The 57,671-nt window shown below is 38.0% G+C and carries 49 protein-coding genes, 1 CRISPR repeat array and 1 riboswitch (1 of these 51 running past the window's edge); of the genes, 42 read left to right on the top strand and 7 right to left on the bottom strand.

Annotation, left to right across the window (positions count from 1 at the left end; translation table 11 throughout):
• From PT281_RS05650 to PT281_RS05640, 3 genes are all read left to right on the top strand, one after another.
• Positions 1-75, top strand: partial view of an NADPH-dependent FMN reductase gene (locus PT281_RS05650; protein ID WP_277152781.1) — the final stretch only. 474 nt of this gene lie to the left of the window's left edge; only the last 75 of its 549 coding nucleotides appear in the window; the start codon falls outside the window, past its left edge; the stop codon is at positions 73-75.
• An 85-nt stretch (positions 76-160) separates the two neighbouring features.
• On the top strand, positions 161-952 hold the full coding sequence (locus tag PT281_RS05645) for a tyrosine-protein phosphatase (protein ID WP_277152779.1): 792 nt from the start codon (positions 161-163) through the stop codon (positions 950-952).
• 8 nt (positions 953-960) lie between these two features.
• Positions 961-1,896: an FAD:protein FMN transferase gene (locus tag PT281_RS05640; RefSeq protein WP_277152777.1), complete on the top strand. Its 936-nt coding sequence runs from the start codon at positions 961-963 to the stop codon at positions 1,894-1,896.
• A gap of 118 nt (positions 1,897-2,014) precedes the next feature.
• On the opposite strand, the gene PT281_RS05635 is transcribed toward PT281_RS05640, so the two are convergent.
• A complete protein-coding gene (locus PT281_RS05635; RefSeq protein ID WP_277152775.1) occupies positions 2,015-2,551 on the bottom strand; it encodes a CvpA family protein in 537 nt (178 codons plus the stop codon).
• Positions 2,552-2,710: 159 nt separating this feature from the next.
• Here PT281_RS05635 and rsmG point away from each other — a divergent pair, with 159 nt between their 5' ends.
• The 18 genes from rsmG to ribH all read left to right on the top strand — a co-directional run bounded on the left by rsmG (position 2,711) and on the right by ribH (position 20,365).
• Positions 2,711-3,433, top strand: coding sequence for a 16S rRNA (guanine(527)-N(7))-methyltransferase RsmG (gene rsmG / locus PT281_RS05630; RefSeq protein ID WP_277152773.1), 723 nt, complete (start codon positions 2,711-2,713; stop codon positions 3,431-3,433).
• Positions 3,434-3,449: 16 nt separating this feature from the next.
• Positions 3,450-4,298, top strand: coding sequence for a nucleoid occlusion protein (gene noc, locus PT281_RS05625; RefSeq protein ID WP_277152771.1), 849 nt, complete (start codon positions 3,450-3,452; stop codon positions 4,296-4,298).
• Positions 4,299-4,312: 14 nt separating this feature from the next.
• Positions 4,313-5,092: an AAA family ATPase gene (locus PT281_RS05620; RefSeq protein WP_277152769.1), complete on the top strand. Its 780-nt coding sequence runs from the start codon at positions 4,313-4,315 to the stop codon at positions 5,090-5,092.
• Positions 5,070-5,957 carry a ParB/RepB/Spo0J family partition protein gene (locus PT281_RS05615; protein ID WP_277152767.1) on the top strand — a complete coding sequence of 296 codons (888 nt, stop codon included), beginning with the start codon at positions 5,070-5,072 and terminating at the stop codon, positions 5,955-5,957. The genes PT281_RS05620 and PT281_RS05615 overlap by 23 nt, the downstream gene beginning before the upstream one ends.
• Entirely contained in the window at positions 5,950-6,219 is a 270-nt protein-coding gene (locus tag PT281_RS05610) for a DUF951 domain-containing protein (RefSeq protein WP_277152765.1), read from the top strand. The genes PT281_RS05615 and PT281_RS05610 overlap by 8 nt, the downstream gene beginning before the upstream one ends.
• Positions 6,220-6,251: 32 nt before the next feature.
• Positions 6,252-7,352, top strand: coding sequence for a redox-regulated ATPase YchF (ychF, locus tag PT281_RS05605; RefSeq protein WP_277152763.1), 1,101 nt, complete (start codon positions 6,252-6,254; stop codon positions 7,350-7,352).
• Between the two features lie 9 nt (positions 7,353-7,361).
• Complete coding sequence (locus PT281_RS05600; protein WP_277152762.1) at positions 7,362-8,156, top strand: DUF1129 family protein; 795 nt, start codon at positions 7,362-7,364, stop codon at positions 8,154-8,156.
• 144 nt (positions 8,157-8,300) lie between these two features.
• A complete protein-coding gene (locus tag PT281_RS05595) occupies positions 8,301-10,025 on the top strand; it encodes an ABC transporter ATP-binding protein (RefSeq protein WP_277152760.1) in 1,725 nt (574 codons plus the stop codon).
• Between the two features lie 9 nt (positions 10,026-10,034).
• Positions 10,035-11,897, top strand: a complete 1,863-nt coding sequence (locus PT281_RS05590) for an ABC transporter ATP-binding protein (protein WP_277152758.1) — start codon at positions 10,035-10,037, stop codon at positions 11,895-11,897.
• Positions 11,898-12,055: 158 nt separating this feature from the next.
• Positions 12,056-12,742, top strand: a complete 687-nt coding sequence (locus PT281_RS05585; protein ID WP_277133269.1) for a response regulator transcription factor — start codon at positions 12,056-12,058, stop codon at positions 12,740-12,742.
• Between the two features lie 4 nt (positions 12,743-12,746).
• Positions 12,747-13,901: a HAMP domain-containing sensor histidine kinase gene (locus tag PT281_RS05580; RefSeq protein WP_277152756.1), complete on the top strand. Its 1,155-nt coding sequence runs from the start codon at positions 12,747-12,749 to the stop codon at positions 13,899-13,901.
• A gap of 45 nt (positions 13,902-13,946) precedes the next feature.
• Positions 13,947-15,518 carry a UDP-N-acetylmuramoyl-L-alanyl-D-glutamate--2,6-diaminopimelate ligase gene (locus PT281_RS05575; protein WP_277152754.1) on the top strand — a complete coding sequence of 524 codons (1,572 nt, stop codon included), beginning with the start codon at positions 13,947-13,949 and terminating at the stop codon, positions 15,516-15,518.
• Between the two features lie 13 nt (positions 15,519-15,531).
• Positions 15,532-16,278, top strand: coding sequence for an amino acid racemase (locus PT281_RS05570; protein ID WP_277152752.1), 747 nt, complete (start codon positions 15,532-15,534; stop codon positions 16,276-16,278).
• Positions 16,279-16,429: 151 nt separating this feature from the next.
• Positions 16,430-16,633, top strand: a complete 204-nt coding sequence (locus tag PT281_RS05565; protein WP_277152750.1) for a hypothetical protein — start codon at positions 16,430-16,432, stop codon at positions 16,631-16,633.
• 111 nt (positions 16,634-16,744) lie between these two features.
• Positions 16,745-16,881, top strand: a riboswitch (FMN riboswitch).
• 119 nt (positions 16,882-17,000) lie between these two features.
• Positions 17,001-18,047: a bifunctional diaminohydroxyphosphoribosylaminopyrimidine deaminase/5-amino-6-(5-phosphoribosylamino)uracil reductase RibD gene (gene ribD / locus PT281_RS05560; protein WP_277152748.1), complete on the top strand. Its 1,047-nt coding sequence runs from the start codon at positions 17,001-17,003 to the stop codon at positions 18,045-18,047.
• Positions 18,048-18,653: a riboflavin synthase gene (locus tag PT281_RS05555; protein WP_277152746.1), complete on the top strand. Its 606-nt coding sequence runs from the start codon at positions 18,048-18,050 to the stop codon at positions 18,651-18,653.
• A gap of 10 nt (positions 18,654-18,663) precedes the next feature.
• Positions 18,664-19,890 (top strand): GTP cyclohydrolase II, encoded by a 1,227-nt coding sequence (gene ribA / locus PT281_RS05550; RefSeq protein ID WP_277152744.1) that lies wholly within the window; start codon positions 18,664-18,666, stop codon positions 19,888-19,890.
• A 1-nt stretch (position 19,891) separates the two neighbouring features.
• The gene (gene ribH, locus PT281_RS05545) at positions 19,892-20,365 is read left to right on the top strand and encodes a 6,7-dimethyl-8-ribityllumazine synthase (protein WP_277152743.1); all 474 of its coding nucleotides are present in this window, start codon (positions 19,892-19,894) and stop codon (positions 20,363-20,365) included.
• Positions 20,366-20,433: 68 nt separating this feature from the next.
• On the opposite strand, the gene PT281_RS05540 is transcribed toward ribH, so the two are convergent.
• Positions 20,434-21,348 (bottom strand): LysR family transcriptional regulator, encoded by a 915-nt coding sequence (locus tag PT281_RS05540; RefSeq protein ID WP_277152741.1) that lies wholly within the window; start codon positions 21,346-21,348, stop codon positions 20,434-20,436.
• 117 nt (positions 21,349-21,465) lie between these two features.
• On the opposite strand from PT281_RS05540, the gene PT281_RS05535 reads away from it, so the two are divergent.
• Complete coding sequence (locus PT281_RS05535; protein ID WP_277152739.1) at positions 21,466-23,292, top strand: FAD-binding protein; 1,827 nt, start codon at positions 21,466-21,468, stop codon at positions 23,290-23,292.
• An 81-nt stretch (positions 23,293-23,373) separates the two neighbouring features.
• Here the strand turns inward: PT281_RS05535 and PT281_RS05530 are convergent, their stop codons facing one another.
• Complete coding sequence (locus PT281_RS05530) at positions 23,374-24,315, bottom strand: aldo/keto reductase (protein WP_277152737.1); 942 nt, start codon at positions 24,313-24,315, stop codon at positions 23,374-23,376.
• Between the two features lie 139 nt (positions 24,316-24,454).
• Here PT281_RS05530 and PT281_RS05525 point away from each other — a divergent pair, with 139 nt between their 5' ends.
• The 17 genes from PT281_RS05525 (at position 24,455) to PT281_RS05445 (ending at position 51,579) form a co-directional block, all read left to right on the top strand.
• Positions 24,455-24,952 carry a cupin domain-containing protein gene (locus PT281_RS05525; RefSeq protein WP_277152735.1) on the top strand — a complete coding sequence of 166 codons (498 nt, stop codon included), beginning with the start codon at positions 24,455-24,457 and terminating at the stop codon, positions 24,950-24,952.
• A 339-nt stretch (positions 24,953-25,291) separates the two neighbouring features.
• Complete coding sequence (locus tag PT281_RS05520) at positions 25,292-26,203, top strand: L-lactate dehydrogenase (protein ID WP_277153019.1); 912 nt, start codon at positions 25,292-25,294, stop codon at positions 26,201-26,203.
• Positions 26,204-26,282: 79 nt separating this feature from the next.
• Entirely contained in the window at positions 26,283-30,518 is a 4,236-nt protein-coding gene (cas9, locus tag PT281_RS05515; RefSeq protein ID WP_348635626.1) for a type II CRISPR RNA-guided endonuclease Cas9, read from the top strand.
• A 220-nt stretch (positions 30,519-30,738) separates the two neighbouring features.
• A complete protein-coding gene (gene cas1, locus PT281_RS05510; protein WP_277152733.1) occupies positions 30,739-31,650 on the top strand; it encodes a type II CRISPR-associated endonuclease Cas1 in 912 nt (303 codons plus the stop codon).
• Complete coding sequence (gene cas2, locus PT281_RS05505) at positions 31,628-31,933, top strand: CRISPR-associated endonuclease Cas2 (RefSeq protein ID WP_277152731.1); 306 nt, start codon at positions 31,628-31,630, stop codon at positions 31,931-31,933. Before cas1 ends, cas2 begins: the two co-directional genes overlap by 23 nt.
• Positions 31,930-32,598: a type II-A CRISPR-associated protein Csn2 gene (gene csn2, locus PT281_RS05500; RefSeq protein ID WP_277152729.1), complete on the top strand. Its 669-nt coding sequence runs from the start codon at positions 31,930-31,932 to the stop codon at positions 32,596-32,598. The genes cas2 and csn2 overlap by 4 nt, the downstream gene beginning before the upstream one ends.
• A gap of 32 nt (positions 32,599-32,630) precedes the next feature.
• Positions 32,631-37,485: a CRISPR direct-repeat array (repeat unit 36 nt; unit sequence GTTTTAGATGATTGTTAGATCAATGATGATTAGAAC).
• Positions 37,486-37,849: 364 nt separating this feature from the next.
• Positions 37,850-38,935, top strand: a complete 1,086-nt coding sequence (locus PT281_RS05495; RefSeq protein ID WP_277152727.1) for an ABC transporter ATP-binding protein — start codon at positions 37,850-37,852, stop codon at positions 38,933-38,935.
• Positions 38,935-39,801: a sugar ABC transporter permease gene (locus tag PT281_RS05490; protein WP_277152725.1), complete on the top strand. Its 867-nt coding sequence runs from the start codon at positions 38,935-38,937 to the stop codon at positions 39,799-39,801. The genes PT281_RS05495 and PT281_RS05490 overlap by 1 nt, the downstream gene beginning before the upstream one ends.
• Positions 39,802-40,626: a carbohydrate ABC transporter permease gene (locus PT281_RS05485; RefSeq protein ID WP_277152724.1), complete on the top strand. Its 825-nt coding sequence runs from the start codon at positions 39,802-39,804 to the stop codon at positions 40,624-40,626.
• Positions 40,610-41,905: an MBL fold metallo-hydrolase gene (locus tag PT281_RS05480; RefSeq protein ID WP_277152722.1), complete on the top strand. Its 1,296-nt coding sequence runs from the start codon at positions 40,610-40,612 to the stop codon at positions 41,903-41,905. The genes PT281_RS05485 and PT281_RS05480 overlap by 17 nt, the downstream gene beginning before the upstream one ends.
• A 47-nt stretch (positions 41,906-41,952) precedes the next feature.
• The gene (locus PT281_RS05475) at positions 41,953-43,257 is read left to right on the top strand and encodes an extracellular solute-binding protein (RefSeq protein WP_277152720.1); all 1,305 of its coding nucleotides are present in this window, start codon (positions 41,953-41,955) and stop codon (positions 43,255-43,257) included.
• Positions 43,258-43,550: 293 nt separating this feature from the next.
• Positions 43,551-44,852: an extracellular solute-binding protein gene (locus tag PT281_RS05470; protein WP_277152718.1), complete on the top strand. Its 1,302-nt coding sequence runs from the start codon at positions 43,551-43,553 to the stop codon at positions 44,850-44,852.
• 141 nt (positions 44,853-44,993) lie between these two features.
• Positions 44,994-45,911 (top strand): magnesium transporter CorA family protein, encoded by a 918-nt coding sequence (locus PT281_RS05465; protein ID WP_277152716.1) that lies wholly within the window; start codon positions 44,994-44,996, stop codon positions 45,909-45,911.
• Positions 45,912-45,924: 13 nt separating this feature from the next.
• Complete coding sequence (locus PT281_RS05460) at positions 45,925-46,845, top strand: serine hydrolase (RefSeq protein WP_277152715.1); 921 nt, start codon at positions 45,925-45,927, stop codon at positions 46,843-46,845.
• 125 nt (positions 46,846-46,970) lie between these two features.
• Positions 46,971-47,534, top strand: a complete 564-nt coding sequence (locus PT281_RS05455) for a TetR/AcrR family transcriptional regulator (protein WP_277152713.1) — start codon at positions 46,971-46,973, stop codon at positions 47,532-47,534.
• 14 nt (positions 47,535-47,548) lie between these two features.
• Positions 47,549-50,416, top strand: a complete 2,868-nt coding sequence (locus PT281_RS05450; RefSeq protein WP_277152711.1) for an MMPL family transporter — start codon at positions 47,549-47,551, stop codon at positions 50,414-50,416.
• Positions 50,417-50,559: 143 nt separating this feature from the next.
• Positions 50,560-51,579 carry a zinc ribbon domain-containing protein gene (locus PT281_RS05445; protein WP_277152710.1) on the top strand — a complete coding sequence of 340 codons (1,020 nt, stop codon included), beginning with the start codon at positions 50,560-50,562 and terminating at the stop codon, positions 51,577-51,579.
• Between the two features lie 55 nt (positions 51,580-51,634).
• Here the strand turns inward: PT281_RS05445 and PT281_RS05440 are convergent, their stop codons facing one another.
• The 3 genes from PT281_RS05440 to PT281_RS05430 form a co-directional block, all read right to left on the bottom strand.
• Positions 51,635-53,011 (bottom strand): NAD-dependent succinate-semialdehyde dehydrogenase, encoded by a 1,377-nt coding sequence (locus PT281_RS05440; protein ID WP_277152708.1) that lies wholly within the window; start codon positions 53,009-53,011, stop codon positions 51,635-51,637.
• 173 nt (positions 53,012-53,184) lie between these two features.
• Complete coding sequence (locus PT281_RS05435) at positions 53,185-53,964, bottom strand: alpha/beta hydrolase (protein ID WP_277152706.1); 780 nt, start codon at positions 53,962-53,964, stop codon at positions 53,185-53,187.
• Positions 53,965-54,047: 83 nt separating this feature from the next.
• Complete coding sequence (locus PT281_RS05430; RefSeq protein WP_277152704.1) at positions 54,048-54,476, bottom strand: cytidine deaminase; 429 nt, start codon at positions 54,474-54,476, stop codon at positions 54,048-54,050.
• Between the two features lie 120 nt (positions 54,477-54,596).
• Between PT281_RS05430 and PT281_RS05425 the strand changes: the two genes are divergently transcribed.
• Complete coding sequence (locus PT281_RS05425; RefSeq protein WP_277130714.1) at positions 54,597-55,205, top strand: TVP38/TMEM64 family protein; 609 nt, start codon at positions 54,597-54,599, stop codon at positions 55,203-55,205.
• A complete protein-coding gene (locus PT281_RS05420; RefSeq protein ID WP_277152702.1) occupies positions 55,205-55,747 on the top strand; it encodes a GNAT family N-acetyltransferase in 543 nt (180 codons plus the stop codon). The genes PT281_RS05425 and PT281_RS05420 overlap by 1 nt, the downstream gene beginning before the upstream one ends.
• Positions 55,748-55,804: 57 nt before the next feature.
• On the opposite strand, the gene PT281_RS05415 is transcribed toward PT281_RS05420, so the two are convergent.
• Positions 55,805-55,933, bottom strand: coding sequence for a hypothetical protein (locus PT281_RS05415; protein ID WP_277152700.1), 129 nt, complete (start codon positions 55,931-55,933; stop codon positions 55,805-55,807).
• A gap of 40 nt (positions 55,934-55,973) precedes the next feature.
• On the opposite strand from PT281_RS05415, the gene serS reads away from it, so the two are divergent.
• Entirely contained in the window at positions 55,974-57,281 is a 1,308-nt protein-coding gene (gene serS, locus PT281_RS05410) for a serine--tRNA ligase (RefSeq protein ID WP_277152698.1), read from the top strand.
• The last annotated feature ends 390 nt before the right edge of the window (positions 57,282-57,671 follow it).

Raw genomic sequence — 57,671 nt, 5'->3', positions numbered from 1 at the left:
GATGAAGCTACCATTAAATCATTAGATGGCATGATGGATAACTTTTTCAATTTTGTTAAGCAAGCAACCAAATAAAGTTTTGCTAGAATGCTTGGCATAGAGTAAAATAATCGGATAGGAGAACTATCCGGTTATTTTTTTTGCTAGAAAGTGTATTTACATGTCTGATCCTGTAGTTTTACCAGTAGCATCTGTCCGTAATCCCCGTGATTTAGGCGGTTACCGTGGTTTTGAAAATCGCAAAATAAAAATGCGTCGTTTGCTTAGGACGGGTAATATTAGTAAAGTTACGGCACAAGACCAACAGTTTTTGCTGGATTATGGTCTAAAAAAAGTCATTGACTTACGCTCGCCGGCAGAATGTAAAATTAATCCTGATCAAGAAGTCGAAGGCGTTGAATATTATCAACTGCCGCTAGGAATTGAAGATAATACTTCTGGTGGCGGCAGCCAAATAGAAGAAAACAAGGCGAAATATCGTCAGGATCAGTATGCTGGGTTGAAGATGATGTGTAGGCGTTATCGCAAACATATTTTAAATAAGACCAGTCAGGATAGTTTTCACCAAATTTTGGAATTAGTTGCTAATCAAGATCAAGGGGCAATTTTGTATCATTGCTCGGAGGGTAAGGACAGGACAGGTCTAGTAACGCTATTAATTTTGCATATTTTAGGGGTTAATCCTGAAACGATTCGCCAGGATTATTTATATTCCAATTATATGTTAAATGATTATCGCGCTGTTCGTGATCGCCAGTTTAAGCAGAATGGTGAAAATGACAAGTTTCGGGCTAATATGCGTGTTTTGGGCTCAGTTAGTGATGCGTTTTTGGACACCAGTCTGATTACAATTGATGAAAAATATGGCAGTTTAGACACTTATCTTGAACAAGCAGTGGGGATTACGCCGCAAGTTCAAGATGATATTAGAAACAAGTATTTGGAAAAGTAGGAATAACAATGATTGATGACTTAGCATTAGAACAAGCAGTTGGTCGCCATCGTGCTTTGGGTACAGCCATTACGCTGCAAATTTTTGGTACACATGACCAAGACATAATTAATAAATCCTTTGATTTAATCGATCATTATGAAGACTTATTAACAGTTAATCGTGATCACTCTGAAGTAATGAGTGTTAATCAGGCTGCGGGAAAATTCCCAGTCCAGGTGTCAAGCGCAACTTACGGCTTAATTAAGTTAGCAGTCAAAGAAAGCCAAGCCAATTTTGGCTTTAATGCGTTGATTGGACCACTGGTTAAGTTGTGGGCAATTGGCTTTAAAGGCGCTCATGTGCCAACTGATGCGGAAATTAAAGAAAAAATGAAATTAATTGATCCGTTTAATGTGGTTCTTGATGATGCCAACCAAGCTGTCTTTTTAACTAAGGAAGGCATGGAACTTGATCTTGGTGGAATAGCCAAAGGCTGGATTGCGGATCGCATTCGCGATTTTTGGCATGCTTATGGTGTTAATGCTGGTATTATTAACCTTGGCGGGAACATTCTACTGGTCGGTGATTCACCTAAACGTGCTAGTGGTCAATGGTCAGTAGGTGTTCAAGATCCTAAAGAAAAGCGGGGCAACAATATTACGTCAGTTATGGTACCTAAATGTTCAGCAGTTACTAGTGGTACGTATGAACGGTATTTAGTTGTTGATGGTCACAAGTACCACCACCTAATTGACCCGCGGACTGGCTACCCAGTAGAAACTGATTTGGCTGGGGTGACCACCTTTACTAAAGACTCGGTTGAAGCTGAAATTGAGTGTAAGCGGCTGTTTTTTGCTGGGCATCCAATAGCGGGCTGGCATGATGATCCAGACCGTGTGGGTGCAATTTTTGTTTATAATGATGAGCATGTTGAATATGACAATTTTGATAAACATAAATAAAAAATTAGTCAATTAGCGTTAATTTTTAATTTATGTTACTTAAAATAGATTAAATAAAAGGACAAAGCGTAAAAACGTCTTGTCCTTTTGTGTTAATTCTAAATCTTGATAACAAAAATTATGCTGTTGTTCTACTGATACTGAAAATACTGTTGAATACGCCATTTGATAATCCTGGAGTGTTATAAATAATAAACCGTAAGAATGATGAATCAAGCGTTTGCTGGATGAACCATGGGTTTTGCAGGGTGTTAAGCATTGATAAAATAATATAAACAAAAAAGTAACTGGCAACAAAGGAAACGATGGCACCTAATACACCGTCTAAAATACTGCCGAAATTAGTCGCGTGTGGATTTTTGCTTGGTACCCAACCCTTAAAAATTTTAATTACCATTTTGCCGACAAATAACAAAATAAAGAAGGCAATGAAGCGGAATAAAATCAAATTCGTGCCCGGTGTTAAAGTGGTTTGGATATTTTTCCCGGTAATTTGACCATAGAGCCAGTTACCCAGTGGGTTTTGAAATAAAATTGCAACGATAAAAACGATCGCGGCAAAAATTAAATTAATAACTAATTTAGTAAAGCCTGTTTGGTAGCCCTTGTAGGTTTTGAGAGCTAAATAGGCTAAAACAATTAAAGTAACAATCATGGTTATCTCCTTTGTCGAATATTATAGCTTATTTTTGCGCATTTAGACTTTGACGATTGCCTAAAAATACTTCATAATTAAAGAGATGTAATGGCTTTACAATAAGCTGTTTTTGGCGTTAAATTTATAGAGTGTGAAACAAGGTTTCACGGGTGAAAAATGAATCCTGAACAATTTGTCCAAGAATTATCAAAACATAATTTTAAGTTAAGTGAAAAGCAAATCAAACAATTTAAACTTTATTTTACCAACTTGGTGACGGCGAATGAGCACGTTAATCTGACGCGGATTACTGCCCAAGAAGATGTCTATTTAAAGCATTTTTTTGATAGTATCACGCCGCTATTTGTCTTTAGCTCAGTGTTTAAACCAAATGCCACTTTGTGCGATGTTGGTGCTGGTGCTGGTTTTCCATCAATTCCGTTAAAGATTTTAATGCCGCAATTGCAGGTAACAATTGTTGATTCGCTAGGTAAAAGACTAACCTTTCTGCAAGATTTAGTTACCAAGTTGGACTTACAGGGCGTAACCTTAGTCCATGGCCGAGCCGAAGATGTCGGGCAAAATAAGTTGTACCGTGAGCAGTTTGACCTAGTAACAGCGCGCGCGGTTGCTAACATGGCAGTTTTAAGCGAATATTGCTTGCCGCTGGTTAAAACAAACGGTTACTTTGTTGCTTTAAAGGGTCCCAAGGCTGAAAGCGAACTAAAGGACAGTCAAAAGGCAGTTAAAGTATTGGGCGGTAAGGTGATTGAAGTTAAAGAATTAACGCTGCCCGAAAGTGACGAAGAGCGGACACTGATTCTTGTTCAAAAATTGCAGTCAACACCTAAGAAATATCCGCGGCAGGCGGGTACCCCGCACCGAAAACCAATCCATTAATAGAGGAGGACGCGATATGTCAATCTTTTCTTCTTTACGACATCATGATGATATTCCTAAAGATAAGCAAATTAAAGATATTGAATTAACTAAAATCAAAGCCAATGCCTACCAACCACGGCGTGAATTTTCGGATGAGTCAATTCGTGAATTAGCATCAACTCTTGATAAGGATGGACTTTTACAGCCGATTATTGTCCGCGAGCAGGGTGATAATTATGAGATTATTGCTGGCGAACGGCGGTATCGTGCGGCTAAGCACTTGGCTTGGGAGACCATTCCAGCGATTGTGAACAACATGGATGATAGTCAGGCTGCTTCTTTTGCTTTGATTGAAAATTTACAGCGTGAGGATTTGAACCCGATTGATGAAGCCCAAGCTTACGATAATTTGATGAAGTTAAACAACTTGACGCAAACAACTTTGGCTAAAAATATCGGTAAGTCACAATCATATGTAGCTAACAAATTACGTTTATTAAAATTAACGCCTAAGGTGCAGAGCTACCTAGCTAATGGGCAAATATCGCCGCGTCATGGGCGCTGTCTTGTAGGTCTTAGTGAAAAGGACCAAGGTCGCGTTTTAGATGAAGTTTTAGCTAATAATTTAAACGTTAGTGATACCGAAAAAATCGTTAAAGATGTCGACGGCTACTTTGTTAATAAGAAAAAGCAGGTTAAGGATCAAGAACGGGCCGAGCAAACCAAAAGAGCTGCCAGTCGCATCCCTAAAGACATGCAGGTACAGATTAATACGATTAAGCAGGCGGTTAAATTGGCTAAGGAATCTGGCATTAAGGTCAAAGTTAAGGAAAACAATGATCCTAACGACTATATGATTACGATTGAGTTGAAAAGAAATTAGGAAGGCGGAGCAAAATGGTAAAAGTGATTTCGATTGCTAACCAAAAGGGTGGCGTTGGTAAGACAACAACGACAATTAATTTGTCGGCTGCTCTTGCTGAGCGTGGCTATCATGTTTTGATTATCGATATTGACCCGCAGGGAAACTTAACTTCTGGACTAGGGATTGAAAAGTCAGAAATTAATGATGATATTTATAGTGTACTGATTAATGACGTGCCGTTGAAAGATACCATCTTTCATACGTCAAATAGAAATCTAGATCTGGTGCCGGCAACAATTAATTTGTCTGGTGCCGAAACTGAACTAATCAGTATGATGGCAAGAGAGACGCGCTTAAAATCAGCGATTGATGTTGTCAGCAACGATTATGATTTTATCTTTATTGATTGTCCGCCGTCCTTGGGTCAGTTATCAATTAATGCCTTTACGGCATCGGATTCGATTTTGATTCCGGTTCAAAGTGAGTATTATGCAATGGAAGGACTAAGCCAACTGCTAAACACAATTCGTTTAGTCCAAAAGCACTTTAATAAGGATCTGGGTGTTGAAGGTGTTCTACTTACAATGCTGGATGCCCGGACTAATTTAGGTGCCGAGGTAGTCAAGGAAGTGCAATCATACTTTGCTAAAAAGGTATATAAGACAATTATTCCGCGAATTACCAAGTTAGCAGAAGCGCCAAGTTATGGTCAATCGATTGCAGAATATGCCCCTAATTCACGTGGCGCAAAGGTTTATGATGATTTGGCAAAAGAGGTGCTGAAGAATAATGGCAAGAGACTCAAGAAATAACGAACCAAAGAAAAAAGGCGGTCTTGGCCGCGGGATTGAAGCCTTATTTGAGGATGAACCACAGGTTGAAGAAACTGAAGAAGAAATTCTCGACCTTGACCTAAGTCAAATTCGCCCTAATCCGTACCAACCGCGTAAGAATTTTGATGACAAAGCCTTAAAGGAACTTTCAGATTCAATTAAAGAAAATGGTGTTTTTCAACCAATTATTGTGCGTAAGTCGGTTAATGGCTATGAGATTATTGCGGGTGAACGTCGTTTTCGGGCATCAAAATTAGCCAGGAAAACGACTGTGCCAGCAATTGTCCGTGACTTTGACGAAGGACAAATGATGGAAGTTGCCGTTTTGGAAAATTTGCAGCGTGAGGACTTGTCCCCACTTGAGGAAGCGCAAGCGTACGAAATGCTGCAAAAGAACCTGGGCTTAACGCAAGAAGAAGTTTCTAAACGGATGGGCAAGTCGCGGCCGTATATTGCTAATTACTTGCGGTTATTGACCTTGCCAACCAAGACGAAGCACTTACTGCAACATGGGCAATTATCAATGGGTCAGGCAAGAACACTGCTTGGGCTAAAGAACAAGGATAAGATTGATGAAGTTGCCAAGCAGGTTGTTAAGGAAGGCATGCCAGTGCGCAAAGTTGAAGCATTGGTAGCACAATTGAACGCGAAAAAGCCGGTCAAGAAGACCACCCATAAATCCGCCTTTATTCGGGCCAGCGAACACCAATTGGCTGATAAATTAGGCTCAAGTGTCAATATTTCAGAGAGCAAGAAGGGCAAGGGGCACTTGTCAATCGGCTTTAGCTCGGTTGACGAACTGAACCGGATTCTTGATATTTTGGGAGTTGATCTTGATGAATAAGGAGATCGCTTATAATTTAGCTGATACTGTCCAGATGAAAAAGCCCCATGCCTGCAAGGTGAATGATTGGGAAGTTTTACGGCTCGGTGCAGATATTAGACTCAAGTGCATGGGCTGCGGGCATGTGGTATTGATGCCCCGCGGCAAGTTTACACATAATTTGAAAAAAGTTTTAACTAAAGCAAATGATCCGGTCAATAGTAAAAAAGAATTTTATGTTCCTAAAGCTGAAATTATCAGACCAGGTTTTAAACAAGAATAAGTAATAATTTTAAATAGAAAAAGAGGAAAAAGATGTCATTAACTGCTGGGATTGTCGGCTTGCCGAATGTTGGGAAGTCCACGTTATTTAATGCAATTACTAAAGCTGGAGCTGAAATGGCCAACTACCCGTTTGCCACGATTGAACCTAACGTTGGGATGGTTGAAGTACCAGACAAGCGGCTTAGCCGGATTCAGGAACTTGTGCCAGCTAAAAAGATTGTGCACACTACTTTTGAATTTACTGATATTGCGGGACTAGTTAAGGGTGCTTCTAAAGGTGAAGGTCTTGGAAACAAGTTCCTTGAGAACATCCGCCAAACTGATGCTATTATCCACGTTGTTCGTGCTTTTGAAGATGATAACATCACTTCTGTTACTGGTAAAGTTGATCCTGAAGAAGATATTAATACTATTAACTTGGAACTCGCAATTGCCGACCTTGATGCCGTTAACCGCCGGATTAATAAGGTAAAGAAGATTGCCCAACAAAATGACAAGGAAGCCAAGGCTGAATATGCTGTTTTGCAAAAGATTAAACCAGTCTTAGAAGATGGTAAAGCAGTTCGGTCAATTGATTTTACTGAAGATGAACAAAAATTAGTTAAAGGCTTCTTCCTCTTGACTGACAAGCCAGTGATTTATGTGGCAAACATCGCTGAAGACTCAATGGCTGATCCTGAAAGTGATGAATTTTACCAAATAGTTAAAAAGCATGCCGAAAGTGAAAATGCAGAATGCCTGGGGATTTCAGCTGCGACTGAAGAAGAAATTGCTGGTCTTGAAGATGATGAAAAGGCTGAATTCTTGGAAGCAGAAGGGGTAACTGAATCCGGACTTGACCGTTTGATTAGAGCAGCTTATCATCTATTGGGATTACGGACATTCTTTACGGCTGGTGGTCCAGAAACTCGTGCTTGGACTTTCCATGAAGGGATGAAGGCACCACAAGTTGCTGGTGTTATTCACTCAGACTTTGAACGTGGCTTTATTCGGGCTGAAGTTGTTTCTTATAGTGATTTAGATCAATTTGAAACCATGCAAAAGGTTAAGGAAGCTGGTAAATTACGCCTTGAAGGTAAAGATTATGAAGTTCAAGACGGCGACATTATTGAATTTAGATTTAACGTTTAGGACAAAATAATGGCAGAAGAAGAAAAAAAAGCAGAACAAGCAAAAATCGATACTAATAAGCAGGAAAAGTTGAAGGACAAGGTCGAAAGTAAGAACAAGGATGACCAAGTTAAGCAACTAAAGCCGGCAGACTTGCGCAAGCAACTGAGCAATAAGAATGCTGATTATGTTTTTCGTTTGCAAAAAGAATTGGAAACTCAAGGCAAGCTTAGTGAAACTGAAGCTGCAGGTAAGATTGATGAGTTGTTGCCGCAATTAGTAGTCGCACAACATCATGGTCACCCTGCCAGCACTTACTACAATATGGCTCCTAAATTAAAGGCGGCTGATATGTTAAAGCCGAAAAAACGGACAGCGGCAGATATTCCATTTTGGCAATATGCCGTTGATAGTGCTCTATTATATATTGCGATTTTCGTTGGTTTGTTTGGCATAATTGCCCTGTTTCAGACTAACCAAAAAACAAGTGCACAAAATTCGCAGATGGGTATTTTAACGCTTTTAGTTGTTGGTGCTATGATGGGCATCTTCATGACTAAGTATAATGAATGGGTGATCCCAGCTCAGACCAAGAACAAGAAAATTCCGTGGACTAAGTTAATTTTGGGTATGGTTGCGATGTTAGTCATTCTCTTTGTTCTTATTTGGGTTTTGTCAATGCCAGTTTTACGTGTAATTAACCCAGTCTTGTCTGGTGCTGGCAATATTATTGTGGCGGTAATTGCTTACGGGTTACGTTGGCTCTTTAGGCGGCATTATCAGATTATTGGTTCAGTCTTTACGCCAACCGCAAAAAGCAAATAATGTGATTTTTGTTTATAAAAGTAGTATACTAAACTATCAAATGCTAAAAAGGATAAACAGGTAATTTGCGTCTGTTTATCCTTTTTTGAAGCTTTTTGCAGGTATGAAAATATAATTGTTTAACATAAAAGAAAGAGGTATTTAATGATTAACACACTGCGTAAATCAATTCGACAGTATAAGAAACAGTCTTTACTGTCGCCTTTATTTGTCACGGGTGAAGTTATCATTGAAATGTTAATCCCGTATCTAGTTGGTATCTTAATCGACAACGGAATTATGAAGGGGAACATGGCCTACATTACCAAATGGGGTGCAATTCTTCTGGTTTTGACGATTGTTTCACTGGTTTTAGGAGCTAGTGCCAGTTACGTGTCAGCTCACGCCTCTGCCGGCTTCGCCGCTAATTTGCGTAAAGATATGTTTTACCATGTTCAAGATTATTCATTTGAAAACATTGATAAGTTTTCGAGTGCCAGTTTAGTAACACGGATGACAACAGATGTTAACAACGTTCAGATGTCCTACCAAATACTCATCAGAATTGCGGTTAGGGCACCGATGATGTTGATTGTGTCAGTTATCATGTCAGTTATTATTAGTCCGAAACTGTCATTAATCTTTGTCGTGCTGGCACCGATTTTCATTCTATTATTGGCCATTATCATTAAGAGTGCATATCCATACTTCCCACGGATTTTTAAGGGTTATGACCGAATGAACCAAGTAGTTCGGGAAAACATTCGTGGTATTCGCGAAGTAAAGACTTATGTTCAAGAAAAACCACAAACTGTTGAATTTAAAAAATCATCGGGTTTTATTTACAAGTTATTCTCAACAGCACAAAAGATTATGTCGCTAAACTCACTGGTCGTGATGGCTGTTTTGAATATTTCCAATCTAGCAATTTGCTGGTTTGGTGCTAAGGAAATTGTTGGCGGCGGTTTGCAAACCGGTCAGTTAATTTCTATGTTTTCATACTCCAATTCTGTTTTAAACAGTTTAAACATCTTGGCAATGATTTTTACTCAATTAGTTATTTCTGGAGCTAGTGGTCGCAGAATTGCTGATGTTATTAATGAAAAGCCATCGATTGAAAATCCACATAAGCCATTAACGCACTTTAATAATGGTGAAGTGATTTTCGATAACGTTAACTTTAAGTACAATAACGATGATAAGGAATTGGCTTTAAGTGACATTAATTTGCATATTAAGCCGGGTGAAACCATCGGCATGATTGGTAAGACAGGTTCGTCAAAATCGACGCTGGTATCGATGATTCCGCGGCTTTATGATACTGATTCTGGTGCTGTACGTGTTTCAGGTCACAATGTTAAGTCGTATGATTTGAAGACCTTGCGTGATAATGTTGCCATGGTTTTGCAGAATAACGTTTTGTTCTCTGGTACAATCAAGGACAACTTGAAGTGGGGTAACGAGAATGCAACTGATGAAGAAGTGATTGCAGCTGCTAAGGTAGCCCATGCTGATGACTTCATTCAAGAAATGCCTGACAAGTACGATACAATGGTTGAACAAGGCGGCACCAACGTATCAGGTGGTCAAAAGCAAAGAATTACGATTGCTCGTGCATTGCTAAAGAAGCCAAAGATTTTAATTTTGGATGATTCTACTTCAGCCGTTGATACCCAGACTGAACGTGAAATTCGAGAGGCATTAGCCAAGAATATGCCGGAAACAACTAAAATTATCATTTCACAACGAATTGTTTCAATTAAGGATGCAGACCGTATTGTTGTAATGGATGAAGGCAAAATCCAAGATATTGGGACCCACGATGAATTGATGAAGAACAACGAGCTTTACAGTTCAATTGCTAAGTTCCAAGAAGAGCAAAAGAAGTAGGTGAGCAATTTGGATAACGCAATAGAAAATAAAAATGCCAATAAAAGAGGTAAGCGTTCCACTACTCTGTGGCGGTTACTTAAATTAGTCGCAACTACTAGTCCATGGATGCTCATTACATCAATGATTGCGATTGTCTTGGCGGCTGGTGCTAACGTTTTAGGATCGCTGTTTATTGAACGGCTGATTAATGATTACATCACACCATTATTAAAGCAGTCACAACCTAACTTTATGCCGCTGCTTCATGCGATTGAAGTTATGTTTGGTGTTTATGCAATTGGTTTTATTTCTAACTACCTGTTTGCTGTTTTAATGGCTGTTTTGGCACAAAAGACGCAATACAGAGTTAGAAATGAAATGTTTGCTCACATGGAGCAATTACCAATTTCATACTTCGATCAAAATGACTATGGCGACATCATGAGTCGTTATACTAACGATATCGATACTTTGATGCAGATGATTTCGCAATCAATTCCGCAATTTATAAACTCAACTTTGAACTTGGTCTTTGTTTTGGCCGCAATGTTTAGTTTGAGTTGGCAGTTAACTATCTTTACGTTGATTATCTTTGCCTTATCAATCGGGATCGTTAAGTTCTTAACTACACGCTCATCACACTTCTTCCAACTTCAGCAAAAGGAATTGGGACAAGTTAACGGTTATAACGAAGAAATGCTGAATGGCTTAAAGGTTATTAAGGTCTTTAGTCATGAACCAGAAGTTGAAGCTGATTTTGATAAATACAATGAAAATTTGCGGGATGCCTCTGGTAAAGCTAATACTTATTCCACAATTTTATTCCCGATTATGGGGAATGTTGGTAACTTATTGTATGTTATTATCGCAGTTCTAGGTGGAGCAGTTGCTATTAACAAGATTGCGCCATTATCACTTGGTGTGATCGGTGCCTTCCTGCAATTATCCAAGCAATTCGCCATGCCGATTGCGCAGATTTCACAGCAATTGAACTCAATCGTGATGGCCTTGGCTGGTGCTGAACGAATCTTCCAATTAGAAGATCAACCAGTTGAAGTTGATAACGGTGATGTTACAATTTCTAAAGATGAAGACGTTAAGGGCACTTGGTACTGGAATGTACCGCAAAAGGATGGCTCAGTTAAGAAAATTAGAGTAAAGGGTCATATTGTTTTTGACAATGTTAACTTTAGTTATTCACCAGATAAGCAAATTTTGTATAACATTTCAATTGATGCAAAACCGGGAATGAAAGTAGCCTTAGTTGGTGAAACTGGTGCTGGTAAGACGACGATTTCGAACATGATTAATCGCTTCTACGAAATCGCGTCAGGAACAATTACTTATGACGGAATTCCGATTACTAAGATTAAGAAGGACGACTTGCGGCAGTCATTATCAATCGTTTTGCAGGATACGCACATGTTTTCGGGTACCATCATGGATAACATCCGCTTTGGTAATCCAGAAGCTAGTGATGATGATGTTTACCAAGCAGCACGCTTATCACATGCCAACGAATTTATTCATCATTTAGATGATGGTTATAAGACAGTAATTGATGGTAACGGCGGTGACTTGTCTCAAGGACAGATGCAGCTGCTCAGTATTGCTCGGGCAATGATTGCGGACGAACCTGTGATGATTTTGGATGAAGCAACGTCAAGTATTGATACGCAAACCGAAAAATTGGTACAAGCTGGGATGGATAACCTCCTTGCTGGTCGGACGAGTTTCGTTATTGCCCACAGATTATCCACAATCGTTAACTCAGACTTAATTCTCGTGCTTGACCACGGTCATATTATTGAAGCCGGCAATCACGACAAGCTCATTAAGGAAAAGGGCTATTACTACGAGTTATACACTGGTAAGAAAGAAATTGAATAATTTTTTCAAAGAGTTGAGAGTTTCTCAGCTCTTTTTTAATAAAAAGATAAAATTCTGCCTGATTAGTAGGTTTTAGCCTTAAAAATGATTAAAATATTAGGCATAGGCTTTATTGCACGATTATTTATAGAAATTAAATACAGGGGAGGATATGCCCTATGAAAATTTTGGTTGTTGATGATGATAAAGAAATCGTTGAGTTGTTGAGTATTTATCTTAAAAATGAGGGTTACACGCCAGTTGCGGCATATAGCGGCAAGGAAGCAATCACGCGTCTGACGACCACGCCAGATATTGCGTTAATGATTTTGGACGTGATGATGCCAAATATGAGTGGAATTGATGTCATTAAAGAAGTGCGCAAAGATTCTGATATTCCAATTATTATTGTTTCAGCTAAGACTGGTGATATGGACAAGATTCAAGGACTAATCACTGGCGCTGACGATTATGTGTCTAAGCCATTTAATCCGCTGGAAGTAATGGCGCGGGTACGCTCGCTCTTACGCCGCAGTCAAAAGCAGGTTAAGGATGAAAAGCCAGATGTTCTGGAAGTTGGACCACTGGTGATTAACCGTGATTCACATGAAGTTAAGACAATTGATGGCAAGGACATTCAGTTGACTGCGTTAGAGTTTGGCATTTTGTACTTACTAGCCAGTCATCCTAACCGGGTATTTTCTGCTGACGAAATTTTTGAGCGTGTTTGGCAGCAAGAATCGATTGTTTCAGCTAAAACAGTCATGGTTCACGTATCACACTTACGTGATAAAATTCAAAAAGCTACAGGCGGCGAGGATGTTATCCAGACCGTTTGGGGGGTTGGCTATAAGGTTGAGGCTTAATTAAATGAAAAAAGAACGCGTCAAGTTAACGGCTGCAGAAAAGAGCGAACTGTTTGCTGAAGGCGTCATTACGGTTGTATTGCTACTGCTACTTAACTTATCAATCATTATTTTGGTTAATTTGACCATCTTGCGCGACAAGAACCTGATTAATGGCATTTACTTCTTAAAGGAAACCATTACTCTTTATGGCGGGCGGCATTTGTGGTCATGGCAGCACACCTTTTTGCTGCTGATGGGTGCTGGGGATTTGTTGGTACTTTATTGGCGCTTAATTCGCCGCTACCACCAGATGCAACTACGTCACGTAATTTCGGAATTACATTATATTGCTCAAGGGCACTTTGACCACTGCATTTCTTTTAAAGTTAAAACAGACCTGCAAAAGGTGATTGATTCAATCAATTCCTTAGTTGACAGTACGGTGACCGCGATTAATGAAGAAAAGGCAATTGAGCAGTCTAAAGATGAACTAATTAGTAATGTTTCGCATGATATTAGAACACCTTTGACATCGATTATTGGTTATTTGGGTCTACTAAAAACGGGGGTATCGGATCCAAAAGACCAGCAAAAATATTTGGATATTGCCTATACTAAAGCAGAACAGATGAAGTCGCTGGCACATGACTTACTTGAATATACAACGCTTAAGTCAACGACAACTAAATTGAATTTATCGCCGTTGCACATTTTTTCAATGTTGGAACAGGTGGAGGCGGGGTTTGAATTTGAAGCGCAGAACAAGAACATCGAGTTTCAAATTGAAGTTCGTCCCCAAGACCTGACAATTCAAGCTGATCCAGAAAAGTTAGTCCGAGTCTATAACAACTTGATTGCTAATGCACTCAAATATGGTACTGGCGCAAGTCAGATTAAGTTAATTGCTAATTTAGTAAATGATAATGAAGTCGAGCTTCGTGTGGAAAATAACGGCGCGAAGATTCCGCAGGCATCGCTGAAGAAAATTTTCGAGCGTTTCTATCGTGTGGAAACTTCCCGTAATACTCAGACTGGCGGGACAGGTTTGGGCTTATCAATTACTAAGAGCATTGTTGATTTGCATCACGGTAAAATTCGCTGTGAATCCGACGATAATTGGACTAGCTTTATCATTCAATTGCCACTGGACTTAAAGAATGATAAAACAATCGGCTAGCTATGATATAATTTTGACTGAGATAAAAAAACAGAGGGGCACAGAATGAGTATTTCCTTAAATACCTGTATTTTAATTTTGAAAGAACATCACTTGTTGAAATCAAGTGCTGTTCAAGATACGGTCGCAACCAAAATGGAGTATGTTTCGTATGATTCACGCGATATTAAGACCAACACCTTGTTTTTCTGCAAGGGTGCGGGTTTTCGACCGACTTACCTATCAATGGCTAAGGACAATGGAGCTAATTGTTACGTTGCTGAGCAGCCTTATCCAGAAGGCAAGGGGATGCACGCGTTAATTGTGCGTGATGTTTCTAAAGCAATGGCATTATTGTCAGCTGCCTTTTTCCGCTTTCCGCAAGATGACCTATTTGTTGTGGCCATCACGGGAACAAAGGGTAAGACGACAACAGCTTACTTTATTAAGGGGATGCTAGACCAAGTTAATGGCGGCAAGACCGCGCTGATTTCATCGGTTAATGATGTTGTTGGGACTAAACCTGAAGATACCTTCAAGTCAAGTTTGACAACGCCGGAGTCGCTCGACTTATTCCGTGACATGCGCCGAGCTGTTGATAATGGCATGACGCATTTGGTGATGGAAGTTTCTAGTCAAGCTTATAAAAAGAACCGGGTCTTTGGTTTAACTTATGATTTAGGCTTTTTCTTAAATATTTCGCCAGATCATATTGGACCAAATGAGCACCCGAACTTTGCGGATTACTTGCACTGCAAACTGCAATTAATGGTTAATGCGCGTAAGTGTATTATTAACGCGCAAAGTGATCATTTTGACGAAATCTATGCCGCGGCAACAACGACAACGGATCCTGATAGTATTTATTTATTTGCAGATGAAAAATTTACTAATCCTAATTTAAAGGCACCTATCGACTTTCGCTTTGCTTCAAAAGAAAGTGATATGGCGGAAACGCGCTTCCAAGTTTTGTGTGCTACCGATAAGGCTAAAGAGTTAAAGATTGCTGGAGATTATCAATTAAAGATGCTGGGTGACTTTAACGAGTCAAACGGTACAGCCGCAATTATTGGTGCCGGTCTAGCAGGCTTAGATCATGATACTGCCGCTAAGGGAATTAGTGATGTTACTGTTCCGGGCAGAATGCAAACGGAAGTGACTAAGGATCACGGGATTGTAGTTGTTGACTATGCCCATAATAAGGCATCAATGATGGCGTTAATGGGCTTTATGCAACGCGAGTTTAATAATCCGAAAATTATTGTCGTTGTCGGGGCTCCCGGTGATAAGGGTGTTTCACGTAGACCCGGTTTTAGTCAGAGTTTGAATGCATATGCTGATAAGGCGTTTTTGACTTCAGATGATCCGGGTTTTGAAGATCCTAAGGAGATTGCTGAGGAAATTAATGCGGGCATTGATCATGATAAGGTTGATGTAACAATTGAACTTGATCGCAACAAGGCCATTCATGATGCTATCAGTATGGCTCATTCTGGTGATGTGGTATTAATTTGTGGTAAGGGTGCGGATGGTTTCCAAAAGGTTCGTGGCATTGACACCCCATACCCATCTGATATTGTTGTTGCCCAACAGATTATTGATAACTTGGAAGGTCAAAAAGAGCACTTTAATAAGTAAAAAGAGCAGAAACATGAAGCATTTTTTTAGTATTATTGGCGGTATGGGAACGATTGCGACTGAAAGTTTTGTCCGCTTATTAAATCATCGGGTAAAAATTGCGAAAGATCAGGATTATTTGAATTATATTCTGGTTAATGACGCGCAAATTCCTGACCGAACAGCGTATATCAAGGATCATACCCAACCTAATTGCTTGGTTGATTTGCGCGCTGATGTTTTGGGACAAGCAAAATTAGGACCGGATTTTTTCGTTATGCCATGTAATACCGCGCATTATTTTTATGATGACCTTGCTAAGTTGACGGACATTCCGTTTTTGCACATGATGCGCATTGCCGTGCATCAGTTTATCGAGCAGTATCCGGATGAACCCAAAATAGGAGTAATTGCCACTGAAGGTTCGATTTATGACCACTTGTACGCTGATGAAATTCAGGCAGTTGGGCGTGAAGTTGAGCTTGGCGGTCCAGAAATTCAGCCGCTGGTCACTGAACTGATATATTCTAATATCAAGGAAAAGGGTGTAGTCAATCGTGAGCTATACCATCATATTTTGCAATTAATGCACGATAAGTACGGCTGTAATGTGATTTTACTTGGCTGCACGGAATTGTCGCTAGCTCAGGAAAAAGCGCCAGATCATCCGTACAATGTGATTGATCCACAATCGATTATTGCTGATGTGGCGATTGAATTGTCATTGAAGATCCGGGCGGGCATGGATCCCAAAGAAGCTACTAAAAAATATTTATATTAGAGTTTAAAAGAAGAGTCTAAAATGACAGACTCTTCTTTTTTTGAAAAAATAATGTAAGCGATTATATAAAATGATTGACAATTTCACGATTATCGTTTAGTGTATTATTAAAGTAATACAATTTATAAAATAATTACTGGAGGGTAGCACGATGCTTTATCTTATATATATATTAATTGGCTTATTAATCATTTTGGTTGTTAATTTAGCGGTAACTGCCTGCTTAACACTCAAGGATATTTATCAGCATCGTGACCAGGAGCAGTTGACATTTACTAAGGCATTTAAAAAGTATTTTATTAAAAATAATAATTTACCAGTAAGTTTAAATGATTGGAAAATGTTATTAAGCTAAAAGACTAGAGCCAAAGGACTTAGTTAGTCTTTAATTAATAAAGTGTATTTTTCTATAACTTTTACTATTGACATTTGGTAAGCTATCGCTTATTCTTAAAGTAATTGAATACGGTTTCTTCGGGGCAGGGTGTAATTCCTGACCGACGGTGACAACCTAAGGGTTGAAGTCCGTGACCCGCGTACATCGCGGTGGAGCTAGTGTGAGTCTAGCACCGACAGTTAAAGTCTGGATGGGAGAAGAACAAATTAAGCTAATATTTGACTCGCGTCGTTTTTGACTGCAGAAATCATATTTGGTTAATAATAAATGGACCTCGTTGAAATAATCAACGGGGTCTTTTTTTGATATTTAGGAAGTGAAAGTAGTGCAGGATACAAATTATATGCAAATGGCGGTTAGTGAAGCATTAAAAGCGCAAGGAATGACGTGGACTAATCCGCTTGTTGGCGCGGTTTTGGTTAAAGATGGTCAAGTCTTAGCAACTGGCTATCACCACCAATATGGTAAAGAGCATGCGGAGATTAATACTTTGTCACATTTAACTGATCCGAAATTGGCAAAAGGCGCGACCTTGTACGTAACACTGGAGCCGTGCAGTCATTACGGCAAGCAGCCACCGTGTTGTCAAAAAGTCGTAGCTACCGGTATTAAGCGCGTGGTTGTTGGTCAAATCGATCCGCATCAAGTTGTTGGCGGCAAGGGAATGCGATATTTAGAAGAGCATGGTCTTGAAACTGCAGTAATTGGTGGCGTGGAACAGCTTTATGAACGCTATAACTTTTTCTATCAAAAAAAGCGTCCGTTTGTGACCCTCAAGTATGCAATGTCACTTGATGGCAAGATTAATGAAGCTGGGCAAAAGCGCACACTTTTGACAGGTGACAAGGCTCAAATTGATGTCCAGAAGATACGCTGCAACCAGCAGGCAATTTTAATTGGCGCCAACACCTTACGCGTTGATGATCCACAGTTAACGGTTAGAATTAAAAATTTGCCAATTCCGCCAATCAGGATTGTCGTCACGCGGGATGCCAATCAACTTGATTTTACTAAGCAATTATTCCAATTGACGGGGCAGATTTGGCTACTTAGTGAGCAGCCGTTAACTAAAAAATTAGGCGAAAATGTTGAATGCCTGACAGCCAAAAAATGGACACCAGAAAAAATTGTGGACTTGCTAGCGCAGCGAGAAATTCAGTCACTGCTAGTTGAAGGTGGCAGCCAAATTCAGGCCGAATTTATTGCGGCTGATTTAGCAGATGAAATTATTGTTTATGTTGCGCCGCAAGTTTTGGGTGGTGCCGGCTTGCCAGCAGCAGTGGGATTAGCTTTAACTAAAAAACTGCAGTATCAACTTCTAAATGTTCACCAACTAGGTCAAGATGTGCGCATTTGCGCAAGGAGAAAATAAATGTTTACAGGAATAATTCAGGGTACAGGCAAAATTACGCGTTTAGATATTACAGAAAAGCACGCGAAGTTAGGAATTACTTCAACGAAAATGGCGCAAAAAAATCTGCCGCTCGGTGCAAGTATTGCAGTCAACGGTATTTGCTTGACGGTGACTGAATGGAAGCATGATGAATTTACTGTTGATGTCATGCCGGAAACGATGAAACGGACAAATTTAGGTAAATTAACTAAAGGTAGTTTGGTTAATTTGGAACCGTCTGTTAGTGCAACTGGCACGCTTGATGGTCATATTGTTGCAGGTCATGTCGATACAACTGCAGAATTAATTAAGCGCACGGAAACAGAAAATTCCATCGAGTTGCGCTTTCAAGTGCCGCACAAGTATGATCCATATATTGTTGAGAAGGGTTCAATCGCAATTGATGGCATTAGTTTGACAGTTACAATGGCAGAAAATGATGTCTTTGGTGTTAGCCTAATTCCATTTACGATTGCGAATACTACGTTAGCTAATTGCCAAGTTGGCGATCAAGTTAACATCGAAGTTGATATGATTGGTCGTTATGCAGTTAAGCAAATTCAGGCTTGGAAAAAAGAATTTTAGGAGGATAAAAATGAAGGACGAATTAAATGAAAAAATGGCAAAAATTCTTGACCATCTAAGAAATGGCGGCTTGGTTATTGTGGCAGATTCACCGCAGCGTGAATCCGAAGGCGATATGATTGGTTTAGCGGAAAAGGTAACCCCCCAAATGGTTAACACAATGATTACCAAGGCGCGCGGCTTGTTATGTGTACCAATGAGTAAAGAATATGCTGACCGTTTGCAGTTATGTCCCCTTGAAACAGGTTCAAATGATACTTTTGGCACTGCCTTTACAATGAGTGTTGACTCTACTGAGACAACGACTGGTATTTCTGCTTTTGACCGGGCTAAGACGATTAAAAAGCTGGCAGATCCCGATAGTCAATGGGACGACTTTTATCATCCCGGCCATGTTTTTCCATTAGTTGCTAAAGAAGGCGGCGTTTTAGAGCGGACGGGTCATACTGAAGCAGCATTGGACTTGGCGCGTCTAGCTGGCGTTGCCCCAGTTGGCTTTATCTGTGAATGCATTAAAAAAGACGGTACAATGGCACGGCGTAAGGACTTGAAGGCACTAGCAGAAGGCTTAGGCATTCCTTATTTAACAATTGAAGAATTAATTGAATACCGTAAGCGGCAAGAGAATAAGGATTTGACAATTACATCTGTTACTAAAGTAGATTTCCCAACTAAATATGGTCATTTCCAACTTGAAGGTTTTAGAGATAATAAGCATCCGGAAAAGCAGCCGACATTATTGATTAGTAAGGGCGAAGTTAAAGCAGGCGAGCCACTTTTACTTCGGCTGCACAGTGAATGCCTAACTGGGGATGTTTTTGGTTCTAAGCGCTGCGATTGTGGCGCCCAATTAGCAGAGGCTTTGACTAGAATTGAAGAAAATGGCTCAGGGGCAGTTTTATACTTGCGTCAAGAAGGACGTGGAATTGGTCTTGAAAACAAACTGCGTGCATATAAATTGCAAGATGAAGGCATGAACACAGTAGAAGCGAACCAGCAATTAGGCTTGCCGGTTGATGCAAGGCGTTATAATGTTGCCGGTGAAATTTTACGCCAAAAAGGTATTACAGAAGTTAAATTAATGACTAACAATCCGGATAAGGTTGAGCAGCTGGAAAACTTTGGCGTTAAGGTCGTTGAACGCATTCCGATGGAAGTTGGTCTTACTGAAGAAAACAGACAATATTTGAGTACGAAAAAGCACGAAATGAATCATATTTTAAACGAGGTAGATTAAAATGAAAGAAATTACAGGAAAATTGGTGGCTGGACAAGATAAAAGAATCGGGATTGTCGTTGCTAAATTCAATGGCGTTGTAACTGATCGGCTGCTTAGCGGAGCTATTGAACAGTTGGAGATGTCAGGTGTAGCTAGTGACAATATTGTAGTTGTCCATGTCCCAGGCGCGTATGAAATTGCGCGGACGGTTAACTGTTTAGCTAAAAGTGGTAAGGTTGATGGCATTATCGCTTTAGGTGCGGTTATTCGCGGTGAAACTGACCACTATACTTACGTTTGTGAAGGTACTGCATCACAATTAGCAGCGGCAACGGCTAATGGTCCAGTGCCGGTAATGTTTGGCGTTTTGATGACCGATACTGTTGCCCAAGCAACTGATCGTGCTGGTGGTAAATCTGGTAATAAGGGTGCTGAATGTGCAACAGACATCTTAGAAGTGTTGAATTTAGAAGAGCAGATTGACAATTTATAATACGCCACTTACATAAATACATGTTAAAAAGCCATGACTGAGAAGAAGTCATGGCTTTTTGGATGATATTAGATGATTTTATCGACAAAATTATTTTTTAGAATTTCTATAGTATATTTAATTTCGTTTGTAAGTTTTGGCGGTGATTTAATTGTTGAAATCGAAAAATTGACGTTGATTTCATTTCTAGGTAGCCGCACGTAATTAATATTAAGTGGCTTTTGTTCGTTGACTGCTTCAATGCTGGTTGTCATGTTTCCAAGTCCTAATGCAGCTAGTTTAAGTGCTGTCGTAGAATCGCGAACATGAATACTTGGATAAAATTCTAGTCCAATATTACTGAAGTAATTGTTAATGATTGCCTGATAACCACGTTCACCGTCAGTTACAATGAATTTTTCATGATTTATTTTATTTAAGTCTTGAGCTGTCAGCTTAATTTCGTGTTTGCCAGGCTCGTATAAACGTGAATGTCTGTCTAAAACTAAAACCTGTGCGGAGGTATATAAATTTTTATTTTTAACATTAGGTAAGAGAATCGGATTTCCGACAAAAAGATCTAGTTGTCCGTCTAGAAAAGCTTTTTCGGCATCTGCAGTACTTAATTCAAATGTTTTGGTTTGTAAGTTAGGAAATTTTGCAAATAACTGCGGCAATACTGCTAAGTTGAATTTCTCGCCTAGTGGCGGTGTAATTCCCATTTGTAGGGTAGGAAAATAATCTTTCTCATACTGTTTCATTTTTGCTTTTAATTGCTGCTGCAGCTGTAAATTTTTGCGTAAATATTTAATTAGCAAGTGTGCTGCCGGTGTTAACTTAATTGGCTTAGTATCACGCTTAACCAAAATAACATTGTATTGCTGTTCGTATTTTTTGATGACACGGCTAAGGTAGGGCTGGCTCAAGTATAATTTTTGCGCTGCCTGCGATATTGATTTGCTGTTTTCTAATGTTTCCAAAAAAGTTAATAGCTGATTGTTCATGCTGTTATCCTATACCTGTTTTGTAATACTGATTTGAATAATTAAGTATTTCACATATTATCAATTATAGTATTTAATGGAAGCGTGAACAATAATTTGCTAATCGGAGGTTTTCTTATGATTAATGATCAAAAGTTTCAATGGGATGCAGTTTATGATGTTGCTGTTTTAGGATTCGGTGGTGCTGGTGCCACTGCAGCAAGATTTGCGGCAGATAATGGCGCAAAAGTTTTATTAGTGGACAGTGCTCCAGAAGGTCATGAAGGTGGTAATACTAGATATTCAGGTCAGATGGTTGGTGCTGGGACTGATTTTGAAGGCTTGAAAAATTATCATGAACATCTTGCGGCGCCATTAAGACCAGACAAGAAGGTTTTTAATGCCTTAATTGAAGGTATGGCCAATATGGGCGACTATTTTAGAAAATATTTAGGTGTTGAACCTGTTAGTATGAAAAAGCTGCTGGCTAACACACCATCGACTGCTTATGTTACAGAATATCCAGAATTACCTGATGCTGATTCTTATGATGCGTATTTAGTACATCAAGGTGTTGATGATGCAGCATTATGGAAAATTTTACGGCAAAAAGTTTTAGATCGCTCTGATCAAATCGATGTTTGGTATGCTTCTCCAGCTAAACATTTGATCCAAGATAGTGTTACTAAAACAGTTATTGGTGTGCAAATTGAGCGTGACCATGTTTTACGCAATATTAAAGTCAATAATGGTGTTGTTTTAGCTGTTGGTGGTTTTGAAAATAATAAAGATATGATTCAAGGCTTTTTGCAATCTTCTTATTTATCACCAATTGGTACTCTGTACAATAAGGGTGATGGCATTAAGATGCTTGAAGAAGTGAATGCTCAATTATGGAATATGCGTTCATTCGAATCACTTGGTCAGTTTCATGGTTTGTCATTAAGACAAAAAGAAGGTGTCCGTTCAACGTATGCCTTGAATGTTTTTTGGCAGGAGAGTTCCACTGGCAGTGTAATTGTTGTTGGCGATGATGGTACGCGGTACTTTAACGAAGCGGAAATGAATCGACATGGTCATATTTATAATCACGGTGATTGGGTTGTGCCGTTGAATCAGAATTATCCCTACATGATTTTTGACCAACAAAAATATGATGAACTTAAGAATGAACCTGATGATGGCTTGAAAGTTCCAGGCTTCTTAGAAAAAGCCATTAAAGCAGATTCTATTATTGAATTAGCCCAAAAGATTGGTAAGAATCCAGATGTACTTACTAATACGATTGCAGAATTTAACTTTATGGCTGAGCAAGGAAAAGATTACGCCTTTCACCGTGAACCGCAAACTTTGCGTAAATTTAGTGAAAATGGTCCATATTATGCGATTGCTTTAAGACAAAATATGTTAAATACACAAGGTGGAGGACGTCGCAATGATCATGCTCAGGTACTTGATCCTGATAATCAACCAATTCCACATTTGTATGAAGCAGGTGAATTGGGTGCGCCATTTGTTAATAAATATACAACGGGTGGAAATGTAGCTGATTGCTTAATTTCTGGAAAAATCGCTGGTGAGAATGCAGCAGCTGTTAAGCAAGAATTGCCGATTTCTGGTGGTATTAACCTAAACGAAGCAAGTATTAATCCTAACTTTGATGCTACTAGTGATGAAGATAGTAAGAAGTATTCAACAAGTGAGAACCAATATTTAGGTTATAGTAATCAAGGAATGGGCGATGGCGTAGTTGTTCGGACCACTCTTAGCGAAGCTGGTAAGATTACCAATATTGAAGTGCTCAAACAAACAGAAAGTGACGATTATGGACTAAAGGCGGTTCAAGAACTTCCTAAGAAAATGATTGCAGCTAATACTTATGATGTTGATGCTGTATCTGGTGCTTCACAAACAAGTAAAGCTATTAAAGAAGCGGTTAAAGATTCTTTGGATAAAGCTAAGTAAACTTTATAAGAATAATTTAAAAGGTCAATTTCTATTTAGAAATTGACCTTTTTATTGCTGTTTTTGATTACTTATTAAATTTTATGGCAAATCATTACCTGCTGCTAAATAAATATCGTACCACTCTTGAGCAGATAAACTGATGTCTGCTCCTTTAACACTATCAATGATGTGTTCAGGGTTCATTGTGCCGATAACTACTTGAATTTTGGCGGGATAGCGCAAAATCCATGCCGCTGCAATGGCATTTTTGGAAACACCTTTTTGGTCGGCTAACTTTTGTAAAGCGGCATTTACTTCAGGAAATTTAGGATTACCGATAAAGTTACCCTCGATTTGCCCATATTGAAATGGCGACCATGCTTGAATGGTCATATTGTGCAGACGCGAATAATCAAGGACACCGCGATCATGGTCAATACTGCGCGCATCGGTCATATTAGTATGAATGCCAAAGTCGATAGGTCCCGTGTGCATGACGCTAAATTGCAGCTGGTTAATCAATAACTTTTGGCTAATGCCTTGCTGCAATAGTGCAACTTGCATCGGGTTGAAGTTAGAAACACCGAAGTGGTGTACTTTTCCTGCAGTTTGTAATTCGTCAAAGGCAGCACCAATTTCAGCTGGGTCCATTAGAGCATCAGGTCGATGCAAAAGTAGACTGTCAAGATAATCAAGCCCCATTCTGGTTAAAATGCCATCAACTGCCTTAATGATATGCTTTTTTGAAAAATCATAACGGGTAGTTTTGTAATCTAACTCCGGATTTTCATAAATGCCAGTTTTAGATTGAATATAAAAATCATCGCGAGTTAATGACGATTGCTTAACTGCCTTGCCGAAAACTTCCTCGGACTTGCCGTGACCGTAAACGTCGGCTGAATCAATATAATTAATGCCAACTTCATGGGCAGTTTCTAAGGCGGTTGTAGCCTCATTGGTCGTCAGTGTATTCATGCGCATAATACCTAATGCAATCTCTGAGCCAGTAAAATTTGTCTGACCAATTTTAATTTGTTTCATAAGAGTACCTCCTTACGATTAGTATAAGTCTTTTTGGCAATAATGAAGTTGTAATGATGTAATCTATTCAACTTTTTCGGGGTAATGGTAAAATGATGTTAGCTATTAACCTTTAGTTATGAGAAAGAGAACAGAATTTATGAATACTAAGGAAGACTATATTAAGAAGCTGGATTTAGAGCCACACGCTGAAGGTGGCTGGTTTAAGGATATTTCTCATAGTCCAGACAAGTACTTCGCACAAGAGAGTAATGGCGAACGTTATCGCTACACCTCAATTATCTTTTTGCTTGATGCCAGTAGTCCATCACATTTACACAAGTTGAACCACGATGAAATTTGGTTTTATCATGATGGCCAGCCAATTACCATCCATTGTATTAGTGAAAGTGGCCAATATTGGACTGTCAAATTGGGTAAGGACATTAAGAATGGCGAGGTTTTGCAATACAGCGTACCGCAGAATACAATTTTTGGTGCTGAAGTAGAAGGTGGCAAGGGCTTTTGCCTTGTGAGTTGTGTAGTGGCGCCAGGATTTGATTATCATGACTTTATTTTATATAGTCGGCAAGAATTGCTAACGATGTATCCTGACTTAGCAACGGTTATTACGCAAATGACAGTTGATGAAAAATGATAAACGAAAGAGTACTTCTGAAGACAAAAATACTCTTTTAATTTGTGTAAAAATGACAATATAAAAACTTATGAACAGCAAATTCACAGCGCCTGTGCAAAAAAGTCATCAATTAGGAAGTAATCGCTAAATTAGCGTCGTATTGGTAATTAAAAATAAAGTTATCAACAGAAAATGTGGAAAAGAGTTCAAAAGCAGTGTATTACTATCTGCACTCTGTTCATATTTAATAAATCCGCTAATTATTTTAATATTTTTTTAAAAATAAATTTATTTTTTGCTAGAATCCGCTTATAATGGAGTTTATATTAACAATCTTATCAACAAAAGGGAGAAAACATTATGAATAAAATTGGCATTATTGGCGATGGTCACGTTGGCTGTACAGTTGCTCACCAGCTGATTGTTTCTGGATTGGTAGACGATCTGGTATTAATTGACGAGAACGAAGGCAAGGTTAAGGCAGATGCGCTTGACTTTGAGGATGCAATGGCGAACCTGCATCATCATGCCAATATTACGGTTAACGATTATGCGGCTCTTGGCGATGCAGATATTATCATTAGTGCAATGGGCAATATTAAGTTGTCCGCAAAGGATCGCTTCGGCGAGTTGCGCTATAATAAGCCGCGCATGGCTGCAGTTACTGCTGGCATTAAGAAGAGCGGCTTTAATGGAATTATTATTTGTATTTCTAACCCTGTTGACGTCATTACTGGTTTGTATCAGGAATTAACAGGTTTGCCGAAAAACCATGTCTTTGGCACAGGGACACTGCTCGATACTTCGCGAATGAAGCGTGCTGTTGGTAAAAAGACAGGAGTTGATCCACGTTCAGTTATTGGCTTTACACTTGGTGAACACGGCGATTCACAGTTTACTGCTTGGTCAACCGTTAAGGTCTTGGAAAAGCCATTCATTGAAACTGCTAAGAAGAATTCTTGGAGTTTGTCTGAGATGAACGAAGAAATTAAGCAAGGCGGCTACACGGTTTATGCTGGTAAGCAATACACCAACTTCGGTATTGCGGCTGCGGCTGTTCGCTTAGTTGAAGCCATCTTAAGTGACTCGCGTACAGAAATGCCAGTATCCAATTATCAGGAAGAATATGGGACATACATGTCATATCCTGCAGTAATTGGCAGGGATGGTATCGTGCAAAAGGTTGAATTGGATTTAACTGATGCCGAGAAGAAGCAATTAAAAGAAACTGCCGAAACCATTAAGGAAAAGGCAAAGAAAGAAATTTAGTTGGATATTAGTTAAGGCTAGCAATCTTTATAGGTTGCTAGTTTTTTAGTTTAAAAAACTTAGAGTGCTTTAAAAAATTATGAGTTATCATATAATATATGAAAGCGGTTTATATAAATCGAATAGGTATTATTTAAAGGAGTACTTGATGACTAAAATTAAAAATGATTATATTGTTGGCTTGGATATTGGAACTAATTCCTGTGGCTGGGTTGCAACTGATAAGAAAAATAATATTTTGCATTTACAAGGTAAAACTGCAATAGGCTCACATCTGTTTGATGAAGGAAAAACAGCAGCTGATAGACGTGGCTTTCGTACAACTAGACGACGTCTTAATCGTAGAAAGTGGCGGCTAAAATTATTAGAAGAAATATTTGATTGGCCGTTAGCTAAAGTGGATCCCTACTTTTTGGCTAGAATGCGAAACTCATGGGTTTCACCACTAGATAAAGATAAGAAAAAGTATCGTGCAATTATTTTTCCAACTCCCGAAGAAGATCAACAATTTTATTGTAAGTACCCAACAATTTATCACTTACGTCATGCGTTAATGATTAAAGATGAAAAATTTGATATTCGCTTAGTTTATTTAGCAATTCATCATATTGTTAAATATCGCGGCAATTTTTTACAAGATACTTCTGTAAAAAGCTTTGATGCCTCTAAGATTGCCGTAGGACCTGTGATCGAAGCCTTAAATAACTGCTATAAAGAATTGACACTTGAAGATCAAGAAACAATTCAGTTTAAAAATGAAAATTCTCAAGAAATTGAAGAAATAATTAGATCAAAAACAAGTTATAAGGCTGATAAAGTTAAGAAGATCAGTCAATTGTTACCTAATTCGGAAGATAAACTTACTAAAAGTGTAGCTAAGCAGATTGCCAATGCGATTATGGGTTATAAAGTACAATTTGAAACAATTTTACTTAAAGAAATTGATAAAAATGATAAGAAGGCATGGGAGTTTAAGTTAGGTGATAGTGATGCTGATGAAAAATTAGCTACATTGTTACCTGACCTTGATGAAAATGAACAAACAATTGTAGCAGAAATTCATAAAGTATTTAATGCCATAACATTAAGTATGATCGTTGATGAAGGTAAGACACTTTCAGAATCAATGATTGATAAATATGAGCAGCATCGAAACGACTATCAATTACTTAAACAAGTAATTGATAGTCAAACGGATAAAGAAAAAGCTAAAAAATTACGGCTAGCTTATGACTTATATGTTAACAATCGGCATGGCAAGTTGCTAGAAGCTAAAAAAACATTAACAGCAAAGGGTGTTTTAAGCAAAGAGGACTTTTATAAAATAGTTGAAGCTAATCTAGATGAATCTTTATCGGCACAAACAATTGAGCAAGAAATCAAACGTGAAGATTTTATGCCTAAGCAAAGAACTAGCGCAAACGGAGTAATACCATATCAATTGCATCAGTTAGAGTTAGATAAAATTATTGCTAAGCAAAGCAAGTATTATCCATTTTTAGCTGAAAAGAATCCTGTGAAGGAACATCAAAATCAAGCTAAATATAAGTTAGATGAATTAGTTCGTTTCCGAGTACCTTATTATGTTGGGCCAATGATTACTGCTGATGACCAAAAGAACACTTCAGGGAAAGATTTTGCTTGGATGGTACGTAGAGAAGCTGGAAGAATTACACCCTGGAATTTTAATCAAAAAGTTAATCGGATGGAATCAGCTAATAAATTTATTAAGCGAATGACAACTAAAGATACTTATTTATTAGGCGAGGATGTTTTACCCGCTAATAGTCTTTTGTTTCAGAAGTATACGGTATTAGACGAGCTAAATAAGATTAAGATTAATGATAAAAAAATTAGTGTTGAGTTGAAACAGGAACTCTATAATAATTTATTCAAGAAGTACAATACAATTACTACTAACAAGCTAACAGATTATATTAAACAAAATCATCAGTTAGCTATAGTTGAAATTAAAGGATTAGCTGATCCGGCTAAGTTTAATTCAAGTTTAGGAGCTTACAATTATTTACGAAATAAAAAAGTTTTTGCTAAGCAGTTGGATGATCCTAACTATCAAAAAGACTTTGAAAAAATTATTGAATGGTCGACAGTTTTTGAGGATAAAAAGATTTATCAGGAAAAACTGAAAGAATTAGATTGGTTGACAGATGAGCAATTTAAAGCTATATCAACTTGGCGACTACAAGGTTGGGGTGCTTTGTCACGAAAATTATTAATTGGTCTCCATGATACTAATGGTCAAAATATAATGGAACAGCTGTGGGACAGTAAGAATAATTTTATGCAAATAGTTACACAGCCAGATTTTAAAAATTTGATTGAAAAAGAAAATCAACATGTTGCAAAAGAAAATGATGTTGAAGATATTTTAGCAGATGCGTATACATCTCCAGCTAATAAGAAGGCAATTCGCCAGGTAATTAAGGTTGTTGATGATATAACTAAAGCAGCGGGTGGTAAAGCACCAGCACAATTTGCAATTGAATTTACTAGGGATGCAGATAAGGATCCTAAATTATCTCAGCTACGTGGTAATAAATTACTTAAAGTCTATCAAGATACAGCAAAAGAATTGGTAGATCAAAATTTAACTGAGAGTTTAAAGAATGCAAAGGATAGTCGTAAATTAGTTAAAGACAAATACTTCTTATACTTTATGCAAGCCGGTCGCGATGCCTATACTGGTGAAAAAATTAATATTGATGAAATTACTTCTGGGTATCAAATTGATCATATTTTGCCACAAGCTTTTATTAAAGATGATTCACTTGATAATCGAGTACTAACTAAGTCGAAATTAAATAATGAAAAGTCTGATGATGTTCCCTATAAGCACTTTGGCATGAAAATAGTTACTGATCTTGGAATAACCGTTAGTGAAATGTGGAAAAAATGGCAAAAAGTAGGATTAATTAATAAATATAAATTCAGAAATTTGTTACTGAATCCTGAACATCTTAATAAATATGAAAAATCAGGGTTTATCAAACGACAATTAGTTGAAACAAGTCAGATTATTAAGTTGGTTTCAGTCATATTACAAAATAAATATCCAAATTCAGAAATTATTGTTGTTAAGGCTAGTTATAATCATGCTTTACGGGAACGTCTTAATTTATATAAGAGTCGTGAAGTTAACGATTACCATCATGCAATTGATGCTTATTTATCAACTGTTTGTGGCAACTTTTTATATCAAGTCTATCCTAAACTACAGCCATTTTTTGTTTATGGTAAGTATAAAAAGTTTAGTTCAAATCCAGATTTGGAGAAAGATATTATAAGAAGTACTAGAACTTTTGACTTTATTTGGCCACTGTTAAAGAAAGATAAGTCAGATGAGCCAGCTCCAGAAGAGATTTATGAGTTCAAGACAGATAAGGTGGTATTTCATAAGCATGCAGATATTTTTGATAAGTTGCGTAAAGCATATAACTATAAATATATGCTAGTATCGCGAGATACGACAGTTAGAAGCGGGGAATTATATGATCAAACTATTTATCCTGTGCCCAATAGGGATATTAAAGAAAGAAGCAAATTAATATCTAAAGCTAAAGGATTAAATCCTGATATTTATGGTGGATATAGTGGTAACAAAGATGCGTATATGGCAATTGTTAGAATTGATAAGGCTAAAGATACAATTTATAAAGTTGTAGGTGTTCCAATGCGAGCCTTGGTTGATCTAAAAAAAGCTGAAAAGGAAGGTAAATATAATCAAGTACTATATGAAATTCTGAAATCATCAATCTTATTGGATAAAAAAGGAAAAGATAAAAAAGGAATAAAGGGTTTTACAATTGTTAGAGGACAAGTACCATACAAGCAACTTGTACAAGACGGTGATAAGAAATTTATGCTGGGCTCCTCGGCTTACATGTATAATGCTAAGCAGTTAACTTTGTCACGAGAAGCAATGCGAATTGTGACCAATAATTTTGCGGTAGATGAAGATAGAGATAAATTATTGTTGTTTGCTTATGATGAAATCTTAGAGAAAGTCGATAATTTTTTGCCATTGTATGATATTAATAAATTTAGAGAAAAGCTTCATAATGGTAGAGATAAATTTGTAGCTTTAAAGATAGAAGATAAACAATCTACCCTTAAAGAATTACTAAATGGACTACACGACAATCCAGTTAGGGGTAATCTGAAAAATATTGGTGTTAAAACGCCTTTTGGTTTTATGCAAAATAGCACAGGAATAACATTATCAGCAAATGCCAAATTGATTTTTCAATCGCCAACCGGATTGTTTGAAAAGAGAATTAAGATTAAGGATTTATAAAAGCAAAATAACGAGCCGAAGAAATCCGGTTCGTTATTATTTTAAGCAATAAAAAAGTCCCAGCCATAGGGTAAGGGACAGGTGTTGAAACTCCGCATCTAAAGATGCATTGTTTGATTTTAAATCTGATTGTTAGATCAATGAGGATTAGAAATCCTATCGGGAGCTACCCGATAAATTAAGTGTAACATATTTTAATAAATAAACAAGGAGAAAAGATATGGGTTGGCGTTCAGTTATTATAACGCAACATGCTAAACTTACGTATTCGATGAATATGATGATTGTGCAAACGCGTGATGGTATTAATCAGGTTCCAATTGAAGATATTAATTTATTGCTTGTATCAACAACACAAGCTGTGATTACAAGTGCGTTAATTAGTAAATTAGCACAGAATCAAACAAAAATAATTTTTGTTGATGAAAAGGATAATCCTGTGACAGAAACTATGGATTATTATCCAGGATCACGCAATTTAGCTAAATTGAATCAGCAATTTAAGTGGGAGAGTCAACGTAAACAAGTTTTATGGACCAAAGTTATTAATCAAAAAATAACAAATCAAATTGCAGTATTAGATAATTTTGGCTTAGATTCGACAAATGTAAAGTCTGAGCTAGATAAGTTAGAAATCGATGACGTGACTAATCGTGAGGCAATTGCGGCACGCAGATATTTTATGATTTTGTTTGGGCAGAAGTTTATTCGACGTGATACAAGTGCAGTTAATGCAGCACTAGATTATGGCTATGCAATTTTGTTATCAAGTTTTAATCGTGAAATTGCAGTTAATGGCTATTTGTCGTATTTAGGTATACATCATTGTTCTGAAGTAAATCAGTTTAATTTAGCTTCTGATCTAATGGAGCCTTTTCGACCATTTGTTGATTATTGGGTGAAAGCTCATGAAAAAATTAAAGAATTAACGCCAGATATTAAATATGGTTTAGTTGAATTATTAAGTCTAGAAATTAAATTTAAGGGCAAAAAAACTTTATTAACAAATGCAATTTCCGATTATACACGTGAATGTTTGCATTATCTTAGTGAAGAAAATAAAGATATTCCTGAAATGGAGATGAATATGACAAATGAGGTACCGAATAATGCGCTTAATGATAATGTTTGACTTACCAACAGAGACAGCACAAGAACGTAAGGAATATCGCCAGTTTCGTAAAAAGCTAATTAATGAAGGCTTTTTAATGATTCAATATTCAGTTTATGCTAGAGTTTGCGTTACGAGACAGACGGCAAAATTTTTGGAAAATAGGGTTAAGAAGTTTTTGCCGCAAGGTGGAGTGGTACAATCATTGATGGTAACAGAGAAACAATATAATGAAATGCATTTTTTAGTTGGTAATCCAATTGATGATGTGCGTAATACATCTGATCGGACGGTGATTTTATGATTTTGTCTTATTTGACTCATAAAAAATGGACTTTTAAAGATAACGGTTTAACCATTTTAGCAACACAAAGTCCAATAGTATTTCAAGACTTAATTCAAAGCTTTCAGGGTAACAAAAAAATGCTAATTTGTACTGACGATAGCTATCAATCATTGGAATTGGAAAAAGTATTTGACTTTGTTGGAGATGTTTTGCTTAGTGGTGATGTTACTAAAAAGTACATGCTTCACATTGAAAAAAGCTATATTACGAATCTTGACGAAGATAATCGTAATAAAATTTTTGTGGCTTTTAATAATTTGGAAACAGTTTTGCAGGATTCACTACTATTAGAAGATTTGCCATTAGATATCAATTTTGATGAAGACTTGAAGAAGCTAATAAAAATGACAGAATTACATCTAGACTCAAAGATTAAGTTGGAACCATATGCTATAATTGAAACAGTTCTAAAGATACATCAAATTTGTAATATAAAAACAATTCCTGTGATATGTAATGTAGCTCATTACCTAGATGAACAGAAAATGCAAGAATTATATGAACTTGTTAAACAAGTAAATATACCTTTGATTTTAATAGAATTTACATCTCCTGATTTACTGATTGTTCCTAAAAATGTGCAATTTTATTATATTGATAAGGATCTAATCGATTGGTACTAGCTATAATATTAAAACTATATTATAAAATATCGGTTTTAGATGATTGTTAGATCAATGATGATTAGAACGACAGTTATAAAAGCTGGTGTAGTAAGTGAGTTTTAGATGATTGTTAGATCAATGATGATTAGAACCTGTCGCTGATTATTTAGCGCATTTATCAAGTTTTAGATGATTGTTAGATCAATGATGATTAGAACTGTGGCTACTGCATAATAAGTTTGCTTATTGTTTTAGATGATTGTTAGATCAATGATGATTAGAACTTAACTTGCTGATTAATTCATCAAGAATGAGTTTTAGATGATTGTTAGATCAATGATGATTAGAACCGCTTTCGCCACTCATCTTTACTAATCTTTGTTTTAGATGATTGTTAGATCAATGATGATTAGAACCAAAGAGTCTGACAATATGGAAACTGCGTTGTTTTAGATGATTGTTAGATCAATGATGATTAGAACTATCAATTTGTTTAGAATCATCAATTGTCTGTTTTAGATGATTGTTAGATCAATGATGATTAGAACTATCCGTCAGCAAACGACGCCAGCGTAATTGTTTTAGATGATTGTTAGATCAATGATGATTAGAACTCAGCGCCGATTAATGAATAACGAAGCTGCGTTTTAGATGATTGTTAGATCAATGATGATTAGAACCTTGAATGAATTTAACGCTTTTACCGATTCGTTTTAGATGATTGTTAGATCAATGATGATTAGAACGGTGAAATTATACACGTTCTTTATATGATTGTTTTAGATGATTGTTAGATCAATGATGATTAGAACGCACTTATTGCACCAAGTGGTGTTTCATAAGTTTTAGATGATTGTTAGATCAATGATGATTAGAACATTGTGGTCACCAGTTTCGATATAAAAAATGTTTTAGATGATTGTTAGATCAATGATGATTAGAACCGTGCAATATCTGCGGTACCCGATCTTGTTGTTTTAGATGATTGTTAGATCAATGATGATTAGAACTACATTAAGAGTAGCTACTGTTGGCTTCCCGTTTTAGATGATTGTTAGATCAATGATGATTAGAACTTTTTAACGTGCTTGAACTTATTAATACAAGTTTTAGATGATTGTTAGATCAATGATGATTAGAACTGACGTAAAGTCTTTAGAAAAATGTAGATTGTTTTAGATGATTGTTAGATCAATGATGATTAGAACAAGTCTTTATGTTGAAAACCCCATCATCAAGTTTTAGATGATTGTTAGATCAATGATGATTAGAACTTAGTTAGAGGTATAGCAGGTAAAGATAATGTTTTAGATGATTGTTAGATCAATGATGATTAGAACACAGGTAGCACGGTTTTAGAAACTAAAGATGTTTTAGATGATTGTTAGATCAATGATGATTAGAACAAAAGAGAATGACAACGAGCCAGCACGATTGTTTTAGATGATTGTTAGATCAATGATGATTAGAACTAGTTTTAATTTCAATATTGACCACTTAGAGTTTTAGATGATTGTTAGATCAATGATGATTAGAACAAGCGAGGATTAATTATGGTTCAATTACCAGTTTTAGATGATTGTTAGATCAATGATGATTAGAACTAATTCGATGCAATTCTTTCGCGAGCTTGAGTTTTAGATGATTGTTAGATCAATGATGATTAGAACTCGTCACGCTTTAAAAAATAAATTGCACTGAGTTTTAGATGATTGTTAGATCAATGATGATTAGAACTTAATTAAGTAATTAGGAAAAGTATACTTAGTTTTAGATGATTGTTAGATCAATGATGATTAGAACGGGGTGGTAACCTGTTAGAAGCTAAAGATGGTTTTAGATGATTGTTAGATCAATGATGATTAGAACTGGTACCTTAATTTCCTTAGACAATATTTTGTTTTAGATGATTGTTAGATCAATGATGATTAGAACGAAAAGATTAATAACAATAAATTTATTGATGTTTTAGATGATTGTTAGATCAATGATGATTAGAACTAACTGCATATTTTGGTAAGTCTAGCATGAGTTTTAGATGATTGTTAGATCAATGATGATTAGAACCTACCATGTGATATACTTATAGTGAAGTCAGTTTTAGATGATTGTTAGATCAATGATGATTAGAACTGCAACAGGTTGGGTATCAATCAAAAGTAAGTTTTAGATGATTGTTAGATCAATGATGATTAGAACTTGCACTGCAAGAAGATGTAGCAGTTGGCGGTTTTAGATGATTGTTAGATCAATGATGATTAGAACCGTTTTAGTAAAGGAGAAAAATAATGGCATGTTTTAGATGATTGTTAGATCAATGATGATTAGAACAATTACATACTAATCTAACCACAGAACTTGGTTTTAGATGATTGTTAGATCAATGATGATTAGAACTAGCTTCTGCACGATAATTACCTGCTTCCGGTTTTAGATGATTGTTAGATCAATGATGATTAGAACTTTTACTAGCAGTCATGTACTTATCATACAGTTTTAGATGATTGTTAGATCAATGATGATTAGAACTGTATATAGTAGCTTGTAACTCTTTTTTCAGTTTTAGATGATTGTTAGATCAATGATGATTAGAACCTTGATTCGATGGCATACACCAATGACCGAGTTTTAGATGATTGTTAGATCAATGATGATTAGAACTGCGGACGAAAAACGAGGGAATTTGGTTAAGTTTTAGATGATTGTTAGATCAATGATGATTAGAACACTATTTTTATCAGCAAATACGTCGGCATTGTTTTAGATGATTGTTAGATCAATGATGATTAGAACGTTGGTTGCAATACATCAGACATGTAAGTAGTTTTAGATGATTGTTAGATCAATGATGATTAGAACTACCCGTTTAGTCGGCCAGTAGCACTATACGTTTTAGATGATTGTTAGATCAATGATGATTAGAACTAATACTTTAATGAGTGCAATCAATGAGTCGTTTTAGATGATTGTTAGATCAATGATGATTAGAACTCACATGGTAGATAGAATGCAAGCACAAAAGTTTTAGATGATTGTTAGATCAATGATGATTAGAACTCCTAACCGGCGAGATGACCTTGCCTGCTAGTTTTAGATGATTGTTAGATCAATGATGATTAGAACCTTTTGGTATTGCTTTACCAGATATGATAAGTTTTAGATGATTGTTAGATCAATGATGATTAGAACTGTGTAACGTGACCACGTATATGTTTCACGGTTTTAGATGATTGTTAGATCAATGATGATTAGAACAACTTTACCAACTTTAATACCATAACCCTCGTTTTAGATGATTGTTAGATCAATGATGATTAGAACATGGGGATACGGTATTTTTGCTTATTTGTTGTTTTAGATGATTGTTAGATCAATGATGATTAGAACAAAACGAGTGTCTTTTGTTTTCTTTTTCTTGTTTTAGATGATTGTTAGATCAATGATGATTAGAACCTTTTCTAAAACTAAACAAGCGCCGATGCCGTTTTAGATGATTGTTAGATCAATGATGATTAGAACATTCTTAATGTCTGCATTGTCAGTAAATGCGTTTTAGATGATTGTTAGATCAATGATGATTAGAACGTTTTCGATGTCCACAGCATGATGATCCTTGTTTTAGATGATTGTTAGATCAATGATGATTAGAACTCAACTTACAACAGATTTCATTTTAGATAAGTTTTAGATGATTGTTAGATCAATGATGATTAGAACAGGTACATGCAATATGCCAATGACACCAAGGTTTTAGATGATTGTTAGATCAATGATGATTAGAACCTGGATTGACCAAATAATCCCCCTTTTTATGTTTTAGATGATTGTTAGATCAATGATGATTAGAACTGGGATTATAAGTAATAACCAAGACGATATGTTTTAGATGATTGTTAGATCAATGATGATTAGAACGATTGTCAAAATTAGCAAAAATATTTATGCGTTTTAGATGATTGTTAGATCAATGATGATTAGAACCGTAATTTTATCAGTTCCACTTGTTGCGCTGTTTTAGATGATTGTTAGATCAATGATGATTAGAACATAATATTACTAACCCAAGCCTCAGTAGTAGTTTTAGATGATTGTTAGATCAATGATGATTAGAACACACGGTTGAAGAATTACAAGCAGTAATTAGTTTTAGATGATTGTTAGATCAATGATGATTAGAACTGTAAATGTACTCGCCATCATAACCGTCTTGTTTTAGATGATTGTTAGATCAATGATGATTAGAACCTGTTGACGGGTCAGAAGACCCAGATGAGTGTTTTAGATGATTGTTAGATCAATGATGATTAGAACACAACAACAGTAGGGACTAATAACGGTATAGTTTTAGATGATTGTTAGATCAATGATGATTAGAACGATCAAGGAGTTCATGGCGCAAGCAGGTTAGTTTTAGATGATTGTTAGATCAATGATGATTAGAACTTTTCGAATTAATCATATTCAAAGAAGCGAGTTTTAGATGATTGTTAGATCAATGATGATTAGAACGTGTTAATCCAACAGAGCATTTTCCTAAATGTTTTAGATGATTGTTAGATCAATGATGATTAGAACGCTTGAGTGTAAAAAGTTTTCTGCAAAGTTGTTTTAGATGATTGTTAGATCAATGATGATTAGAACTGGTACAACTGGGAAGAGTTCAATACTAGTGTTTTAGATGATTGTTAGATCAATGATGATTAGAACTGCTGCTTACCGTGCTTGTCCCCACGGTTTGTTTTAGATGATTGTTAGATCAATGATGATTAAAACCCAATGTAATTCATGCCGATACCTAAAGACGTTTTAGATGATTGTTAGATCAATGATGATTAGAACAAGAGCTGCGTTTAGATGGACAATTAACCAGTTTTAGATGATTGTTAGATCAATGAGAGCACTAATTTTTCCCTAACTTGTATTTATCGGTTTACTAAGCTAGATTTTTAGTCAAGCAAAGGAATAAAATTTTTAATTAATATTCGGTTAATTAACCGGTTTTGAAATAATGGTGATCCAAAAAGGTGGTAGTAAGAATTACCGCCTTTTTGTTTTGTTCAGTTTAATAACTAAATAGAAACAATAAATCATATTTTAAGCAAATAATTAACTATTTAAGAAGCAAAAGCGAATATTAGCTTTAAAAATCAACTTACTTTTAATAAATTACGAATTTTTATTAGAAAAAGATAGTTGTGCTGTAACACAATTTATCTTAAAATTAGGGAGGAAAATAAACAGGTAATACAAGATGTAGTGGTGCGAACTTATGGATGATAACAAATTCGTTGAAGTGAAAAATCTCAGAAAGGTCTACGACAATGGGCATGAAGCCATTAAAGACGTTAGCTTTTCTGTTAAGAGAGGAGATTTAGTTTGTCTTTTAGGGCCGTCAGGCTGTGGTAAAACAACTATTTTGAATATATTGGCAGGACTACTTAATCCATCTGCTGGTGATATTTTGTTTGACGGCAAGTCGGTAGTAAAGACCGCGCCAAAAGATCGGCACATTGGCTATGTTTTTCAGAACTATGCCTTATATCCGCATATGACGGTTTTGCAGAACGTGATGTTCCCGTTAGTGGTTGGTAAACATAAGAAGTCCAAGAAGGAAGCCGAGCAGATTGCGCGCAAGTACATGGAATTGACGCAGATCACTGACTTAGCTGAGCAAAAGCCGGGTAATTTATCTGGTGGACAGCAGCAGCGGGTGGCAATTGCCCGGGCATTGGTGCAGGAGCCGCAGATTTTGTTAATGGATGAGCCCTTATCCAACCTTGATGCCCGTTTGCGGCTAAAGATTCGTGAAGAAATTCGTTCATTGGTTAAGTCGGTAGGAATTACGACCTTATTTGTTACCCACGATCAAGAAGAAGCCTTGTCAATTGGCGATAAGATTATTCTCTTTAATGATGGGCTTATCCAGCAGGATGATTTGGGGCAGAATTTTTATTTAGAACCGAATAATTATTTTGTAGCTAATTTTGTTGGTAATCCTGTGATTGATAATTTTAAGGTTACTAAAATTGCCGATGAGTTGCGGGCGAGCGATTTTACAATTAAACTGGTAGATTTAGATCAATCGCGGTTTAAGCGCGAAATGCCTGATGGGGAATATACGTTATCGGTGCGTCCGGAAAATATTGTCCCTCAAGAAGATGGAATTATAACAACGCAGGTCGATGATGTTGAATTGATTGGTCGTGAGCGGATTTTGAAATTTACTCATGATAATGTTCAAGCGCGGTCATTGGTGAATTTGGAATCGCCATTAAGACGAGGTGACCAGATTAAACTGGGGCTGCGGCTCGACCGAATTTTTCTCTTTACTCCTGAAGGAGAGCGCGTGTACTAATGAAGACAAATCAAAAAAAGGCGTGGCTGTTCTTAGCGCCGACAATTATTTTTGTAACCTTATTCAGTATTTATCCGATTTTGCGGGCCTTCGGCATGAGCTTGCAAAAAGGCTCACTGATTGACCTATCTTGGGCTGGATTTAGCAATTATCAGTATCTTTTTCATGATCCTGAATTTTGGTTGGCTATTAAGAATACTATTTTGTACGCTGTCATTTCAGTACCAGTGGGCTTGGCAATTTCGATCATGCTGGCGTGGATTATTTTTAGCAAGGTTAAGCACAAGGCGTTCTTTGAAACAACCTTCTTTATGCCGTATGTGACCTCAACGATTGCGATTGGGATTGTGTTTCGTTATATCTTTAACGGCGACTACGGGATGCTGAACTTTGTTCTGCGCAGTTTGCACTTACCCGCACCTAATTGGATTGATGACCCAGCAATGTCACTGACGACGATTATTATCTTTGGTATTTGGACATCACTAGCCTTTAATATTGTTATTTTGATGGGGGCATTGCGCAATATTGACCCGAACTTCTACACAATTGCAGAGATGTACGGTGCCAGCAGCAAGGATAAGTTCTGGCGGATTACAATGCCAGAGTTAGTGCCGACAATTGCCTTCTTGTTAACAATGAACGTGATTGGTGCCTTTAAAATTTATACTTCGGTCTATGCCTTATTCAACGGGCAAGCTGGGGTTGGTAATTCCGCGACAACCGCAGTGTTCTATATTTATAACAAATTCCAAATCGTTGGGACACCCGGTGTAGCAATGGTGGCAACAGTTATTTTGTTTTTAATTATTCTGCTAGCGACTTTTTTGCAACGCAAAATGATGAAGAAGATTGGAGAAAATTAAATGAAAAAACTACGTTTAGGTGTTTTATTCAGCTATCTTATTTTATTCATCTTCGCGGTCATTACAGTCTTTCCGTTTGTTTATATGCTTTTAGGCGGATTAATGAGCTTTCAAGAGACAACCTCAATTCCGCCGACTCTTATTCCGCACCATTTTGAATGGAGCAATTACGCTAAGGTCTTCGCGCAAGCTCCTTTTGCCCGCTACTTTTTTAATACGGTATTAACTGCCAGTATTACGACAATTGTTAGTTTGTTCAACTCGCTATTAGGTGCCTTTGCGATGGTCAATCTGCACTTTAAGGGTAAGGGAATCGTGCAGATGGTCCTGCTTTCTTTATTAATGGTGCCGGGAGAAGCAATTATTTTTACCAATTACAACACAATTGCCCATTTAGGACTGCTTAATACTTATATTGGGTTGGTGCTGCCATTTTTGACGTCGATTTTTTACATGTATTATTTGCAGAGCTATTTTGGTTCGATTTCGCAGACAATTTATAAAGCGGCAATGATTGATGGCGCCAGTGATTGGGAGTACATTTGGAAGATTTTGGTGCCCATGTCCAAGGGCGGGTTGTTTACTGTTGGCTTACTTAGTTTTATTTCGGGTTGGAACTCATTCTTGTGGCCGTTATTAGTAACTAATGAAGACACGATGCGGCTGCTAAATAATGGGTTAGCTACGTTTGCTTCGGATGCTGGGAGTGAAACGCAGCTGCAACTAGCGGCAGCAACGTTGACAGTTTTGCCCATTTTGATTTTGTACTTTATTTTTAGGAAACAAATTATCCAAGGAGTTGTGCGCAATGACCTTAAAGGATAGAACAACAATTACTTTTTATAATGGCTTGACGACAATTGGTGGACCAATGATTGAGGTTGCTTATCATAAGTCGCACGTGCTGTTTGACCTAGGTGAAGTTTATCGACCAGAGTTAAACTTGCCGGATGAAAATTTTGCAACGTTAATTAAAAACAGGCTAATTGGGGATGTTCCCAACTTTTACGATCCCCAATTGACGGGTAAGGCGATTAATCATGAAAAATTTGAACATGTCGCTGCTTATCTGTCGCACCTTCATCTTGACCACAGCAAGGCAATGAACTTTTTGGCACCAGAGATACCACTTTATGCGGGACCGATTACTGCTAAAATGCTGCCGGCGCTCAATGAACGGGGAGATTTTCTATTGCCGGCTGCAGGACATGCGGCTAATTATACCAGACCAATTATTGCGGCTGAATTTCGTCAGCCAATTAAGGTTGGTGATATCACCCTTGAAGTATGGCCAAGCGATCACGATGCCTATGGAGCAACTGGCTTAATTGTGACAACGCCAGATAAGAGAATTGCCTATACGGGTGATATTCGACTGCATGGATATCATCCCGACTGGGTATACCAATTTTTAGCAGCTGCTAAGGGTAGCGACGTGTTAATTATTGAAGGTACTGGTGTTTCGTGGCCAGAAGAACATCATGACCAAAGTAGCGAGGAGTTTACTGGTCCGAAAAATGAGCAGGAATTGACGGAGCAGATAGTGAAGTTGCAAGAAGATAATCCTAGCCGCCAGTTGACCTTTAATACTTATCCGACAAATGTCGAACGCTTGTTAAGAATTATCAGCGACTCGCCGCGGCAAGTTGTCTTGCATGCGGCGCGGGCACATTTGCTCAAAGAAAGTTTAAACAAGGATTATCCGTATTATTACTTGCCGCAAGATGAAAAGCTTGCTGATCTAAAGCCTGAACTAGCAGTTCCTTATCAAGAATTGCTGGCAGACAAGAGCAAGTATTTGTGGCAAGCAGTAGCCGACTTTGACAAGTTGCAGGAGGGCGGCATTTATCTTCATTCTAATGCCGAGCCGTTAGGCGAATTTGATCCGGCATATCAACCGTTTGTCCAGCAGTTTAATGCAAAGAAGATTGAGTTTAAGGCGTTGCGCTGCTCGGGTCACGCTGATGTTAAAGAACTCAGAGAAATTATTGGCGAGGTTCAGCCAGCAATACTAATCCCGGTACACACATTGCACCCGGAGCTGGAGGAGAACCCATTTGGTAAACGGATTTTACCTAAGCGTAAGCAAACAATTACGCTTTAGTGAATCAAAAATTGTTGTTTAGTTTTTATTTTTAGGAGGTTTACCTAATGAAATTTAGTAAGAAGCTTGCTGCGGCTTTGGCCACGGGATTAATTTTGCTGGGGACGGCTGCATGTTCTAATGGCGGGTCTTCATCGTCAGGTACGAGTACTGATAAAATCCCAGCTAAAATTACCAAGAAGACGACTGTTGTCTTTTGGAATGGGATGACTGGCGTGCAACAGGAAACGCTGAAAAAGTTGACTCAGAAATTTGAGCAAAAGAATCCTAATATTACGGTTAAGTTGGAAAATCAAGGGGCATACAATGATTTGCAGGCAAAAATCAATTCGACTTTGCAGTCGCCGAATAATTTGCCAACGATTACTCAGGCTTATCCCGATTGGCTCTATACCGCATCCAAGAATAAGTTGCTGGTTGACCTAAAGCCTTACATTAATAATCAGAATGTTGGCTGGGGCAGCACAGCTGCTTCCAAGATTAAGCCGGCATTACTCACGGGCGCGCAAATTGGCGGTGTGCAATACGGAATTCCGTTTAATAAGTCAATTGAAACTCTGACTTATAATGCCGATATGTTTAAGAAGTATGGTATTGAAAAAGCGCCAGCGACAATGGCTGAACTGAAGCAGGACGCACAAATTATTTATACTAAGAGTCACCACCAGGTTGTTGGTGCTGGCTTTGATTCCTTATCTAACTACTATGCTTTAGGGATGAAGAATGAGGGAGTTGATTTTTCAAGCAAGATTGACTTCAATGGCACTACGTCCAAGAAGGTTATCAATTATTATGCCGATGGTATTAAGGCTGGTTACTTTGAAATTGCTGGTTCAGAACATTACTTATCAGGTCCTTTTGCCAATCAAAAAGTAGCGATGTATATCGGGACTTCTGCTGGGGAAGGCTTTGTTAAAAAGGGCGTCGGCAATCGTTTTACTTATGATGTGGCACCGCGTCCAGGTAAATACACAATGCAGCAAGGAACAGACATTTACATGTTCAAACATGCGACTGCTGAACAAAAAGCAGCTGCCTTTATGTATATTAAGTTCCTAGTTTCCAAGAGTAGTCAACTTGAATGGGCTAATGCGACTGGTTATATTCCGGTTAACCAAGAAGTTGTTGATTCTAAGGAATATAAGGCTAACAAGAAGATTAAGCTGCCGGCTAAACTGGAAGATGCAATGAAGAACTTGTACAGTGTGCCGGTTGTTAAGAATGCCGGTGCTGCTTATAGTGAGCTCAATCCGATTATGCAAAATATTCTGTCTGCAGCGCAAAAGAAGCAGGCAGTTGATAATGCAATCAAGTCTGGTAAGTCAAAATTTGATGCTGCATGGCAACAATAAAAACTGAATAACAAATTATGCTAATTAAAAATGTCTGTCCTATGTGGGGCAGGCATTTTTTGCATTGGATATCTACTTATCGCTCACAAAATTAGAACAAACTAGTAATCTTTTTGATTTTGATAAATAAAAGACGAACTTTGTCCATGATTAAATATGATATTTTTACAAAAGCCGAATTTTTGGTGAAAATTTAGTTGTAATTTTACAGAGCTTGCTATACAATTAACAAGAATTATTAATTGGTATTTTATTGCAGATTAAAAGCAATTATTTTTGGAGGAAAATCTAAAATGAAATTCGGGAAAAAGCTTGCAACTCTTGCAGTGGCAGGCTTGGCTTTAATAGGAACTGCTGCTTGTTCAAAGAGCAATTCATCAACTTCAACTAACACTAAAATTCCTAAAGTAACTAAGAAAACTACGGTTGTTTTTTGGCACGGAATGCAAGGTGCACAGGAAAACACTTTGAAGATCTTAACCAAGGAATTTGAGAAGAAGAATCCTAACATTACAGTTAAGTTGGAAGAGCAGGGTGCTTATAACGACTTACAGGCTAAGATTAATTCAACCTTGCAATCACCAAAGGACTTGCCGACAATTACTCAGGCTTATCCTGATTGGCTCGAAAGTGCCGCTAAGAACAAGATGTTGGTTAACCTGACACCATACGTTAATAACAAGGACGTTGGTTGGGGCAGTCAAACGGCAAGCAGCATTAAGTCCGACTTGCTTGATGGTGCTAAGATTAATGGCACCCAATACGGGATTCCGTTTAACAAGTCAATCGAAATTTTGATTTATAATCCAGCAATGCTGAAGCAATATGGCATTAAGAAAGTGCCAACTACAATGGCAGAATTAAAGCAGGCTGCGCAAACAATTTACCAAAAGAGTAATCATAAGGTAGTTGGTGCTGGCTTTGATGCTTTGGACAACTACTACGTATTAGGGATGAAGAATGCTGGGCAAAACTTCTCCAGCAAGATTGATTTTGCTGGAAATGAATCTAAGAAGGTCATCAATTACTTTGCCGATGGTGAAAAAGCCGGTTACTTTAGAATGCCAGGTTCAGACAAGTACCTCTACATTCCATTTACTAACAAGAAGTTAGCCATGATGGTCACTTCTTCATCAACTGAAACTTGGGTTAAGCAGGCAGCCAAGAAAGGTTTTACTTATGATGTTGCTGCGCGTCCAAGTAAATACACGATGCAGCAAGGAACCGACATCTACATGTTTAATCACGCAACGGCTATGCAAAAGTCAGCAGCGTTCATGTATATGAAGTTCTTAGCTTCCGAATCAAGTCAAGCTAAGTGGGCTAAAGCAACTGGCTATATTCCAGTTAATGAGAATGTTGCTAAGACTAAGAGCTATAAGGCTAACAAGGCTTTGAAACTGCCAGCTAAGTTAGAGAATGTTTTGCAGACTAATACGATGTATAGTGTCCCAGTAATTAAAGATTCTGGTGCAACTTATAGTCAATTGCCAGCAATTATGCAAGCAATCTTGTCAGCCGCGCAAAAGAAGCAGAATGTTAATAATGCCATTAACACAGGCAAGACAAAATTTGACGCTGCGTGGAAGCAATAATTAAGTAAATATTTTTATAAAAAAACAGACTGTTGGGTCTGTTTTTTATTTATTGTTTTTTGCTTGAATGGTAAGATAAATAAGGCATAAGGATTGATCTTTTTCGTGGTCAATTAGATTAAAGAGCTAGGGGTGAACGCTGTGATTAGAGAACAATCTTTTCCTGTAGATACCGAATATAAATGGTATGACATCAGCAATTTGAGTGAGGAAGACAGCAACAGGCTGCAAGATGATTTTAATTTCACTCCTGATATGATTTCTTATATTTCTGACCGTCACGAGCGTCCACACTATGACTATGATACGCATACGCAAATTCACCTGCTGGTTTATGATGTGCCTATTTGGCCGACCAAGTCGATTAAGCACTTTACGTCGCACCCAATTACTTTTTTAGTTTCTGGTGAAAATATTTTTACGTTCCATACGGAATCAACCAGCTATGTCTTTGATGAATTTAATGATCAGCCAATGCGGCGCAAATTGGCACAAGCCCAAGATGTGACGGAACTGTTAATGAAGTTTTTGCTGTTTTCATCACAGTACTTTCAGCGGGCAATCACACAATTAGATGTTGAACGCAATAGTTTGGATCAAAAATTGTCTGACGACATTGATAATCATGATTTAGTGGAATTATCAAATATTGAAAAAAGTTTGGTTTATCTGTCTAGCTCAATTCAAACTGATTTAATGATGCTTCATAGTTTAAAATTATCAAAGTTAGACTTTACTAAATATGCGCGCGAACGGTTAGATGATGTCCTAATTGAATCTAATCAGGCTGCAGAAATGGTGAAGATTTCACAGCAGGTAACGGCAACTTTATCCGCAACTTCCAATAATATGATGAACAATAACCTGAATGATACGATGAAATTCCTGACGGTGTGGTCATTAGTTTTAACAATTCCAACAATTTTAACTGGTTTTTACGGAATGAATGTTAGCTTGCCAGTGGGACATAAACCGTCTGACTGGATTGCGATTACGGTTTTTGCCATTGTCTTGATGGTGTGGTTAATCGTGTTAATGAAGCGACATCATTTCTTTTAATTGAGGCTAATTTATGAAAAATAAAATTGTGGTTGGCTCATTAATTGCGGCACTTTTGTCGTTTATGCTTTATTCAGCCAATTTAAAGCGAGTTGAAAATACCAGTGTGCATATTGTCAGTCTGCAAAATAAAGTAGTTAAAAAAGGTGCTGCAGCTAAAAAAGGTCATGAACAAAGCGTTGCCGAAGTTGAATATACCGCAGATGTTAAAATTGAATCCGGCAGCGACCAGGATTGGGCTGAGCAAATTGAACAGGTGATGGGCAAAGACAAGAGTTATCAAGTCTGTGTGCAGGACTTAAATTCGCACAAGTTTGCCCGAGTTAATAATACTGTTAAGGCACATGGCGTGACTGCCAGCAGCCGGCTATATTTATTAGCCGCGATTTACTACCAGGAGCAGCATGGCAAGTTAACTTCACGCACGGCAATAAAAATCAAAAAGGCTGATCGCGTTAAGGGTGAGCAAATGTTAAAACCCGGCTATGCTTATGGCATTGCTTACTTAAAGCAGGCAATGATGCATGGCAATAAGACTGCTGCTAATGCCTTGTTGCGCAAAGTTGGTCCAAGTAAAGTTAATGAAATTATTGACCAAATGGGCGCGACTAAGACTAAGGTTGGCAAAAAGTTTACTGCTGATCCAGTAAGCATGACGACGGCAACTGACTTAGCTAATGTAATGAGTAATTTATACCAGAATAAAACTCTCAGTCGGCAATATGCGAATTTAGCTTTAGGCGCGCTCAATCTAACACGGTCTAAGTCGCAGCTGGTTCACGGACTTCATGGTCAAATATACACGGTTTCTGATAGTAAGTCGGCAGTGGCAATTGTCCAAAATGGCGCTCATGCATATTGTATGAGTGTTTGGTGCAGTGATGATGCGGCTTTTGCTAGTTTGGGACAGACTATTAATCGCTTTTTTAAATAATAATGAAGACAAGCCTTACATTAGTAAGGCTTTTTTGTTTAAATAAAAATAATTTACAGCTTGTAGATTGTAATCTTCACTTTGTAGTGTTATATTATTCCTCGTGCTAGTAGAGGAGGCGTGGAATGGTTCAAAAAAGGAGCCTTGACTTAAGTAAAGTGATTGCGAAGGCAACCGAAATGATTGCGCAGAAAGGTCTTTCGAAAATGACCCTGCCCAATTTGGCTAAGGAGCTAGGTGTGCGGTCGCAATCGCTTTACCACTATGTTTCGGGACGCAAGCAGTTGTTGTCGCTTGTCGGTGCCAGTCGAATTAAATTACTGGGTAAACGGTTGGTAGAAAATTTAATTGGCTTGTCAGGTGTTGAGGCGCTGCTTAAATTTGCGGATATTGTACGAGATTTTATTTTGCATGATCCCGCACTGCTTAGTATTTTGTATCATTTAAACGAATACCAGCAGGATGATGCGATCAGTCAAGAAATCATGAATATTATTGCCTTGGCTGAAAGATTAAACTTGCGTCATGATAGTAAGGTATCACTTCACGCTTTAATTGGTGCAGTTCTTGGTTATGTCTTTTTGGATGTGTCATCATCGTTTACCGATGAAACTGATGATGAGGCTGATCAAGGTTACCATAAATTATTGCTGCAGCTGGTTCAGCCAAAGCAGGCTTTAGAAGATTAGAAAGGAAAAGTAGAGTGCAAAAACTACTAAAAAATCATGTCTTTTCATTAATCGCATGGGTTTTAATTTTAATTATTTCTGTGATTGCTTTACCTGATATTACTGGGTTAACACGTGAGCACTCAAATGTTTCTCTCCCGCAAAATGTTCAAAGCGAGGTGGCTCAATCAATTCAAAATGATTGGGGTCCCAAGCAAAAGAATACTTACCAAATTGCGGTTGTGTTTAATAAGGATAAGGGCAAGATAACAGATGATGATAAGGTGGCTATCAACCAAACGATTGATAACCTTAAAAGTCATCAAGATAAGTACGGCATCAAGCAAGTCTTAGGGCCTGAAGATAATATTGCCACCAAGAAGAAGTTGGAAGCAAAAGACGGCACGACTTGGATTATGCAGGTTAATGTTGCTAAAAAGCACGCGCCAATTAATGATGTGGAGTCGCAATTAACTAACGCGGTCAAAACTGCAGGCGTGAAGACTTATGTCACGGGCGCGGATGTTTTGCAAAATGCCTTCACTAATTCAATTCAAGAGGGGATTAAGAAGACTGAATTAATTACGGTCATCTTTATCTTTATTGTTCTAGTAATCGTCTTTAAGTCACCGATTGTGCCGCTGATTTCATTATTAACGGTTGGGGTATCGTTTATCACGGCCTTTTCAATTGTGACTAACTTGGTGGCGCATAATAATTTCCCATTTTCAAACTTTACGCAAGTCTTCATGATTATTGTGTTGTTTGGAATTGGCACCGACTATAATATCCTGCTGTACGACAAGTTTAAAGAAGACCTCGGCATGGGGATGGATCGCTACAAGGCGATGAAGAATGCCTTAAAGGTTGCCGGCAAGACAATTTTGTATTCTGGGTCTTCGATTTTAATCGGTTTTACAGCCCTAAGTTTAGCTAAGTTTTCGATTTATCAATCAGCTGTTGGTGTTGCTGTTGGTGTTGCCGTCTTGCTAGTTGTTTTGTTAACGCTGAACCCGTTCTTTATGGCTGTTCTAGGCGAAAAAATGTTCTGGCCAGTTAAGAAATTTACCGGCGAACACGAGGACAAATTATGGCACGGGATTTCTAAGGGAACGTTGGCTCACCCAATTGTTTACTTAATAATCTTGGCAGTTGTAGTAACACCATTTGCACTGTTTTACTCGGGACATTTAAATTACGATGATACTGATGAAATTGCGGATAGTGTCCCAGCTAAGGCAGGACTGCAGGTTGTAGAAAAGCACTTCTCTAAGGGAATGGCTGAGCCGACCACGCTCTATATTAAGAGCAATCACCGTCTTGACAATGAGGCAGATCTGAAGCTGATTGATCAATTAACAAGACAATTACAGGCTTCTAAGGATGTATCTTTTGTAACCTCAGTTACCCAGCCTTATGGTGAAAGTATCCAGCAGCTATATGTTAATAATCAATTGAACACGGTTAATAATGGTGTTGATCAAGCGCGCAGCGGCTTAAACAAGTTAAGTAAAGCCAGCAAAAAAGTGACGTTAGGTGCTAATCAATTAGCTAATGGTACTGATCAATTGCAAAACGGTGCTAGCACCCTGCAAGGTGGTTCCAGCAAGCTGCAGAGTGGTAGTCAACAATTAGCATCAGGTTTAAACCAGTTGAATTCACAATTAGCATCCAGTTCACAGTCCATGGCTAGTCAGCAGCAGAGTATCAAGGCTAATCTTGAACAGAGCTACCAAGAGAATTTGACCCGTAATGTGGCTAAAATTCCTGGCTTGTCACAAAGACAACGGTCGGCAGTTATGCAAGCTGCGGGTGCGGCTCTATCTAAATCATGGTCTACTGCTTCGGCAAGTATGCCAGATACTAATAGCCAAATGGGACAATTACAATCAGGTGTTGGTAGTTTAGCGTCTGCTTCTAACCAATTAAGTTCAGGAGCTGCTAGTCTTAATAGTGGCATTGGTCAATTAAATTCAAGTACAGGTCAACTGAGTTCAGGAGCTGGTAAATTAGCAACTAGCACGCCAAAGATTACTTCGGGTGTTGATACTGTTAATAGTGGTCTAGGTCAAGGTGCATCATACTTAACCGGTTTAGCTAGTTCTTCTGCAGCTGATACTTTCTATATTCCAACTGAATTTATCAAATCGGATATGTTCCAAGATTCAATTAAGGTCTACTTGAGTCCGAATAAGAAGTCCGCGATGTTAATGCTGGTCTTTAATTCAAATCCAAGTAGCGCCAAGGCAACTAACGAAGTCAAAGAACTCAGCCAAATGGCCAAGAAATCACTGCAAGGAACCCGCTTAGAAAAGGCAACAGTTGCCATGGGCGGTGAAAGTTCCAAGATTGCTGACATTAAGCAGGTTGCTAACGGGGACTTTATTAGAACCGCGGCTATTATGCTTGTTGGTATCGGCATTGCTTTGATCTTTGTTACTAGATCATTATTGCAGCCACTATATATCCTGGGAACACTGCTGCTTGCTTACTTCTGCTCATTATCAATTAGCGAGTGGCTGGTCAAGGCATTGCTGGGCAATAGTATGCTGACATGGAATACACCATTCTTTAGCTTCATTATGTTGATTGCTTTAGGTGTTGATTACAGCATCTTCTTAATGACACGTTATCGAGAAATTGAGGGCGTCAAGCCAAGTGAGCGGATTTTGAAAGCCTGCGGAATTATTGGGACTGTTGTTATCTCGGCGGCAATCATTCTTGGCGGTACGTTTGCGGCTTTAATCCCGTCTGGTATTCCAACCTTGATTGAAGTGGCATTAGCCGTAATTATTGGCTTGATTATTCTGGTCTTTATTATGCCAATTACCTTATCAGCAGCAGTTAAGCTGACTTATGAAGGTGTGCATTGGGGTCGCAAGAATAAGCGCATCAAAAAATAATTAATCAAAATAAGATTGAATAACTCAACTTTGAGCTGTTCAATCTTTTTTTATTGGCTAAAACTAATAATTTTGGTTGTAAACTAATAATTTTGTTTTATTATTAACTTAAAAGTAACTATTAAAAATAAGGAGTGTAGTTTATGACTACTTGTCCAAACTGCGGCAAAGCAATCACTGATGACGATCAGCTGTGCCCGAATTGTCACTTTAATTTGCAAAAATATCGGCAGACGTTCTTTACAGATAGGCGTGAGGAGGTAAAGTATGAAGACGAAAAGATGGGTAAGAAAATTGCCAGTCGCGAAGTTTACCGTCAGGAATTTTATCCTGATAAGCAAAATTCAACGATTAAAAAAATGTTGGAATGGATTCGAGTTAACAGTATGATTGTGTTTTTAGTGGGAGTTATACTGCTGATTATCATGAGCTTTTCGCGCGGACTAGGCTGGACGAGCTTTTTATTGCTGCTATTCTGGCTATACTTTGTTTGTTCACGGCAAAATGAGATCGAACGCTATACTGTTGACCGCCGATTAACGGAAAAAGTTAATCAGCTTGGTTCAAATATGTTTAATAAGGTTGAGGATCACAGTCAAAAGGTACGGTCCCGGTCCAAAACAAGGTCAGACAGTACAGAAGAAGTTGAAGAAGAAACAGTCACTGTCAAAAAGCATTTTAATTATATTCAGCTGTCAGTGGTAATGACGTCTTTAATTAGTTTAATAGTTTTGTTTACTGGGTCTGGGGCCTCGGTTTCAGACATTACTTACACCGGTAAGATGTCGATAACTCGTGTTGCCTTGAATTTAGCAGGTCAATTATTTGCCTCAAGCTCGACACTCTTGCAAGGTGTGCTCTTGTGTGTAATTTGGCTCTTGTTAATAATCTTTCCGATAATGATTATGTATCAGGCATTGCAAAATACGAAAAAAGGTAAATGGTTGACCTTTATCCTTTCATTATTAGAAACTGCGTTCTTAATTTATCTAGTCTTTAGATTATCAAGCAGTACAAGAGCTAATACCGGAATTCTGCATAGTCTCACCAGTCAATTAGTGCTGTATGCCGTGTCAATTGGGACTTCAACATACTTTTTAATTTTGGCAAGCTTAATGACAACAGGGCTTGCAGGCTTTGACTTATTTAGAAAACATTCTTAAAAAGGGCAGAAAAAATGCTGGGCATGAAGCCCAGCATTTTTGGTTTTAATTAAATTTACTTATGAGGAACATCGATTACGAGGTGTTCGTTAACAAAGGCCATCATGCCTAGGTCACTTAATTCGCGACCGTAACCGGAATTCTTAACGCCGCCGAATGGTAATTCACCGGAAGTAATCCAAGTACCGTTAATTACGGTCATGCCACTTTCAATTTGGGCAGCCAATTCTTGCGCGTGGGCAATATCAGAACTGATGATTGATGAGCCAAGACCGTAACTTGAATCGTTAGCTAAGGCAATAGCTTCGTCTTCATCTTCAACTTGGTAAACCATCGCAACTGGACCAAACATTTCTTCATCAAATGCTGGGTTCTTCTTGTCAATGTCAGTTAGGATTACTGGTCTAAAGAAGGCACCATCAGATTCGATTTCTGGATATTGGTAGAAGACTTTAGCACCAGCGTCAACTGCTGCTTCAACTTGCTTAACTAACTTATCTCTTGAACCAGCTGAATTCATTGGCGGCAAGGTAGTTGCGTCATCCATTGGATCGCCAGGCTTCAAGTTAGAAAAGACGTTCTTTAATTCGTGTAAAACTTCTTCGTAGCGGGATTTAACAACAATAATTCGCTTGGATGAGGTACATACTTGACCGCCGTTATAAGTTCTAGCTCTGCATAAAGTTTCTTTTAAAACAGCTGGATCAGCGTCATCTAAAATGATGAATGGATCGTTACCACCAAGTTCCATGGTTGACTTCTTCAAGTTTTTACCGGCATTAGCGGCAACTGAAGCACCACCGCGTTCAGAACCAGTCAAAGCAACACCAGAAATTCGTGGGTCAGCAATAATACTGTCTAATTGGTCATAAGTTGGGTAAAGGTTGATGAAGCTGCCTTCAGGAGCGCCACCTTCTTTAACAATCTTGGCAGCTAAAGCAGCAGAACCAGGAACATTGTGGGCATGCTTTAATAGCATAGGGTTACCAACGATAAAGTTAGGAGCAAAGACCCGGATAATTTGGTAAAGTGGGAAGTTCCACGGCTCACAGGCCATAATAACACCAGTGGCTTGCTTTAGGTAATAAGCATGACCAAGCTTAGATTCAACTGGTTGCGGCTTCAGCATGTCTGGACCTTTTTCAGCGTAGTATTCACAGATTGAAATACAAAGTTCGACTTCTTCTTTTGACTCGTGGAGCATCTTACCCATTTCAAGGGTCATCATTTCAGCCATTTCATCTTCATGCTTACGCAAGCTGTCTGCAACTTGGTGCAAAACCGTGGCGCGACTTTCAGGACTTTCGTATTGCCACTTCTTGTATAACGAGTGAGCAAGATTAATTGCTTCGTCAATTTGGGTAGCTGTCGGGTTGTCATATTCGGCAAACTTTTCATTAGTGTATGGGTTGACTGATTGATATTTAGCCATATTATTACCTCTTTTTAAAATCATTCTTAAAACAAAATAAATGTTTCAAGATATATTATAAAGCGTTATCAATTTTATTTGAATTGATCGAACTGGCCTTTACAAATAATTAATGTGCTTACAAAAAAACCGCGAAAAATCAAGATTTTCCCGGTCCCTTAATAGTTTGTTAGTTACATCATTTGTGTTAAGTAAGCAAGTGAAGCATCAATGTATTCATTGGCATAGGCCATTGCGTGCTTTTGACCCGGAAGAACAGTAAGTTCTGAGCCGCGGTCTTCTTTAGCTAAAGTTTGAATAAAATCTAAGACGTATTTCAAAGGGGATAATTCATCAGCGGAATTAATTAACCATAAGTGACCTAAGTTACTGTAATCGTAAGATTTGGCATCAAGCTTCTCAAAAGTAGCTGCATCATTTGATCCAGCATAAGCTAAACCAAAGTACTTATAGAAGGCATCATTAATTTCCTTAGGGTCGGTTAAGCCAAGTTCGCCGCGAGCATCAATTGCGGGTTTAGTATTTTCGTGTTCTTTCATCCAAGTGGAGTAATTGACTGGTGCTGACCAAGTGACTGTGGGGAAGCCATACTTTCCAGCAATGTACAAGGCCATCACGCCGCCGGAGCTAGCGCCGATTTGGGTGATGCCCTTGGTATCTGTTCCAGTATAGTCAGAATTAAGCAGCCATTCGACGAACTTGACGGTATCGTCGTGTGCTGCTGGAAAAGTATTGGTTGGTGCTAAGCGGTAATTGGGCACAAAGACAGTGAAGCCCTTCTGCGTCATTTTAAGGCATAGGTCCTTAACGTCACCCTTGTCTCCGCGAATCCAGCCGCCGCCGTGCCAAAAGATTAGGACTTTAGTGGTTTTTGAGGCTTCATCTGGTAAGTAAATATCAGCTGCCAAGTTGTGTTCTTCATCATAAATAATGTCATTCTTAATTTTAGCCATATATTAAACCTCCAATATAACTATTTTTAGTGTCTCTTCTATATTAAGATAAATTTGTGCTTTTGGGTAAAAGAATTTGGTGATTAATCTTGTGATATTGAAGTTTCTGTTCCCCACCAGTTAGGAATTAGCTTGGCCAATGTAATTGTTTGCCGCGCTGAATAATCTACCATAAATTCGGTCTCCTTGTTACGTGGGTCTAATTGCATTAGAAATTCCCGGCAGGCACCGCAGGGCATACCAGAATTGCCGCCATAAGGCGGTCGGTCGCGAAAAGCGATGATCCGCTTAATATGAGTTTGACCAGTTGCCACATACATGTTTAAAGCGGCGACACGTTCGGCGCATAAGTTTAAGACGCCTGAACAGCTTTCAATGCACACGCCGACAAATATTTGCCCATCTTCTGCTTCTAGTGCGCAAACAACACTGCGAGCGTAAACAAAGGGTGAAACGTCGCTAGGACGGTATTCTTTGGCTGCAGTTTTATATAATTTGTTCCAGATATCCATTTTGACCTCCTTTTAGTATTGATAATTTTAAATTATTTTAATTATTATCCCGAATTAACCTAAAAAGCAATCATCGGTCGTGAAATTTTGGTAAAATTAACCTTAACATGGAGGGTTATTATGCACTTGTCACCAAAGGCTAGTCGCCGGTTAATAAATATTTTGACCGTCGTTAGCGGGATTATTATTATCTTACTGTGTATCTATTGGTATCGTCTGGGAATCTTTACTAGTCAGGCGAAGATGCGCGCATATTTGGCCAATAAAAAAGTTATTGGGCCAATTATATTTGTGTTAATTCAGACAACACAGGTGGTGTTTCCAATTATTCCTGGTGGTGTTTCACTGCTCGGTGGGGTGGTATTCTTTGGACCAGTTGCCGGTTTTATCTATAATTATATCGGCGTTTGCATTGGTTCAATCATTGATTTCTTTTTGGCGCGTTATTATGGACGGCCGTTCATTTTGCATATTGTTTCCGAAAAGACGCTGAATAAATATATGAAGTGGACGAAGAATCAGCGTAAGTTTAATTGGTTTTTTGCAATTTGTATTGTGGCGCCGATGGCACCAGACGATGTGTTATGTATGCTGGCGGGCTTAACTGATATGAAATTCTGGACCTACTTTTGGATAATCATTTTGGGTAAACCGTGGACCATTGCGGCGTACAGTTTCGCCTTAATGTTTGGGATGGACTGGTTGCTCAAACTTGTTGGCAGTAAATAATGGTAAGCCAAATATATTTACGCCCCTTTAATTTGACTGATGCGCCGACGATTTTAAGATGGGGTCAAGACGATTACTACTATAGATATGCAGGCTTTAGCCGCTACCAAAACTTGGCGCAGGCTGAAAAGGCAGCAAGCCAATATGCGGCGCGTGATAATAGTTTTGCAATTTGTCTAAAAGAAACGCAGCAGTTAATTGGGCTGGTTGAACTATATGAGCGTGGGACGAATGAGCGCGATTTGTTGCAGACCAAAGAAGTTGGTTTTCTATTAGATAAATCATTTTCTGGTCGCGGTTATATGACTGAGGCCTTGCAGCTTATCTTTGCCTATGCTTTTAATCAGCTTGACCAAACCGAAATTTGGGCAGGAACGTTTGTTAACAACCTAAAATCGCAAAAATTGTTGCAGCACTTGGGCTTTAGGTATGTCTATTCTGTCGATTTAAGTAAAATAAGCCAACTTTTTTCCTATCAAGAAAAATACTATTTGCTTGTGAGGGAAGAATGGCTTAAAATGAATTCAAACACGGAATCTTAAGACTGTTTCAGAGAATTCGCGGTTGGTGCGAGCGAATAAATGTCGTTTCCAGATTCTTTAATGTGGGTAATTAATAGTTGCACGGGTTGCGGCACCGTTATCGCCAAATAATGAAGTGCAGTTATTTTCGATAATAACTGAAACTGGGTGGTACCGCGAAGCCATGTATGAGCCAATTCGTCCCAAAATGTAGGGATGAGTTGGCTCTTTTTTATGGAGGTAAACAATGCTAGATATTAAGGTGATTCGTGAGAATCTCGATTGGGCAAAGGACAAGCTGGCTACGCGTGGAATTAAGCCAGAGCAACTAGACGAGTTGATTAAGATTGACCAAGAACGTCGTGAAAGCCTAAATCAAAGTGAACAATTGAAGGCTAAGCGTAACGATGTTTCTAAAAAAATCGCTGAAGCTAAGCGTAATAAGGAAGATGCCGCAAGTGCGATTGCAGAAATGCGTGAAGTCGGCAGCGAAATTAAGAATTTAGATAATAAGGTTAATGAGTTAACCGCTAAGCAAAACTATATTTTATTGCGCTTGCCAAACTTCCCTGATGATTCTGATCCAGTTGGTCCTGATGAAAGTTACAACCAAGAGGTCCGCAAGTGGAGTGAACCAACAAAATTAGACTTTGAACCTAAAGCTCACTGGGATTTGGGAACAGACTTGGATATTTTAGACTGGGATCGCGGTGCTAAGGTTTCTGGTGCGCGTTTTGTCTACTATAAAGGTGCCGGTGCGCTTTTGGAACGGGCCGTGTTTAACTTTTTCTTAGATGAAAACACTAAGGCTGGTTACACGGAAATTATTCCACCATATTTGGTAAATGATGAATCAATGCAAGGAACTGGTCAATTCCCGAAATTCCACGAGGATGTTTATACAATTGTGGACAATGATGATCCAGATAAGGCACTTGATTTAACTTTAATCCCAACTGCCGAAGTGCCACTAGTTAATTATTTCCGTGATGAAATTATCCACGAGGACAGATTGCCAATTAACGTCACCGCACTTTCTCCAGCTTTCAGAAGTGAGGCTGGTTCTGCTGGTCGTGATACGCGCGGCTTAATTAGAATGCACGAATTTAGAAAAGTTGAAATGGTCAAGGTATGTAAGCCAGAAGAATCATGGCATGAATTGGACAAGTTGACAGCAAATGCTGAACACCTATTGCAAAAATTAAACTTGCCGTATCACGTTGTAGCATTGTCAACTGGGGATGCTAGTTTTACCAGTGCTAAGACTTACGATTTGGAAGTCTGGATGCCGGCACAAGATAAGTACCGTGAAATTTCTTCTTGTTCTAACTGTACTGATTTCCAAGCGCGGCGGGCACAAATTCGTTACCGCGGGGAAGATGGCAAATTGCATTTAGCACATACGTTGAATGGTTCTGGTCTAGCTGTTGGTCGAACAGTTGCCGCTATTTTGGAAAATTACCAAAATGAAGATGGCACAGTGACAGTTCCTGAAGCATTAGTGCCATATATGAACGGAATGACAAAAATCACTAAAGAACAAAGCTTAATTTAAGCGTTAAAGAGGTCTATTTGGACCTCTTTTTTAGTTATTTTGAAAAAAGTGAAATTAATTTTATGCCGTTTTTCGACTGAAAATAGCTGGATTCCGAATATTTTTGATGATTAACTTTAATAAAATCAGATAAATTTGTAAAATACCTATTAGCTTAAACTAATTAGATGGTAGTTTTAAGCAAATGCCGAACAAAATGCTAGACTTGACGAAATAACTTAAAGAGGGTAAAGTATTACTTGCGCTTGAGAGAGCTGGTTAGCTTAATCAAGCGCAAAAATAAAAACTAAGCAAAAGAGCTTGACAAGAGCAAGAAGGTTTAGTAAGATAATAAACGCTGCTGAGGGAGTTGAAAACTTCTTCAGGAGCGGGTCAGAAAAAAGTTCTTGA

Source organism: Lactobacillus sp. ESL0701, assembly GCF_029433445.1.
GTDB lineage: Bacteria > Bacillota > Bacilli > Lactobacillales > Lactobacillaceae > Lactobacillus.
The sequence above is the reverse complement of the archived record's forward strand: the minus strand, read 5'-3'. Positions and strand labels throughout refer to the sequence as shown.

Coding starts and splice junctions, on each gene's coding strand:
- PT281_RS05615 (WP_277152767.1), top strand. CDS start 5,070: ATGGCAAGAGACTCAAGAAATAACGAACCAAAGAAAAAAGGCGGTCTT.
- PT281_RS05620 (WP_277152769.1), top strand. CDS start 4,313: ATGGTAAAAGTGATTTCGATTGCTAACCAAAAGGGTGGCGTTGGTAAG.
- PT281_RS05580 (WP_277152756.1), top strand. CDS start 12,747: ATGAAAAAAGAACGCGTCAAGTTAACGGCTGCAGAAAAGAGCGAACTG.
- PT281_RS05555 (WP_277152746.1), top strand. CDS start 18,048: ATGTTTACAGGAATAATTCAGGGTACAGGCAAAATTACGCGTTTAGAT.
- csn2 (WP_277152729.1), top strand. CDS start 31,930: ATGATTTTGTCTTATTTGACTCATAAAAAATGGACTTTTAAAGATAAC.
- cas1 (WP_277152733.1), top strand. CDS start 30,739: ATGGGTTGGCGTTCAGTTATTATAACGCAACATGCTAAACTTACGTAT.
- PT281_RS05490 (WP_277152725.1), top strand. CDS start 38,935: ATGAAGACAAATCAAAAAAAGGCGTGGCTGTTCTTAGCGCCGACAATT.
- cas2 (WP_277152731.1), top strand. CDS start 31,628: ATGCGCTTAATGATAATGTTTGACTTACCAACAGAGACAGCACAAGAA.
- PT281_RS05425 (WP_277130714.1), top strand. CDS start 54,597: ATGCACTTGTCACCAAAGGCTAGTCGCCGGTTAATAAATATTTTGACC.
- PT281_RS05525 (WP_277152735.1), top strand. CDS start 24,455: ATGAATACTAAGGAAGACTATATTAAGAAGCTGGATTTAGAGCCACAC.
- PT281_RS05420 (WP_277152702.1), top strand. CDS start 55,205: ATGGTAAGCCAAATATATTTACGCCCCTTTAATTTGACTGATGCGCCG.
- PT281_RS05535 (WP_277152739.1), top strand. CDS start 21,466: ATGATTAATGATCAAAAGTTTCAATGGGATGCAGTTTATGATGTTGCT.
- PT281_RS05570 (WP_277152752.1), top strand. CDS start 15,532: ATGAAGCATTTTTTTAGTATTATTGGCGGTATGGGAACGATTGCGACT.
- noc (WP_277152771.1), top strand. CDS start 3,450: ATGTCAATCTTTTCTTCTTTACGACATCATGATGATATTCCTAAAGAT.
- ribA (WP_277152744.1), top strand. CDS start 18,664: ATGAAGGACGAATTAAATGAAAAAATGGCAAAAATTCTTGACCATCTA.
- PT281_RS05530 (WP_277152737.1), bottom strand. CDS start 24,315: ATGAAACAAATTAAAATTGGTCAGACAAATTTTACTGGCTCAGAGATT.
- PT281_RS05600 (WP_277152762.1), top strand. CDS start 7,362: ATGGCAGAAGAAGAAAAAAAAGCAGAACAAGCAAAAATCGATACTAAT.
- PT281_RS05470 (WP_277152718.1), top strand. CDS start 43,551: ATGAAATTCGGGAAAAAGCTTGCAACTCTTGCAGTGGCAGGCTTGGCT.
- PT281_RS05585 (WP_277133269.1), top strand. CDS start 12,056: ATGAAAATTTTGGTTGTTGATGATGATAAAGAAATCGTTGAGTTGTTG.
- PT281_RS05460 (WP_277152715.1), top strand. CDS start 45,925: ATGAAAAATAAAATTGTGGTTGGCTCATTAATTGCGGCACTTTTGTCG.
- PT281_RS05610 (WP_277152765.1), top strand. CDS start 5,950: ATGAATAAGGAGATCGCTTATAATTTAGCTGATACTGTCCAGATGAAA.
- PT281_RS05495 (WP_277152727.1), top strand. CDS start 37,850: ATGGATGATAACAAATTCGTTGAAGTGAAAAATCTCAGAAAGGTCTAC.
- PT281_RS05540 (WP_277152741.1), bottom strand. CDS start 21,348: ATGAACAATCAGCTATTAACTTTTTTGGAAACATTAGAAAACAGCAAA.
- PT281_RS05475 (WP_277152720.1), top strand. CDS start 41,953: ATGAAATTTAGTAAGAAGCTTGCTGCGGCTTTGGCCACGGGATTAATT.
- PT281_RS05635 (WP_277152775.1), bottom strand. CDS start 2,551: ATGATTGTTACTTTAATTGTTTTAGCCTATTTAGCTCTCAAAACCTAC.
- PT281_RS05455 (WP_277152713.1), top strand. CDS start 46,971: ATGGTTCAAAAAAGGAGCCTTGACTTAAGTAAAGTGATTGCGAAGGCA.
- cas9 (WP_348635626.1), top strand. CDS start 26,283: ATGAGTTATCATATAATATATGAAAGCGGTTTATATAAATCGAATAGG.
- PT281_RS05640 (WP_277152777.1), top strand. CDS start 961: ATGATTGATGACTTAGCATTAGAACAAGCAGTTGGTCGCCATCGTGCT.
- PT281_RS05445 (WP_277152710.1), top strand. CDS start 50,560: ATGACTACTTGTCCAAACTGCGGCAAAGCAATCACTGATGACGATCAG.
- ychF (WP_277152763.1), top strand. CDS start 6,252: ATGTCATTAACTGCTGGGATTGTCGGCTTGCCGAATGTTGGGAAGTCC.
- PT281_RS05435 (WP_277152706.1), bottom strand. CDS start 53,964: ATGGCTAAAATTAAGAATGACATTATTTATGATGAAGAACACAACTTG.
- PT281_RS05485 (WP_277152724.1), top strand. CDS start 39,802: ATGAAAAAACTACGTTTAGGTGTTTTATTCAGCTATCTTATTTTATTC.
- PT281_RS05645 (WP_277152779.1), top strand. CDS start 161: ATGTCTGATCCTGTAGTTTTACCAGTAGCATCTGTCCGTAATCCCCGT.
- PT281_RS05480 (WP_277152722.1), top strand. CDS start 40,610: ATGACCTTAAAGGATAGAACAACAATTACTTTTTATAATGGCTTGACG.
- serS (WP_277152698.1), top strand. CDS start 55,974: ATGCTAGATATTAAGGTGATTCGTGAGAATCTCGATTGGGCAAAGGAC.
- PT281_RS05575 (WP_277152754.1), top strand. CDS start 13,947: ATGAGTATTTCCTTAAATACCTGTATTTTAATTTTGAAAGAACATCAC.
- PT281_RS05430 (WP_277152704.1), bottom strand. CDS start 54,476: ATGGATATCTGGAACAAATTATATAAAACTGCAGCCAAAGAATACCGT.
- PT281_RS05565 (WP_277152750.1), top strand. CDS start 16,430: ATGCTTTATCTTATATATATATTAATTGGCTTATTAATCATTTTGGTT.
- ribH (WP_277152743.1), top strand. CDS start 19,892: ATGAAAGAAATTACAGGAAAATTGGTGGCTGGACAAGATAAAAGAATC.
- PT281_RS05595 (WP_277152760.1), top strand. CDS start 8,301: ATGATTAACACACTGCGTAAATCAATTCGACAGTATAAGAAACAGTCT.
- rsmG (WP_277152773.1), top strand. CDS start 2,711: ATGAATCCTGAACAATTTGTCCAAGAATTATCAAAACATAATTTTAAG.
- PT281_RS05440 (WP_277152708.1), bottom strand. CDS start 53,011: ATGGCTAAATATCAATCAGTCAACCCATACACTAATGAAAAGTTTGCC.